The sequence below is a fragment of the Halococcus sp. AFM35 genome, assembly GCF_051195015.1.
GTDB lineage: Archaea > Halobacteriota > Halobacteria > Halobacteriales > Halococcaceae > Halococcus.
Map to the genome: position 1 here is coordinate 1 of NZ_JBNTJU010000019.1, position 50728 is coordinate 50728.

Sequence of the window (50728 nt, forward strand, 5' to 3'; positions counted from 1 at the left end):
CTTCGAGACGCTGCTCTCGCTGCACTCGATTCTATCGAACCACCGAATCTCTTCACGTATTTGTGTCCGTGAGTATATCGACGGACGCACGCGACATCGATTCGTCGGAGTTGGGGACTCGTCTATTGCTCTGAGTGAGAGATATTTCCGCGGCGGATTGACTACCCACTTAGTAGTTGTTTCTGGTGACTAAGTCGTCGTTACTGCGTATCTCGGGCGAGTTATCGTCCGGGTACGTGAGTGCCGTGAGGTCTCCATCGTAGGTGTACGTATCGCGCCCATCATCGCCTACAGCACCGGAGACGGAGGGGCTATCGACCGTGGCTTGGTGCTCATCGATCTGAATCACGCCTCGGATCGAACCACTCACCGAGAACTCGTAGGAAGTGTACTCGCCATCGCCGATAATCGTCAGCGTTCGGTCGGGACGCTTCCCGATGTGGGCAGCCTTCCCGTCGATGGTGACGGCGATCTCGCCGGACCGATCGAAGTCGAACGACTGCAGGTAGCCGTCATACACGTACGCGTCCGTCCCAGCCCGAACCGCACCGGAAGTACCGAACTCGTTGGTGTGATCACTATCGTTGACGCTTGCACCGTAGGCGTCGCTCTGGGTGGCGGTTCCCGTGCCGACCGTAAACGAGTAGGGAGTGGTCGTGCCGACGCCATCGATGACGAGTGTGTGGTCGGGACGGTTCCCGACGTGCGCTGGTTCGCCATCAAGGAGGACGTTGATCCCGTCCGATCCATCGAAGGTGAACGAGTAGAGATCGCCAGTGAACGTATAGGCATCTTTCCCGTTACTGACCGCCCCATGAGCGCTCCGCTCAATGACCTGGTCGCTTCGATCGATGGTTGCCCCCTCGGCCGTGCTCTTTTCGAGGGTGTCGCCGACAGTGAACGAGTACGTGGTTGGCGAACCAGATCCGTCAATGGTGAGCGTATGCGTGTTGGGAGCCGCACTCGCGCTGCCAAACGTGCCCAGACCGGCGATTCCCACTGCTCCGGCTGCGAGGAACCGACGCCGTGTGGTATCCACGTCCGGTGATGGATCGGAGTTCTCTGAACGACCCCCGTCACGATGGGATTCGATGGATCGCATCACTAGTGAGCAATCATGAGGGTTTGCAATAAATCTTGTGTGTGTCACACATACCCATAACATGCTTGCTTCGAGATACTCCGTCGTCAGTTCTTCAGAACACCGATTGGTGATACACTGTACAGGGCCACGAGAAGACCGTCCACTCGAAGGTGGCGTCAGTCGTCCTCTCAGCCGACAGCTGTAAGACCTCGCCTTCGCCAATCTCTGGGTGAATCGTGACCCGCTCACCGTCGGACCGCTCACTCGCCGATCTCGCCGACCTCGTTGCCGAGCAGTTCAGCGACTATCGACACTCCGAGGAGTTCAACGAACTCTCGCTGGTCATCGACAACAGCGACCGCGAACACCCGACGCTCATCGTCCACATCGACTGTCAACAGCCCACCGACCTCGCCCAGCGCGTCGAAGCCTTCCTCCGCGATCACAGCGCGCGGACCGAACGTGAGCATCACAGTGAGACCGATATCCGCGTTCTCGCCACTATCGAGTAGCTGCTGACACCTACTGGTTTCTCTCCATGGATACTCAGTAACAAATCGAGAGGGGTGCCGCAATCTATGCAATCGAGTTCAGGCCCAGTACGGGACGGATATCAGATAGAAACACACCGCCGGCTATCCTCGACTCAAGACATCCGTACTCCCACACTCCGGACACTGTGTCATCGTCCCGAGCGGCGGAGCCTCAACATGCTTCCACTCGTCGCTACTGGGAGTCGCTTCAAACCCGCAGTTCAGACACCGCGACGGCAACGCTGTCGATTCACGCTGGCTCATATCGAGTCCCCGGTTGTGGAAGCGATCCCAACGCTTCAGTTTCTGACTCTGGATCATCATCGATCTGTACTAATCTCTGTATCATACTGACACTCACCACACCGGACTTCCTAAAGGTTGCTCTCCTCCATTCTCTACACGCGCACCACGAAGTCGATCGAATGGAACTCTCGCGGCGAGCGCGCCGGAACAATGAGTTTCGGCGGCAGGGTCCTCTGAAGCCATACTCCGGTCGCCACCCGGAGAGAGAGTGCCTGCCGGCAGCGCTGACGCGCTCGCTGTCGCGGCCCCTCTAGCCGAACACTCTCAACGCACGGTTACGGGAGTTTCGAACCTCGTACTCTACCCCGGCGGCGCGCTCCAGCACTGGCAGCGACTCCCTCGTGAACTCGCATGCGCCATCGACCCCCCCCCCTCAACCGGATGTTCACATCGAGCAGCTGGCCGACGTCGTCAGAGAGTCGATCCGCATGCGTACTTGCCACTGGTCTCGATTCTCATAGCCGGCCGCAGTTTGCACATCCACCCCGCAAAGGTGTTCTACTCAGGTTGCTGGCCGCCCGTTTACGTGCGGTTAGCGTGCGAGTGTCTGACTGCTATCGAGCCACGTACACGAAGTCAGCCGGTATACTGCTGTTTTTGCACATCGAATGGCCGAACACCCCGACTTCGATGTGCAAAATCAGGATCGCGCTCTTCTTGACGTGCAACCGGGCTTTGCGTCGATTACGCAGCAATGCGAGAATGAAATTTTGATATCATCTATCGCCGCTATCGCTGCCTTTAAGATACGTTGTCGTGGGGCATGAGTATGGCTGGCAAGCGTAACAGACTAATAAGGCGAAATTTTCTGAAAGCAGCCGGAACCGCAATCGGTGGAGGAGTCCTGGCCGGCTTCGAAGCAGAAAAGGTTGCAGCGAATAAGGGGGGACCCTCTACCGAGAGCCCGTTTTCACCGAAGGTGGTGGTGCTTCCCGCCTTCGAGGTTGGTGACATCAAGGGTGATACAGCGGGGGAGTTCCAACTGTGGTACAAAAACTACGATCTTGACAAGAAACTCGAAATACCCGGAACAAATGCTCCGCTGTATTACAACGAGAATGGGCTAGCTGTCACTCCTACTGGCATCGGGAAATCAGCTGCTACCACAACCGTCACGTCCGTACTTTCCTCACCAAAGCTAAAGCTTGATAACACGCTCTTCATCACCGCAGGGATCGCCGGTACACCACCGGATGTCGGAACTCTCGGATCGGTGTTCATATCGAATGCGGTTGTTGACTGGGACTTGATGCATCGGTGGTCCCGAAAAGATGGACCAGCCGATCCCTATGCAGCGATGAAACTTGATCCATCATCTGAGAAATATTACAAACTGAATGACGGTCTCGCGTCCATCGCGTATTATATCGGACAGCAGGCGAACCTTACCGATTCGAAGCGTGCCAAGCAGTACCGGGAGTTCTACAAAGAGGAGACAGCGAACCGAGAGCCATTTGTTGGCATGGGTACAACAATCTGTGGTGATGAATATTGGCATGGCTCGACGTTCTCGAATCAGGCGAGCTGGATGTGCAGCGAGCTATACGACGTAGGCCGTTATGCCACGACTGAGCAGGAAGACTACGGGACAGCAACCGCGCTTGCCCGCTACGGCTACCTTGACCAATATTTGAGCATTCGAAGTGTATCAAACTTTGATCAGCCACATCCTGGTCAGACGATCAACGAAAGCCTCAACGAGGCCGATTCTGGAGGGTTTGGACCAAGTGTCCAGAATGTGTTTAGGGTTAGCTCCGAGATTGTGGACATCGTTTTGTAAGCGTAACCAGCAGCTCGTAGACTCTCATGCCCTGCATCATAAGAGGGCACTATCACCCATAACTGCGCCCAATTTGCAAATCCTCCCCTAAATTGCGACACGAGTCCCCGAACTCGGGGTTGGGGTTGGGCGCACAGGTAGGTGGGGAGCCGGACCCGCTCGGCTACTCGTCGATCAGTTCATCGTCAAGCGGGTCAGGCATCGGATACTCCTCGATGGTTGCCTCGTACTCCTCGACGGTCATATCGAGATCGGCTGCGCGCTGCTGTTTGAATCGTCGTTCGACCTTCTCGGCGTCGCCCTGTATGACGGTCGTTATGTCATCCTCTCGGATGACGAGCTGTGCCTCTCCTTCTGGAAGATCGTCGCGGTGGAACGACGCTTCGAGATTGTCGTCGTCGATTATCGATCCGTCGTGAGATTGTGCCATTGTTCGAACCTCCGAAGTAACGGGTCAGCGTTGGTCTTGAAGTACGATACGCAGTAGTCCGGCGCGGCAGATAAAGGCACGGGCGGAAAGTTCCGCTTCGTCCGCACCTGTTCGCCGTCACGGTAGACATCCATGTGCAACCCTTCCTCGGTTACGTCATGGCCGTAGGTTCCCTCCGGGTTGTGGTCGAAGTGAGCGACCGGCCGCCACTCACCGTCGACGCAATATTCGAGCTGGACGAGAAACCGCGTCGGCGTCCCGCGCTCTTTCTCCAGATCGAATCGGAGCCGGGCGTGCGGGTACTCGATCCAGTTCGTGTACGACCGGTCATGCATACGGCCTCACCCCCCGAACAGTGCCAGACCAACGATTCATACTCCCGACTGGGTGTCGAAGCCGTTGTAGGCGTCGATCTCACTGGGTCGAAATAGACCAGAACCCGATCTCAACTGCGTCGACGAAAATTCTAGTTCCTGGAGGCTCGCTGCTCAATTCCACCAGAGTGGTCCAATAAGAGGTTTCAAGAATGGGGGAAACCGCCGTCACGGAGGATGATACGACAAGCATGTTCTGTTTGCCAGCCCTTCGGCGAGATACGTCGGCAACGATGCCGGCGGTGTCGGCGGACCCTCTTCTCCTAGATTCCTTTATGTAACGTTAGGGCACGCAAGGCTATCGGACGTTACACAAGGCCGAACCGCCAACATCCAAAAATCGAAGTTCGCCACCGAACGCAGCATTCCACACAACTCTCCGCTTCAGCCGCTTTCTGTCTGCGTCTCGAACGAACTCGCCGGCGAGAACTCGGTCAACTCCTCGATCTCTTGTTCTAAGCGCTCGACTTCCTGACGCAGGACATCCGCCTCAGGATCGTCGCTGACTGCCAAGCGGTCTTTGAGTCCCTGTAAGCGCGTCTCCTTGCGCTCGTCGTCCACTTCGGCTTTGCGCACGTACTCACTCTCGGAGACATCATACACGTCTGACTCGGATACTGGAACAACATCCAGCGCTTCCTTGACCTTGCTCCGGTCGACGCCGAGCAGTTGCTCGCGGTTGATTCCCGTATTGTCGAACGCTTCGAGCACTTCCTCGTCGTCTTTGAGCGAGCGGTTCCGCCGCGTCGTTCGCTGGACCGAACCGTACTGACCATGCAGCGGCCGGTCATGCCCGACGCGCTCTAAGAGAACGTCAGTCACGTCCTTGCGGAGGTCGTTGGCGTTGCGCTGGACATCCGATAACAAGGTGTAGAGGTTGACCAGCACGGGCGTCTCGACGCTTTCGAGAGCGCTCATGTCCTCGCGTTCGAGCGCGTCGAGCAACAGCAGCATATCCGCATAGACGTCGATATCCGGCTCTTCGCGGGAGTTGTCCTGCTCGTCGTCCGCACCCGCGCTCATCGAGAGGTGCGGTGCATCGTCCAGCACGGCGCTTTCGTCGGCTTCGTCGAGTTCGATGAGCGTACTCTCACGCTCGTCGAGCACGTAGCGCGGATGGAGTGCAAGCACCGCCGCGTACGGTTCGGCTTTCGGCGGCAGCCGGGAGAGCTCGAAACTATCGACGGCCTCGCGTGTGTGCTCGGCGAGCGCTTCGAACTGCTCACGTTGGAGGGGTTGTGGGTCACCCGAATCGACGTCTTCGATAATGATGCGTTGGTCCTGGACGTCGGTAATGCGGAATCGCTTCGAAGCCAGCGGCGTGATCAGCGTCGCCTCCTCGGGCAGGTCCTCGCAGCGCTCGATCAGCGTTCCCCACGTCGCAGCGAACGGAATCGCCATACTCGCCACTCAGAGAGCCAATGTCTAAATAGCCGTTGGCGACACACCGGATTCCGAGTGAATCCAGCCTCTCTGGGCGCGGTTCAACCCTCACTCCACGCCGCTTGGGTGGCATGGCATGAAGGCGACGTAGCCGCGCAGTTCATGGACCGATCTCGTAGGATGCAATCTCGGTTGAGTCACAGATCGGGCAGATATTCGTCTCTGGCTCGACGTTCGCACCGCAGTCACGGCACTCGACGACCGCTTCCTCTGTCGTGCGCGAGAGTATCCGTCTGACTGTCTGTATCATGACTGAGAGGGAAAGAGAGCGTGTGTGGCTCTTTTGAGGTCCAGATCGTTTTGTCCTCGATACTCGGCTACCCCTCGGACGATTATAGAGGCTTTCCAAGAACCGAAAGTGAAACCTCGCCAATTCCGAGGTGCTGGTCACTCGTCGAGCGGCGTGATGCGAATCTGCTCTTCGACGTAGTAGATGTAGCCGCGGCTTTCGAGCTGTGCAAGCGCGTCTTCAGCACCCGCTTTGCTGACGCCCTCAACGTCGGTGATCACGTTGATGGCCTCGTCTTTCGGGAGTGTCTCGCCGGTCCCACCCGCAGCGTCGGTCAACAGTTCAAGCGTGTCCTCGGCGAACGGCGGTATCCGCCGCTCTTCATCCATACGTAGTGTTTCAGCCGCCTGTATATCAATCTGTATCACCCATGAGCGGCCTTTGGGAAAGGGATTTACTGCGTCGAGATACCACCCACTCGGATCCACAGTCTCTAACGAGATATCCACTCCATCGCAGTATCGGTGTGAGCCATGACCGACAAGCGGATCGTTCGCATTGTTCTTTAAGTGCTTCTGGCGACAAGGTGAAGATACGAGAGAGGGCCGCCGGGTTCTGCAACGAGATGAAACAGAATTCTACACAGACGCATCTTTCAACTCGCAGTGGCTACTACCGTCTGAGCCATGCCCCACGGTGGAACCGCTCCACGCCCGACTTCCGTCCCACCCGATGAGGAAGAAGTCGGTCAGTTGAGTCGCCAGCCCGGTGATAGTACTATCTCGCGTGCCGATCTCCAGCGCGACGAAACCACCCGCCGCTGGGGGCTGGTTACTCCGAGCGCGACACGCATCGGTCGCGCGGACTCGCCCGACGGCGACCTCAGCGACAGCATCCGCCGACTTCACGAAGAGCGCCACCCCGCAATGGAAGGCTACAGCCAACGCGCTCACCGCCTCGAAAAGCTTCGTCTTACCCATGCGCTCTGTGGGAGTCTCGGCCTGACGCCGTGGCAACGCGACCGTGCTATCGGCACCATGGTTGACCTTGATCTCACCGCCTTCGGCAGCCAGCGCGCCATTCCCAAGGTCGCGCTTGTCGTGATTCGCCACGTCGTCGACCGCGAGCGCGAACACCATCTTGGCCTCCACGACAACGAGTGGATCGCCGACCAGCCACCCGAACGCCTCGCTGACCTCTACGAGCAGTTCCACTCGATCACCGACGACGAGCAGTTCACCGCGCTCTGCGAACAACACGATCTCGACGTGACCAACCTCAACCGCCTTCGCCGGACGCTCACCGACCAACTCGACGAGCAGGACCTCCACGACGCGGTGTACGGTCGCAATCCCTATCGCGATCCAAGTCTGCCGGAACTCGGTGTTGGTTCCTCAGCGTGACTGGCAAAACAACGACTTCGCATCGCTCTTTAAGTGCTTCTGGCGACAAGGTGAAGATACGAGAGGAACACACTCGCGCGCAATCGGAGCTTTTCGCGGATTCTATCGTTCGGCTGTCGAGTCACGCTGAATCAATGCGTTTCATCAGCCGGCGACATTCCGGACAGGACAGCGACGCTCCCTCATCGCCGCTGAGCTGGTGGCCGCAGTTGACGCATTCATAGACGAACGGCTCCATGAACTGGTGGGGTAGCAAATATTGCGTGCAGCTATATGAAGCTGTTCGCCGTTCACCAAACGTGCCACTACTCTCGATCAGCCCGCCCCCTCACGTCTCAGTATCACTCGTTGTTCATTTGTCGATCAATCTCCGTCCGAACGAACTCCTCGGAGATGACTGCATAGCGAATCGTTCCATCATCTTTCTCGCGAACGCAGGCGGTACAGTACGTCATTCGACGCTTAGTTCCGTCTTCGAGAACGTACTGTTCGGTCTCGCGCTCGCTGGACTCGCTCGAATCACAGTTCGGGCATGGTGTGGGTTCCGCCATTTCATCACTCTCAGTAGGCATTCTGGTTCGGTTTCGAGGGGGAATTGAGGGCGATCAGGCTTCGACAGCCACGTATTGGTCTTCTCATTCTCAGCGGGCTTCAACCTCCCGGCGGCCACGCTGGGTGAGTTCGTAGAAGTTCGTCTTTGAGTGCGAGACCAGGTGATTCGTCCGAAGCAAACGAAGAAAGCGAATGCTTCGGGCTTGACCCGGGGTGATTCATCTGACCCTCCACCGTTTCCGAAGCTTCTATTCAATAATTTGTCTAGTCCTAACAGAGAGATCAAGCATATATTCAGAACGCTCATTTGTAGCACATTGTTGATGAAGAACCCTCTTGCGGTTTTGCTGAATCTCCGACGAGTCGGGAACCGGTGTCTGAACTCCTCTGTCCAGTGATCGCTGCTCGCCATCAAGGCGCGACTACGCTATCAACAATCTCCTACAGATGAGCGTAGATGGTTTAGACCCTCCACTGTTTCCGAAGCTTCCAGTAACTGAGAGCCGTTCTGGCCTTGGAAATCCGAAGCTCATCCTCAATAATCGGAGATGTCAGACTGGAGAAGATCGTTGTCATTGGCCGTCGATTGGATGATATCCGCAAGCTCTTCAAAACGGGTTGTCGAAAAAAGGACCCCAAGAACTGCTTTCAGCGGGACGTCAAGCTCGTATTCGTGATACCGGCCAGCAGAGAGTCCTTCATTCCGTTCATAGACGCTGATGAGTCCGAGCATATTCATATCGGAAAGGTGGTCGCGAACACGTCGTTCGCTCACACTATCGGCGTCAAGCTGGTCACAGATCTTCACGTACCGTTCATAGAGGTCCCGAGAGCGGATGGGAATTTCATCAAGCGCCTGATAATACGCGAGCGCACAGAGCACTGCATGACCCTGTGTCGTAAGTTCCTGCATTCCTTCGTAGAGCTGGTTCTTTTCAAGCTCGTCCTGAGCGTCCCGGACGTGCTCTTCAGCCACGATTTCGGAATCGGCGGCTTGCGCAAGTTCACCGGCCTCGCGAAGCAGTCGGATCGCCTGGCGGGCCGATCCTGTGTCTTGGGCGGCAAACGCCGCACAAAGCGGTACGACATCGCCAGACAAGACATCGTCACGGAACGCTTTCTCGGCGCGCGGTTCGAGAATTGAGCGGAGTTGAGTCGCGTTGTAGGGCGGAAAGAGAATCTCCTTTTCGGCGAGCGTGTCCTTAACTTTCGGTGAAAGGTTGTCGCGGAACTGGAAGTCGTTACTGATCCCCACGATCACCGGCCGGACGTTATCGACATAGCCATTCGACCGTGCTCGTGGAAGTCCATAGAGAATGTCGTCGGAGTGGCCAATATTGTCGATCTCATCAAGAACGATCACGACGGTGCCACCGAACTCATCAAGTGCCTCGTAGAGAATGTCGAAGACCCGTTGCTGGGAGTAGCCCGTGGTGCTGATGTAGTCTTTGTCTTGGCTTTCCCGAAGTTCATTGACAAGGGCGACGGCGACTTGGTAGGACGAAGAAAGATTCTCGCAACTGACCCAGACCGTCGAGAGGTTAACATCGTCGTACTCGGCAGCATCGTTCTCCAAATGCGATAGCATAAATTTCGTCGCGACGGTCTTCCCTGTCCCTGTTTTCCCATACAAGAAGATGTTTGATGTTGGACGGTTATCGATGATTGGTTGGAGGGCTCGTTGGTATTTCTCAAGTTCCTCGTCTCGTTTACGGATATCCTCAGGCTCATACGAGTCGTCAAGCGGTTCGGCGTTAGCGAACACCTGACGATCCCGCTGGAACATCCCCATGATAGACGGCCACACAGGTCGGTATGATAAACCCACCGCTTCCTAAGTTTCCGGAGCATCCGAAGCTCGGAGTTTTATAAACAACACCCACACCATCAGTTCCGGAGCTACTCTTCTTTATATGACCCTCTCACTCCACTGTTTCCGAAGCTACGACGAACATGAGCGAGTCATCTCTGAAAGAGCTCTATCATAAACCAAAGAATTAAGTCGGTAACGAGTGAACAGTATCCGCACTAGAGCCAAACACTATTCTAGGAATTAAAATATATTTGTTTGGGAAGATAGAAACTCATGTAGAAAATGGATTGTTACGGCAATCCGAGCTGCCTCTCTCACAGGCTCTTCCTTCTCTCGCGAATAGCTCCGGAAACAGTGGAGTGAGGGTTCGCGAAATCAGTCGTTATCAAAAGCTTCGGAAACAGTGGAGGGTCGTCGCATCTTCCTCTAAGTGACTGCTCCCTTCCTACTTCGCGCCTCGTCCGCCGTTCGGCGAATTGCGGCGCTCGTTAAGGGAGGGGCATCAGCGCCCTACGGAGTCAGCTAAACCACAACCGTCCACTGGACGAAGCATCGATCTCTTCTCTGTAGAGCTCCGGAACCGGTGGAGGGGCCTCAACTTTTCACTCGATAGCTTCGGAAATAGCGGAGGGTTGTATTCCATCACTGAACCACACCTTCCGCTGCTACGCACTTTCGACAATCACTCGGATCCATTGATCCCGCTTATGCCTGCTCCGGAAATGGTGGTGGGTATTCTCAACTCTCACCAAACGTTTCTTATTCGAAATATTCGGTCGTGCGAACCTGTCTGGCGTGCGGGGTCGCATCAGCCATATCGTGATGACCTTATGTAACATAGAAGGCGTGTAAAACTACTAAGTGTTACACAAGGCTGAGCCACCATCGCTCGGAATCAGATAGAGATGAGCGGCGGTAGTGATATATCTCGGGCAATTTAAGTTGTGGTGAAGTCGTTAAGGAACGCTTTGACGTCATCAAGCGTTCGAAACAGCCGGTTGGCTCATGTGGCTCTCAGCTGGAGCCAGCAGTTTTCGAGCAACTCGCCGGCGAACATGGCGGCAGCATTCGTATTCAGTTGAGATGGAAAATTGCGACACAGCTCGGCATTCATCTCCTCAAGCAAGGTAAGCGTGACGGCGATGGCTGCTTGGCTTCGCGATACAGAATCTCGCCGAGATTTGGTCGAGGATACCCGTAGCCAGCGGCGATCTCCTGAAGGATTCGATGTACGTGCTCCGAAATGGACGGCCGGAAGTGGACATCGCCCCACCGAGTTGGAGAGTTCAGCTACGGAGATGTGATGGCCCAGTCGGTGAGGCTGACTGTCCCGGTTCTCACGAACCGTCATGTGAAAGCGGCGACGTAACCTCTCGAAGCGGCCAGGGGCGGGGAGGCTATGAGTTTCACCAATCGCTTCTGTACCCCCGGAGAGGCCTGTTCACGAGCCGATGCGTCGCGCCACAATTCTTGCTGCTGATTGATCTGTTACTTCGTCCGAATTCAATCGAAATACCCGTAGCCGATCCGCTGCATCTCTGTGAGGAAGCTTTCATCGCTGAGGTCCGACCGGAACGCAGCAAGATACACATCCAGTCGGTGTACTTTTTCATCAAAATTCGATTCTGCAACGGTATGCAGTTCGCGGAGGCGTTGCAGATCCTCGGCAGCATCTAGGTAGAATGTTTTCGCCTTTCGTCCGTCTTTTGGGCTATCATACCGCACACGGTGTGGGATTTTCTCCGAACCCTCGGTCGATCCTGTTGAATCCGGTGAGCCGTCGAGCGAACTGGTTTCGGTCTGTGTTCGTGTTGTGGGGGAGCTGCTGTCGAAATCATCATCGGCACCGTCCATATCGTAGCGGTCGGATTTTCCCATTAGGCATCAACCTCCTGTTCCGTCGTGCTGTCAAGCAATTTCTCGGGTGTTGCATCACCCATCTCAGAGTCTTTCACTGCATCCCACTGCGCAACAGCTTCATCGTAACTATAGTCACCGGTCATCCATCGGCCGACGACCTTGAACGCGAGCGGGACATGTTCTTCATAAGATCGGAGTTCGCGGGTCTCCGGCGATTCGATGAATGAGAACAGGTCCATCTGCTTGCTCCAGGTATACCGGAGTAGGGAGTGTTCCGGGATGGAAAACGGGCTGAGTGGAACGCCGCGGTCGCTCATGGTGTCGCGGTAGTCTTCGAAGATTTTTGCGTTCCCGACGCGAGTGGGAACGGTGCCTTTGATCACTACATCAACGCCCATCTTGGAAAATCCGGAGTCCATTGCTTCGACAGTTGATTCAAGTCCCTGTTGGGAGGCATCTCCTTTTGGCGAGAGTTCGATCGGGACCATGATATTCCGGGCGGCGATGATGGCGTTGTCCACGAGCTTGTTCAGTGTTGCCTGGACGTCAAGGATGAATACGTCGTAGTCGCTGCTGAGGTCTTCAAGCAGTTCGCGGATAACCCAATATTCATCCATGCCACGTTTCCCAGCGTTATCCAAGCTGGATTCGAAGTTCGCGAGGTCTTCGTGTCCGGGAACTAAATCGAAGTGCGGAGTGTCGACGATAATATCGTGCATATCGACGTCTCCAAAGAACACATCCATGATGGTCGGTTCAACGGTGGTATCGGCGGTGTCGTGATCAAGGTGGTTATAACCAGCGTAGTGAGTGAGTGCACCGCGTTGTGGGTCAAGGTCAAGCGCAAGAACATCGTAGCCGTCGCGACCAATGGCGGCAGCGGTTTGCATTGTGTTTGTGGTTTTCCCTGGTCCTCCGGATTCTGACCACCAGACGAACGCTTTGGTCATATTGATAGGTGGAATGCGAGAGGTCTTAAAGATGCGTCAGACATATGGCTCGCTGTATTACTAGACAGTTTACCGTCTAGTTTACTGGACACCTTACAAGTTTACTGGCGAGTTTACTGGAGGGATTGCTGTTGGGCTTCTTCTGCGATTGACGAGTCGTCGAGGAGGTTAGGTTGGCAACAGGTGACTTCCTCCCCACCCTACCTCTCGCCCACGCACCATGGCGAGCGCTTGAGGGTGGACTTCTCTGTTCAATGATGCGACTTGCAGGAACCGGCGAAACGTCGGTTCCCGTAGCGGTCGCAGTCTCCGAGAGCGTCGATTCGGCATAGCCCATACCTATAGCAGACAAGCCGCGTTGCAGGACGTTCTCGGCAGCGTTCGCGTCCCGGTCCGCCGTGTATCCGCACCTTGAACACGAGTGCTCCCGTACCCAGAACGGTTTGCTAGTTGCGACACCGCACCGAGAACATTTCTTGGTCGTTCCTTTGGGTTCGACTGCCGCGAAGTGTGTCCCTTCACGTTTGCACTTGCCTATTGGCGTTCATGGCGGAGGTGAACGAGGTCGACCACCGCCAGCCACCCTCTCGTAGTTGCTCTTTGACCTCCTGGATAGCGTCCGCATCCACTGTCCATGCCGAGCGGTCTGGGTTCCACCGACGGCTCGTCGATTCTCGTGGCAGATCGAGTAGGTCACCTTTTGATTCGAACGGCGTGCCGAGCATCAATTTGAGCCCGTTGTGAGACGAAAACCCACCGAGGACCTTGATACTCTTCATTGGGTCATTGCCGCCCGGCAGGTAATCGAGAACCGAACCATCCGCTGTATCAGTATATTCGATGGCGAGACGACCACAGAACGGACAAGCCCACCACCGATTTCAGGGATATACTCACTCGGTTCGCCACAGGTCGGACAGTCCGGTCAAACGAGAGGCTGTAGCGAGCGGAATCCGACACTCTACTCACCTCCGGCTGCTGCAGTGACACTCCCTTGCTTAGGTTCGATGCCAACCGTCGCGGTCACATTCTTCGACGGTGAACCGCCCGGTGCATCGAGAAGTATCTGAATCGCCCGTATCCACGGCCCAAGCCACCCCCACGCCTCACGGAGTGCCGGTATCAACTCTCCCGGTGGACTGAACAGCGCACCCCCCACTGGATCGTCCGGATCGGCATAGCGGTCGACGTCGAGTAGGTCAGAGACCGCCTCGGCAAGCACATCCCGAACGAGAGTATCCTGACCCCGCTCTTGGTCGTCATCCGCGGTTGCCACGAACCACGGCAGGACGGTCTTCCCGCGCTCCTCATCGATGTGGAACGGCAGCGCGAACCGCCACCCGTCGTCGGTCTCGCGGATAAAATCGAATGCTTTGAGCCGCTCGACATACTTGCGAATCGAGCGTGCCGAGACATCTGCTCTGTCGGCGAGTTCACTCTGTCTGAGCGGTGTCTCCGCCACCAGTAGTATTTGAATAGTCCTCGAAAGTGCTGGTTTCGACATTTCTGGCAGGAGCCGTTTGGCAGCGAGTGTCGAGAGCGCAAAGCGCACCTCGTCGAGGCGAAGCTCCCGGTTCGGTGCTTTCGTCTCCGACTCCAGGCTGTGCATTGCTCTCGCCACATCGTAGGGCGTCCCGGCAAGGGCTGCGAACATTGAGGTTGCCGCACGGGTCGGTCTGATGTCTTTCTGACGGCATGCGACGGTCACGGTGGCAGAAGTGTGTCGTCGTTCCGTGGCGGTTTTGATAGGCACACGAATCGCAAACTCCGGTGCGTCGTCGCGTGGTTCTCGATTCGAGAGGTGTCGCCGAAGACGGTCGGCGAAGTCCTCGACGCTCTTGCCGACGAGGACGAACGACCCGATGAGTTCGCCGAACGGATCGTCAGCGTTGACCGTCGGTGAGGACGTACTCTCACGTTTGTGCTTCCGCAGTTCGAACAGCTGTCGGTGAGCGGCGAACTCCCCATATCGGGATTGAATCGACGCGCCGATACAGAGCGTTTTGGCAAGGTCGGCTTTCTGGTCGGCCTTGAAATCCTTCGAGTAGCGGGGAATGCGTGCTTCTCGAACCACGTCGATGTCGGCGAGATCCAGCAGATGAACCATGGTTCCGGCGAGGCCGAGCGCTTCGCGAGTGATCTCACCGCGGAAACGCGATTCGTTCTCGTAGTTGCCATCATGGTAGTGCTTGGTGAGCTTTCGAAGGTCTTCGGCAGCATTGAGGAGTGCCTCCGTGTAGGCTTCGGGCGTCGAGTCGGCGTCTTTGAGATAGCCGAGACAGCGGAGCTCCCGCAAGAGGTCGGTGTGGTTGGCGAGCAAATCACCGAGTTTCCCCGATTCGAAGCGCTCGTGGGTGAGAGCGTGGCGGAACGTCCTTGCGTTGGTTAACGCCAGTGCAACACACACCCACCACTGCATGGGGTTATCGTATTCAGCTCCGACCAAGAGACGATCAGCGTCTGGATCGTAGTAATGATGTGGCTCGGCACGGTCGGATTTCTCTTCGATCGGGTAGTCACAGAGCGTCATCGCTCCCTCAGAAGCACAGCCGGCAGCAGCCGCGTAGCGATGGCGTGCAGCCGACCGCACTTGATGTGAAAACGGCAGGCGGTGGCGGTCGACAGTGGCGGTGGCGCTAGCGTGACGAGAGTTCTCTTTCGAATCATCCGGCTCCGCAACAGCCTCCGCTCCCGCTTCCGCCTCCGCAGAGGGGTGGTGGCGGCCCTCGTGTGCGGGCGGGGTTACACGGCTATCGTCGCAAGGATTTCCGGTCGTCTTAACGCAATCGCCGATCTCGCTCTGGACGCCGATTTCGCTATCAAGAGCATCTAAGAATTCGCGGCCAATATGCGAGAGCGAGACGTGGGCCGTCTCAAGATGATCGAAGCGTTCGACGAGTCCCTGTGGAACAAGCCGTTGCGAGACGTGGTTTCGGATGGTCCCACGGCCGACGTTCATCTCGTCGGCGAGCGCGCTATAGGTGGTCGTCTCGCTGGTTTCGGCGGCAATCGTGCGAAGGATCGCGACGGGCTTGGAATCAGGAGCGAACGCCTCGCGGGCATCCTCGACGTGACTCTCGACGGTAGCTGGCGTGACCTGTTCTCCAAGGCGTGGCTTGCAGTCGTCTTTAACGCTGGCGGGAAGTTCTTCGCGATGCTTGTGCCAGAGGAACGTTCGTTCGATCTGGCTGGCAACGAAGACGACTCGACACCCACGCGCGTAAGCGCGAACGAGTGCGAGAACTGCTTGGCGCTGGTCATTGCGCACGCTCGTGAACCCGTCCAGTGAGATGGCGATAGTAGGTGTCACGTCCTGGGCGGCGGCGAACAGTGCTGGGTCACCCCTATCGATATCTTCGAGACTCGTCCGGACGTCGTGGCTCGTCTGGCCGCCGAGTTGACGCGTCGTGCGAACGAGTTCGTGTCTGAGATCGTCTCTCCCCTTCGCGATCTCGACGGCGAGATCGGCGTACCCGCCATCGAGCGCATCGACATCGTTGCGCTCAAGGATAGCATAGAACTTCTCGATTGACGCGGCCCGCTGCCCGATTGCTTGGATGCTCTCGCACAGGCGGTCGGCAAGCTGGCTCCCGTCGGTATCGAAGAGTTCCCGATGGAACTTCGTCGGTGCCCACGTGTCGTCTTCGCTAGGTCGGACTGTGACGTCGATTTCGGCGGGGTACTGACCGGTGACCTCGATACCAGGTTCGGGATCGGAACCGGTCATCGACCGTCCCTCCTGACATCCCGCCGGAACTCACAGGTCTCCTTGTGGTCGCCATTGCTCTGGCAGCACTCGACGCGGACAGTGCCGTTCTTGGTGCAATCCCCTGCGCGCTCGGCTCGATAGAGTAAGCACGTTTCGAGAGCCGTGGCACTGATTGTAGAGGTGAGACCGACAGCCGCCATACTGACTCACCCCCAGCCTCCTGTCCGAGCGGTTCCACCTGTTACAGCGGAAACGCAGTGTGTGTTCGGAGACGCGAAGCTGCTCATGAGCGGCCTTCCACTGTTTCGGTCGGTGCGTCCGAACGGTCGCGCGTCACGAGTCGGACGGCGAGATCGTGGTCGCCGAACACAGGGCCGATCTGCTTGCGCTCGCCGCTGTCGTGTTCGACGATCGTGCCGGTGGCTGGACAGCGATCAGTCCGGCACTGGTAGTTGTGATAGGCGATGCCCTCGCCCTGCCACGCGCTCGATAGGCGTTCGGCAGTGCCGTGACAGATGGCACACTTAGATGTCTCGGAGACGCTACTGCCGAGCAGCCGTCCGGAAGCATCGAGTTGCATCAGACCACCACCTTCTCCTGTTGGGGATTGATGCCCTCACGCGCTCTGAATAGATAGTCTGAAGAAGTTAGAATGTCAATGTGTTCATTCAGAACCCCTTTCGTTCGACTCTCGTTCAGGCCAGTTCCAGATTGCTCACATACTTGCTTACTGCGACTTATTTGTCTTCGGCGACCATAGCTGGGATGGTCGGATACCGAATGAGTGCGCTCACCTATTGAAGGCGATGAAACCGCGAACGAGTGAGTGCTGACTGAACTACGTCGGTTGGTACTGCCTATGTTGGATTGTTTCAACATTCGAACGGCAGATTTTGGCGCGTGAAGGCCTTCCAACAGCCTTCATAGACGATGGCGTGATGAGCGATAGAGCCAAAAGCCCGCAGGTAATAGACTGCCTCACGGGCGAGCCACCACCGTCTCGGCGACGCGCCCTGCGCTCTGCCGGGCGGTGGGGCGCGTTCCGTGGTTACAAGACCAGTTCAACTGGTCACAAAGCAGAACCTCGCATCCAATCGCGGTCCTGCGTTGCGGTGCAAGAAGCCACTTGTCGGCGTGGTGGGACACGCTGACACTCGCTTCGTGGCTTCTTGTTCGATACTCTCTGAGACCCATGTTTACTCCTCTTGAGTGTCCTCCTCAGTGACTTCCCATATGCGACTCTGTCCGACTAGCTGACTTTCGACGTAGCCTTCATCTTCCATGGCTCGCAACTTGACGTAGGCTGATTCAGTAGTAGCCCCGATCTCGTCGGCGATACTTGCGGTTCCGGCGTAGCCGTCTTGGTTCTGAATTGCAGCGATTACTTCCTCTGGTGGATACTCCTCTTGGAAGCGCCCGCTGTCTTCGTCACGGTTCCGACCCGGCACAACTTGTGACATATCTCCGGCCGTGATAGGGTTATTGGTCAGGGAGTATAAACCATTTATGCCGAGCGATGTGGATGTCACCGATCCCAACTGATGTTGGTTGGTTTGGGTTGGGTCTTTGCTCGGGATCATACTTCTTCGATAGCCTCGTCATGGGATTAAACGTTCCGAATATTGTCATATTGTGTCCATAGAAATCGGTATTGCATCCATAACGTTTTCGTCGGGCGAATACTGCGTCCATATTACTGGCCATGACGGAAATGGTGCCCCGATTACGTCGTCAAGACTGGCCGACTCCCCTCCTCGACACTACCGGAGAAATCTTGCAGAGAGTAACTCCGACCTCGTTAGCATCGATGGTGTTTCTCGACAGTGGCATTGCAACCACTCAGACGGAGATCGCTGATGTCATCAATCGAGATCAATCGACTGTCTCAAGCTCCTTCCAGTCGCTCAAGCTCGACAATCTCGATATTGCTCTTATCGAGAAGTCTGGTCGGACCCACACACTCACGAATTTGGGGAAAGAAATTGTTGATATCGTAGCTGACACCCGTCAGTTGGGAACCGAACTGGACACTGTCGATTGGGGGTCTGAATCTGGCAAGGACCGAATTGCGGCACGACTCGCGCCTCTATATGGCTCACGGAGCATCGTACCGTTTCTGTTGTTGGATTCGCTAGCTTCCAGGAGTGTGATAGGTGGTTCCCGCGATGCTCCACAGTCTGTTGACCCCGATAAGGTTGCCCGCGATGTCACAAATCGGCTTGAGAAAATCGACCGTAGCACATCGAAACAACAACTTCGCCAGCTCACCGACCGTTTTGCTGAACGAAATGCGATCACGTTCGAGGACGGAGGCCTTCTCCTGACAGAGAAAGGCCAACGCCATGCTGATCTCCTGAATCAGGTCGCAGAAGCCGTCGGTAAGCGGATCGAACCCGACCAGACTGATTCTTCTGGCTCTCCCACTGTGAATGAACTTGCTCTGAAGATGCGTCGGGGTCGTCTGGCAACATCGTATAGTCTGGAGAACAACGACCCAGAGTTAGTTGATGAGTCGCACGTTTACAAGAGTCTGAAACGTATCGACGCTCTCGATACACCGAATGATGACTGGCATAGCTATCGAAGGTTGACGATCAAGAACACTGGAACAACCCCAACAAACGCCATTTTCCACAAGGAAAGCGGTGACACCAAAATCACATTTGAGGATATGGATCTCGCGGCATTTCTGGGGGGTCTCGACGGTCAGCGATTGGAAATCGAGAATCTTAGCGACTACCAACCAGCGATTGAGCAGAAGGTCGCGATTTACTTTCCGAATCCATTGCCTCCAGGCAAATCCTTGACGATATACTATCGCATCAGTTGGCCAAATGAGCTTGCTCATTATCCAGAGGGCGAGTTAGATCAGACCATCTCGCTTACTCGCTACCCGCAGGGCGTTGACCAGCTCCAATTTGGCGTTGTAGACAAGGCAGGACTCGTGGGAATTGATTGCCAGAAATTCCTCGGTGAAGAAGACCAGCGGTGGAAATGTCTCTCGAACCCTCCTGACTATATTGAAGCCGACCAGCATTCCGATCTCCGTCCCCTTCACAGCGAAGGCTACAGCGGATACCTGTACACAATCCCCTCGCCTGTCTATCCCGGGTACCGGATTGCTTACAGACTTGCAGAGTGAACTGAAAGCGTGGCTATGAGTGACTACGACGGCACGCCGAGTTTTTATACCTCAGACGAGGTATTTGAAAAATATCTCGGCCAAACATCGCACTATTTGGCCTTGCAGAACAACCTTCTGGACCTCATCTCTTATATCGAACCTGATCAGATGATGGAGATGGGATCCGGGACGGGACAGTCTGCTGTGCGAGTAGCCGAAGAACATCCCTCAACTGAAGTGCTTGGTATCGACAATCGAGAAGAGGTTGTTGAGCAATCCCGAGCGCAAGTTGGGGACCACGATCTCCAGAACCTTGCCTTTGAAACAGCGGATATGATTGACTATGTGGAAGAGACGGACTCGCTCCCGGAAATGGTGTTCTTTCTATACTCATTTCACCATATCCCTGATCCTCTCCAGCGAAAGGCCGAATTCCTCAAAGACTGCTACACTTCTCTGCCAGATGGAGGCTATGTCTGTGTCGCTGAGACATTTTTGGCGAGCGATGCTCGAAACGAATTCGCTGATCGAGAAATTCGAACGAAATGGGCTAATCGAGGCCTAGAATCGTATGCGTCAACATTCTGGTCTGCTCTCGACGGTCTCGCGCCAGATGACATCGAACATGCTCAAGAGGTTGGTGAGTTCTCACGTGACCACGAGTTGGAAGCCGGTGACAATGTCCTTGCCCGCAATGATGAGTATCTGATAAGCATGAGTTGGCTTGTTGATCACGCCCAGGAAGTCGGGTTTGACGTTCTCATCGCGGAGCCAGTCAATTCGATAGGTGACGGTATCGTCCTCCTTCGAAAGTAAACTATGGTCTCCTTTCCTTGCGTATGGTGTGACGAATAACCATCCATTGACGGCGAGAAACGTTCATCACGTTGGAGTCACCGTTCCAGACCTCGACGAAGCAGTTACATTCTTCGTTGATGCTCTCGATTGCGACGTGCTGTATCGCAAGGGCCCGTTCGGTGACCCTGATGGCGATTCAATGGAACGGCGTCTCGACGTCCATCCCGATGCACGAGCATCACTGGCGATGTTACGATGTGGGCCGACGATGAACCTCGAACTGTTCGAGTGGGACGCTCCAGATCAAGATGAAACGCCGCCGAAAAATTCCGATGTCGGAGGGATGCACCTCGCTCTTCAAGTCGAAGACCTCGGGACAGCAGTAGAGACAATGGCGGACCGAGATGATGTGAGGATTCTCGATGAGCCGCAGACAAACGATAGCGGGCCGACAGAGGGCTTGAGGTACGTGTATTGCCGAGTGGAGTGGGGACTGTATCTCGAACTTCTCGAAACACCCGATAGAATGCCCTACGCTGACGAAACCGACGAACGACTCTACGGTCCAGCGCCCTCTTGGACATTTAGACCCGACTCCTCAGAGTGAATGGCACCCTCCTCTACCGCTGTTGGGACTCCAGTCACTAGCAGTCCAGTTTATTTCCAGCTGGGCATTTTCGATATACCTTCGTCACTTCTCCGAATTCAGAGTGCGTCAACATTGCTGACGGTGAGATCAGCGGGCGCGTGGTCGTGAATGCCGCTATCGGTCGTCACAAGCGTCCGGCTGGTTGATGCGGCAGCCGTGACGTAGCCGGCGTCATAGACCGTGAGTGAGGTCGCCCACGCTGCCTCGTAGATTCGGGCAATCCCGCCAGCATCCTGTAGCGAGAGGACGTCGACCTCGTTGCGAAGGTCGGCGACCTGTTCGACGAGGAGGTCGGCGTCGTCACGTTCGAGTCGTTGTTCGTGAGCGGCAATCCGATAGAGCGTATTCGCAACTTCGAAAAACGCGAGTTCGAGCACGGAGTGTCCAAACGCTCGGTCGTCCTCGCCGTCAAGGAGGAGTTTGACAACGGCGCTGGCATCGAGCAGATACTCGTCGCCCTGGCTCATCGAGCATCCTCATCGCGGCTTTTGCGGACGGCCGCAGCGATTTCTTCGTCTGAGAGGTCGATATCGAGTGCGCTGATCTGATCCCGCCGTTCGGCCATTCGCTGTCGGCGGTGGCGGTTGACCTCCGCGGCAAGCGCTGACCGCATGACCTCGCTTTTGTTCAAGCCGAGTTCGTCGGCCTGTTCTTTCAAGTCGTCCGGCACCCGAATACTCAGGGTTGTCATACTCTAACTGTCCATACGACTCCCGTAAGCATAAATGTGTGCTACACTACGGGTGGAGTGGATTGTCAGCTACTCGCTGTTTCGTTATCTCGCTGGCTCTCGTATTCGTCTCGAACAATGCGGCGTATTTCGGCCTCGGAGGGGCTGGTGTCGTTTCGAGCAGCGGCGAGGTCTTCGCTCATCGAGGAGAGCTGTTGTTGGAGGGCTTCGATTTTCTCGGGCATGGAGAGATCGTCACCGTCGAAGTGCTCGGGCGTAAGCGCTGGCGTGTCAACGTCGATATCCCGCGAGACGGCAATCGGCGTGAGCATCCGGCTGCGCGTTGCCTCCGATAGACTCTCGACGTTTTTGGCAAGATGCGTGGCGAGATCGGCTTGGGCGTACTCTGGGCCGTGGATCAACGCAACCGTCTCGGGACTCACCGTTCGAGCGAATTCTAGCAGTCCGGACTGGGCGGCGTGGCCGCTCAATCCGTCGATTGTGCTCACCCAGTCGGCGGGGATCGTCGCTCGGGTGACGTGCTTGGTGGTACCTTCTTCTTCGACGGTGGTCCGCACGATGTTCGACGTGGAGGGCCAGTCGGTGCCGAGTGGTTCGCTGGTGACCGTGTAGGTGAGTTCGTCCTTGTCGGCCTTGATCTGATCTTGCAGGACGCGTCCGGTGGTGTTCTGGGCCTGATAGCCGGTGAGAAAGATGTTCGCTGAGCCGAAGCGAGCGGCGAACTCGGTAAGATAACGCGGGGAGTTACCACCAGTGAGCATTCCCGACGGTGCAATGATGATCGGGACGCTGCCTCCTGACTGGGCTGCATCGTTGAGGATTGCTCGTCGGTGACTGTCGGTGTCGGGGAAGGCAGTATCATCGGGAAGGAATGGCTTCGCTGTGCCGTTTTCGACACGATTGACGATAGATTCGTCCATGAAGCTCGCGTTCGTCGCGAACTGGTGGTAGATGTCGGTGGCTTCCTCTGCCATCCCGTCGACGACGAGCTGCACCCGGTCTTGGATATCGTCTGAGAGCGTATGTAGCCGATTGGCGAACATCAGCATGAGTACCTGTGCCCGGCCGACGGCGAAGGTAGGTATCAGCACGGGTTCACCGGATTGTACTGCACGTTTGACAGCGTTGTAGAGGTCCGTTTGGGCGTCATTCATCGAGGTGTGACTGTGGAGCGACCCGTAGGTGGATTCGAGGATGAGCAGGTCGGCCTGCGGCGGCGCGGTGATATCCGGAAGATGGGGCGCACGTCCACCGAGATCACCGGAGAACACCGTGCGATAGCCATTGGTCTGGAGCATGAGCCACGCCGAGCCAAGCAGGTGGCCGGCGTTGCCCATCTGGAAGACTAGTGGATCTTCGTCGGGAATATCGGCGAGGGCTTCGGCACGGCCACCGCCGTAATCGACCGGTTCGAACCGTTCGAAGATGGCCTCGACGTGGCTCTCGACGTACTGCTGTTCTTCACCCGCATGACGGCTCTCGCGGCGATGGATTTTCAGCGAGTCTTCGAGCAGAGTTTTTGCAATCTCGATGGTGGGTGGGGTGGCGATGATCGGGGCATCGTCGGCGAGCAAGCCGCGGGCTTCGAGGACTGGCAGCCCGCCGGAGTGATCGATATGAGCGTGAGTAAGGAACACTGCGCCGACACTGCCCGGTTCGAGTCCACGAAAATCAGGGAACGAGTCGCCGGTTCCCTGATTGAGTCCGCAATCGACGAGGACAGTGCTGAACTCGGTATCGACCTGATAGCAGCTGCGACCGACTTCGCGTGCGCCGCCACGCGGGGTGACGGCGATCGGCGTCTCTGTGTCGATCTCCACGTCGGCGTGTGCGAGGGGATCGAACGTCTCGTCGATGTCAGCTGGGAGCCACGGCATTTCCTCGTTGATGTCGCTCATCGGTCGTTATCTCGCTCGTCCACCCGCTGGTTCACATCGATCATGATACGGTCTGCGCGCTTGTCGCTGAGATCGGCTTCGTTCAACTGGTGAGTCATGGTATCAATTTCTTCGTACACCAGGGCTTCTATCGTTTTGTTTTCGCTGTCCTCGATCATGCTGTTAGTGTTTCGTGTTTCTTCGTCGGTCAGCCGGCGATTGCACGTATTACAGACGGCCATTGCCGCCCGGACCACCGACGGGTGTACCGGAAAGCATCGCGGGCGTGAGTGTGGCCGTTTCGCGCTCGCTCATGCTGTGGTCTCCTGTTCGTCTTCGCCGAGTCTGCGGAGTCCGCCCAACCCGACAAGCCCGATGCCGCCGTGTTCGCCCCATGAAACAGTGTCCACGCGCCCATCTTCGTAGGCGTACACCGTGGCACCGAGGACGAACTGAACGCTCCCAAGACTCGGTAGGACGCTCATAGGCCGTCCTCCCGGCGGGCTTCCCGCTGGGCGTCACGGCGTGCCTCCCGAGCGTCAGCACGGACGTGTTCGTATTTGAGTTCATAGGGCGTCGAGCAGAACCGTCCGCTGAAGCCACCGCCGCCGCGCGGGTCGTTGCTGCACGAGTGATTGCGGCACTCGTCGCGGTCGCTCATCGGTCTGCCTCCGTGGCGCCGCTGGCGTCCCCGAACGGGTAGAACGTCGCGTAAGTGCCGGTGTCGGTGGCGCTCTCGCTGACGACGTGCGTTGAGGGGCCGGTGGGCGCGTTGACGACCACGACGCCGACTGGCTGACCGTCGGTGCCGTCGGGGAACGTCGTTGGTGCGAGCGCACACAGCGCGTCGATGATACCTCGGCGGAGCGCCGCGCCGTGTTCACCGTCGTTGGGGTCGCGCTCGAAGCGGGTTTCGTGAGCATAGCGTGCGAGAACGCCTTCGATGGTCTTGCCGTAGCGGTAGGTCGCGCTCGCTTCGGGGGCTTCGGTGGTCGGGGCGGTCGTGTACGTCTTCGGATCGCCGTTGGGCCAGTGTGTGCAGGCTTCGACGCGGCCATCGGCCCGGACGACGAGCGCCCAGTCGTCGGTCGTGTGAACCGTCTCGTGGCTCTTGGCGTCGGCTTCGCTGGTCGGCTGCTGGCTGGCGTGCGATGCGTCGGGTTCTTGTTCGCGGGTTGCGTTCGTTGTCATGGTTGTCCACTTCCATGAGACAGCCGGCCCGCGTGTCCTCGCACGCGGGCACTTCCTTTCGCTCGAAAGTGCCCCGAGGGGCCGGTCTGTCTCTACCTCACAGTAATAGCCACAATACATTAAATTCTTTCCTTTATCCTATCAATCGCTTATCGCTGTCTTTCGGTTTTGGTACTGAATAAGTATGGGGAGCGGTGAGTCGGTCGTCGTTGTCTGTTACGAGCTAACGTTTATCATAATAGTGTGTCGCCGGGACCGCTGAGACGGCTACTTGCGGCTGCTCATCGGCAGTGAGCAACCAGGTTTACAGAACGATTTTCTCGTCGCGCTCGTACCAGTCCACGCCGAGGGGAATACTGGCGTCACAGTAGCCACATCGAGCGCGGTCGTCGCCGTGGTGCTGGAAGGTTTCGGCTGCGGCGAGGCACCACGGACAGCAGCTATCACCGCCGCGCTGGTCCGGTGGTGCGAGCATTGTTCTCGCGTTCGCCGATCGTTCGCGGTCAGTCGTGCTCGCGGTCGTGGTGGGTTCGTCGTCGGTCCTCGTGTCGTCGGTGAGTGGTCTGTTGCATGGTGAGAGTCTGACGCAACCGTAACCGGGGATGTTAGCGCGCGCCCTCGCGCCGTCGGCAGATACCGCACAACCCGCGTGTTGCCAAGTGGGGTGCAACCGGGTCGTCGTATTCAGCGCCGTTCGTGCCGCAAATCGCGCATTGCATCGGTGTTAGTCGTCCGGGTAGCCGATGCGTCCGACCCATTGCCGCCGGTTTGGTTCGCTCTCGCCGTCGAAGCGGAACGAACCCGTCGCGCCACAGCTCTGGCACTGGTAAAATTCCTCCCAGTTGGGGTTGTTCTCGGCGGTTGCGGCTATCATCGCTATCTCGAAGCGCGCGCCGCAGGACTGGCACTCCGACTTCTCGCCTGCGCCGACAGGCTCATCATCGAAGTGTTCGACCGGCTGACCCCAATGGTCGATCTGTGGTCGGGTGTCGTCGGTGTCAGTCGCGTCGGTGGGGACAGCCCGTTGGGTTCCGCCGTCGGTAGCAACCTGCTGGTCGGTCGTCGTACTCGCGGCACGGGTGACGGCAGGCTCATTCTCGACGGCCTGCATGTGTTTGCAGCCACCTTCCGGGTTGTGGTACTCCCATGCGGGACAGGTACAGTCGAAGGGAATGCCGCTCTCGACACTCACGACGTAGACGTGTTCGTCCGAGTCAGCGCCGTAGCTGACGTTTTCGACGCGAACCCGCCCCTCGGCGGGAACCCGAAACTCGAAGCCTTCCCAGTTGGCGCGTAGTTCGGCTTTAGTTGGTTCGCTGTCGGTACGTTCTTGACCGCTGAGTTCGTGCGTGCTCATGGTTGGTTCGCCCGTTGAGACCAACCAGCCCGCGCGGCCTAACGCGCGGGCACTTCCTTCCAGCTTGAAAGTGCCCCGAGGGACCGGTCTGTCTCTATTCCATAGTAACGGTCTTAGTACCTTAAACTTTTTCCTCTATCTTATCGATATATTATCGTAGTCTTGCGGTTTCAGCGCTCGCGGCGGATCTGCCGTGCTGGTTGCGGTGCTGTGCGCCGGAGGAAAGGTGGGCTTGCCATAATGGCGTATGCGCGCTCCCGCTGAGATGGCAAACTGACCACTTCTCGTCGTTCACGCACCCGGAAAATACGGCCGTTTGACGGGCTGGTTCGGCGGGTTGGTGGGCTAGTGGCCGTGGTTGGTCGCGGTCTGTCGTATCGAGTTCTCCGGGTCGTTATCGAACGGATAGAACGACCCTCGCCGCGTGGGACCGTCCATGTTGCCGTCATTGCCGAGTGGGTAGCTCCCGCGAAAGCGGAGGTCGCCGTCGATGCCGTCCCGAACGTGCAACCGAAATTCGTCACCGTACTGTTCGGCAGTCGGGCGTAGCTGCTCGCTGATGCGTCCGTGATCGACGCGCTCGGCGGCGACGAACCGGGCGAGAACGGTCTTCCCGCTATTGCTCACTGCGACGATTTGGGCGAGTTCGACGTTGGTCTGATTGTAGCCCCAGCTCGCGGAGATATACGCGCCTTCCCATGCCTCGGTGACGGTCTGCTCGTCGGGGTCGAAAGTGGGGTCCGCGTCGTTGCTGGCATCGTCGCCGTCTCCGTCGTCCTCGACGCGCCCGCCGTCGGCGAGTGCTCGCGGGCTGGGTTCGTCGCTCTCACTCGCGGTGGTGACGGCGTCGGGGTCGTCCTTGTCGGTATCGCCGCTCTCAAAGAGGCATTGACTGGCGGCGCGCTCGCCAGTAAGGGTCTGCTGGTCATCGGTGGTATCGGCGAACAGCGTGCGCTGCTCGCCGCCGTCGCCGCGCGTGACTGCGGCCCGGTCATCCACTCCGAAACTGCTGGCTTCTGGCTGGTCAATCCGACTGTCGCGCTCGCGGTGGTCCACCGACGCGCCGAAGGCTTCCAGCGACGTTTCGATGCTCTCCTCGGCGGGTTCGATGCCGTTGGTGTCGCTGTCCTCGCCGACCGCAAACGAATACTGCTGGGTGATAGTCGGGCTGTCGTCGCTCATTATGCCAGCACCTCCTTGACGCGCTCTTTCTGGCTGGGGTCAATATCGAGTTGGGCGACGGCTTCGATGGCCGATGCGCCGGGGTTGTTGGTCTCGAAGCGTTCGACGCGCTCGGCCAGCGTCTCGTCGTCGGTGTCGGGTTCGTCGTCGCTGGCCTGCTCGGTGTCCTCGCCGTCGGCTTCGGTGTCGTCTATATCGGCTGGGACGTGAACGCCGTCGATGGCGGGGATTTCACCGGTCACGAAGGCGGCACGGTGGGCGTGCTTGCACCACGTACCGCGCTGGCCGTCCGGGCACGTACAGGTGCCTTCGGGGAGGCTCACCGTGTAGGCATTGCCCGACCCGCTGAACACGGTATATTCGCTGTTTTCGCCGGCTGCTTCGACGTGGTAGAAACTATCGAGTGCTCGGTGGACGCGCTTGGCGACCGCTTCACTGCCGCGTCGTTCGTCGGTTGATTCGCCGGATTCTTGTCCGCTGGGTTCGTTCGTGCTCATGGTCTGACTCGGTGAAACAGACCAGCCCGCGCGTCTCCAGCGCGCGGGCGCTTTCCTCGTTGGAATAGCACCCCAAGGAGCCGGTCTGTCTCTACTCCATAGTAACAGCCTCAATACCTTAAATATTTCCTTTCGTGCTATTGGTTCCTTACCGCTATCTATCGATTTCGGTGCTCTTTGGCTCGACAAAGCGGTGAGTCGGTCGTAGTGGGCCGTTGCGGACTTGGGCTTGTCATAATTGCGTGTCGTTCTCGTCACTGAGAACAGCGATTGACCCGTTTATCGCTGCTCGCGGAGTGATTCGACATTAGCCATTTATTTTGGCGTGCTAAATATAATGCTCACGTAGTAGCCCTACTTTTTGCTACACCTTTTAGTTAGTGCGTTACTACTAAGTCGGTCGGTTTCGTACTAACGGGTATGGCGGACCAAGACCAGCGAGAGCGCGAGTGGAACGAACGGGGAGAGTACGCGGAGATGTATTCGACCGAAGAGGTGTACGACATACTGGCGTCGTTGCCGAAGCAGGTGGGTATAGCGTCGGATATCTCCGATGCGCTCGGCTGCTCGACGCTGACCGCGCGGAACAAACTTCAAGAGTTGCGATTCGAGCGGAAAGTCGAAAAGCGTGATACGGGCGGGCGAACGGTGTTGTGGTACATCCCGGATGAGACCGACGAGGAGAGCGCTGACGCTGATGCCGACGGGGCGGAAGATACTGACACGGCGCTCAAGCGCCTGTCGACCGAGATAGAGGGGCCGATTACGACGGCTGACGGCACCGTGTACGAGGATGGCGACAAGCATTCGATTGGGGACGGCGACTAACGGGGTGTGGTCGAGTCCGATCTGCGTGCATCCTCAGGGCCGGACACACCTGCGGGCTATCGAGAGGGGTATGAGCCGGTACGAGCGCGGTCGTGGCTGGAGTACCTGCCGGGGGAGGTTGGGCTATTTATCGGAACAACGGGGCTATTTGGCGGGCTGACGACCCTCGTGCGGGATGGGACGGCCGTGCTCGGCGTATTCTGGAACGTACTCCGGCTTGAATCGGTGGGCGTGTATCTGCTCCTGCTGGCGACCGTTGGAGCCACGCTCGTCGCTCATGAGGCGCTTCACGGGCTGGCCGGACACTTCTCCGGGTGCGCGGTGAGCTTTCAGCGCGAGGGGATGGGCGTCGGCACGCGGTTGCGTGGTGGGTTCCTCACGCGGCGGGCCGAGGCGCTGGTGACGCTCGCGCCATTGGTGATGCTCACGGTTGTCGGAGTGCCGTTGCTGGTGATGGTGGAGTCGGCGGTAGCCGCTGCGGTGGTGCTCACGCTGCTGGTGACGAATGCGGCGGGCGTCGGCAGCGACCTCGCGGACGTGCTCGCGCTGCGGGAACTCCCGCCGGGAACGTTGCTCTACTATGCTGAGGAAGGCCAATTCGCGTATGAACCGACGACTGCGGGCTGATGCGGTTTGGCTGCGACAGGAGACGGTTGGGGCGGCGTGCGTGTCGTCGTTCTGGCGGCGAAGCGTCGAGGGCGGGGAGTGTGACTGCGGTGAGATACACTGGGTAGCGCTGGGCCAGACGTTGCGCCCGTCCTCGACGTATGCCTGTCCACTCGGCTGCCTCATAGCTCTCCCGGCCAGCGTGTCCGTCAGTTTCGACGCTCGGTTGGAGGTCAGGTCTCATGGGAATCGCGCTCTCGCCAAGGAGTGCTGGTAGTGCGGTCCGCGTAGGGACCGCTGGCCGCTGCTCGCTCGGCCGGGGGTCGAGTGTTGCTGAGAGAGCGCTGTTCGGTATGCAGTAGTTCGCCCTCTCGGGGGTCGAGTCTGCTGAAAGAGTACTGTCGCCGGTCAATAGTTGCCTGTTGTCGTTACTGCCGGACTGGGATTCAGGCAGTTGTCGCGCTCACTCGGGATTCGAGTTTGCTGTGCCTGGGCAGGATTCAGGTCTCTCGGTGCTGAAGCCGATGACGATGCTGACTGCTGACTGCTCGCTGGTCGTCGCTTTCGCTGCTCGGTGCTGTTGCTGCTCGCCTCACTCGGCCGGATTCGGACTTGCTGATACTGCTGTCGGCCTTGTGCTGAAAGCCCCGCTGTTGTGCTGACCAGTAGTGGTCACCGCTGCTGGCCGATGTCACTCGCTCGGGATTCGAGCAGTGCTGTGTTGTCCCAGAGTAATACTGTTGGTGCTGTCGCGGTGCTTTGCCGCTCTTCGCGGTGCTGTGCGGTGTCATCGCTAAGGTGATCTTGAGATACTGATTCGCGGGACCTGACCCCCTGTTGTGCTAAAACAGGCTGGTCCCCCGGATTGCTGTTACTGGTACTGCTGCTGTTGCTGTCGCTGTTGCCGGACTGACCCCCGGTATGTCGAGACGTGGTGCTGCTCGCTGTTGCTGGACTGAGCTTTGCTGACCCCCAGCTTGTCGAGTAGCGGTCTTCTAGTGCTGTGCGGTGTGACTGCTGGCCTGACCCCAGTGTCGTCGTGATGCTGCCTGCTGGCTGCTGACAGCGCTGCGTCGCTGGCTGACTCCCTTTCCTGCTGTGTTGAAACAGACTGGACTCCCGGACTGCTAGAGTCGTCGCTACTGTTGGCCTGCCCCCGAAATTACGGAAAGCAGTTTCTGATTGCTGACCGCTGTTTCGCTTTGGCTGAATCCCCACTGGCTGATCGGTGGCTTGAATCCTCGACGATGCTTCGCTCACTGAATCCCCGGTGTCTTGTGTCGGCCTGAATCCCTCTGGCTAGTCCCGGGGCTGAATCTCCGGTGTCATCGCTGGCTCGAAATCCAGGACTCTGCGCTGAATAGAATCCCCGGTGCTGTCACTCGCTGGAATCCCGGTGTGACTGCTGGCTGAATCCCTCGGCGCTGGTACTCGGCTTGAATCCCTGCTGTTCTCTGCCGAGCTGAATCCCCTCTGTTGTCTCGCTCTGCTTGGGGGTCGGCCCTGCTAGTGCTCGCTGGTCACTGCTTCGCTTGTCGCCCTTTGCTGTCGGCTATCGCTGTGTCGCTCACTCGGTATTCGGTGCCTTGCTTCCTCGGTACTCGACTTCTTGCTGCTTCGCTGAGGCGGCTTACTTTTCTTCTTCCTGATATACTGCTGGCCCCTCTCTCGCTGTGTTCTCCTTGGGGGTCCACCTCGCTTCGGTTCTAGGAGAGATGGGGGTCTAGATGGACGTGCGGATTTTTCGGGGCCATAATTGGCCTCACTAATAGGGTGAATATGGTCTCTCAGAATAAGGGCCTTATTCTACCGCCCTGTTTTGAGGCCCTCGTGTTTATGTTACTGGCTATCTGACATGGAGATATGGACGGAACTGCCGAGAATTCCAATGTGGATTTGGGGTGGCGGTCACAGGCAATTCTCGCAGCGATTCACGAGCACGGTGGCACCGCTAACACCAGAGAAATTCGAGATACCACTGGGATACAGGGCGGCACCAAAGTCCCCTATCGAATGAAAAACAAGTTGCCTTCAGCGGGCCTCATCGAGATCGAGCGCCCCGGATTGGATGAACGGGGTCGGAACTTGCCGATGGAAGCGACATTGACCGAAGCTGGCGAGCGCCTTGCCCAGCGGATCGTCGAAGCCGAAGATGAAGACCGGCTAGCGAATATGACTGATTACGCTGAACAACTTGAAGCCACAGTCAACCAACTCGAAACTCGGATAGACGAGCTTGAGACCGCTGAATCCTCCACTGGTGAGCGTGGTGCTCTCGTTGAAACGGTGGATGATCTTACAGCGAGCAAATACGGCGCATGGAACGACGGTGCGACTCAGCAGTTCGAAGAATTGCTACTGGGAATGCTCGCGTTGCGAGGGTATCTCTTAGAAGAAAGCAGCCTGAGCCGCGATGAGCTTGATGAGAGAAAGACTGAGGCACAGGCCGCACTCGAAAACGAGAATTAGAAACTGAACCCACCGCTGTCGGGGTCGTTAGGAACGTCGTCATTAGCTCTATTTTCGTGCGCTGCATGGCTCTGTTGCTCGTCAGTGTTCTCCACCTGTCGATCTCTGCGCCTGATTTCGTCTCGCACCTGTTTCTCCGGCATATACCCACAGTTTTCACACACCAATTCCCCATTGCGGCCGTCAGCGATCCACCTATCGCACTCCTCGCAATCGGGGCACTGAGGCGGGGTGTCGGAACTCGCTACTTGCCCATCGCCCGCGCTCTCAGAATCGTATTCATCGCTTTCTATGGCCTGCTGTGATGACGCCTTCTCGGTTGGCGCAGCCTCCTCATCGGTGCTGGTAGCGGTATCACCGCTGCTCTCGCCATCGCTCACGTCGTCGGGAACGAGCGGCCGTAACTCACCGTGCTCGTAGATCATCGGTTCATCGTACTCGTTGTTGTCGTCGGGAAAGACCACGAACATGAAATCATCCGCCGTCGGGTATCGAGTGTTGCCCGACCCATCAGTGAACTCGCGTTCGGGGATGAACGGCGGATAGATGGGCTTGAAATCGTTCTTCATCTCGCCCTTCGTATCGTAGGTCTTCTGTGCGCCATTAGCGTGGACAACGTAGCCGTCGGGCGTGTTCTCGTAGTAGGCGGGAAAGTCCTCGCGGTCGGCATCGAATACCGCGTCGGCAGTCTCGAATCGGGAGCGAACTGTGCCGCGCCCGCCCTTGTCCTCCAGCACGATCTCGCTCTCGGTGTCGGCTTTGCCGGTCGAGCGCTCGCGCCACTGCATACTCTTGGTGGCTTTCGGTCGGAGCGCGCCGACGCCCGGCTCGATCTTCATTTTCTTGCTCTTGTTGTAGAAGATGCGGCCCGGCGCTAGCTCCTCCTCGTCGTCCTCGTCACTGTCTGCATCGGCTTCATCCTTGTCCGTCGGGTCAATCGTCTCGTTGACGAAGGTGAGGCGGTCGAAATCACAGCTGATGTTCTGAACGCTGCCCTCGGTATGGTGGATAACGCGCTCGCCGCGGCGGGGCCAATACTCGAACAGGCTGCTGTGACTGGGCGCGTCGTCGGGGTCCTCGAAATCGTCCCCGTCGTAGCTGCCGTCCTTGCACGCGAAAATACACTTTCTCCCTTGCTCGACGGCTTTCCGTAGGTTCGTGAGCGTCTGTTTTGGCTTTTCGAGCGTGGTGGTTTCGGCCTCGATAGCGATGTCTTTCCCGTCGGATAGCTCGTAGAGGCGGCCGTACTCGCTCTCGCATGTCTCTTTGAGTTGCTGGTACTCCCTGTCGCTCGTGGCGTCGGCCAGCGGATTGATCGGGAGGTCGGCCACGCCGTCGGGTAGCTCTTCGCCGTCCTGCGAGGGGAGATAGGCGTCCGCACCCAGCGCGAGAAACGTCTTCATCGACTCGCGGAGGATATATCGGTGGGCCGGGCCACCTGCGTTCTCCACGCCGCCGGTATCCTGCTCAAACAGTTTGCTCAAGCCCCTCTCGGTGAGTCTGGCTTTCTCCGTGCCCTCGCGCAGCGCTTCGACGCGCTCGCCGTATTCAGTCTCAAGCTGCTGGGAGAACTTCGCTTCGCTCATCTCGACGCCCGTGCGGTTCTTGAACTCCTTGTGTATCTTGTCGGTCGTCACCGGCTCGGTCCCATCGTTGTCGTCGCTGGCGCGGACGGCGGCAACGAACACGGATTCTAAAATTGTGTCGGTCGGGATGTTGTCTTCCGTGACCATGCTATCGAGACCGAGCGCGCCCGACTGCTCCAGCGCGCCTTCACCGCCGCGAATGAGGATCGAATCACGGACTTCCTCGGCGGTCTGCGTCGGCAATCCGTGGTCGTGAAGGTACTCCATAATCATCTCGTCGCGCTCGTCACGGGTACGCATCGGCGGGAATTCGGGCAGCGTGTAGGTGCGGAATGGTTCGGAGCTCTGGCGACGGTCGGGCAGATCGAGCGTCATCCAGACGTGAAATGGCGTGTCGCGTTGCAGCGTCTCGGGGTCCATCCCGATATTTTTTGCCACGAGTCGGGAATCTTTGGGCGAACCGGGCGAGAAACTGACCCACGTATCGCAGTTGGCCGCCAGCGACGGAAGCACATCTTGGATTTGGTGTGGGGCTTGGCACGAGAGGAACAGCGACAATCGGTATTTGCGGCTCTCAGAGAGCATCTTGTCGATTGCGCCATCCTGCGAAGCGAGGTTATCGAACTCGTCGGCGAGCAGGTAGAACGGCGTGCGTTCGGTGCGGTCCATCTCCGCGCGTGCTCGGATGACCGACCAGATACGTCGGAAAATCGCGGTGCCGATCATCTGTTTGAGGTCTTCGTCTTCGGGACCCATCCGCACGATGATGAGCTTGTTATTGGTAACGGCGTCAGCGATGTCAATTGGTGAATCGCGGAGTGACATGAACTGGCGAGCGATGGGCGATTCCACCCAGTCTTTGAACCGCCGCCAGAGCGGTTCGAGCGCGTTTGGATCATTCTCAGCCACGTCGGCGATTTTGTCCGCCGAGTCCGCGAGCAGTTCGAGGTCGGCTGCGCGGACGGCTTCGGCAAAGCGGCGGCTGTTCTCGGGCGTTTCGATAATGTAGAACAGGTCTGCGGGTGTAAACTCGTACTCGGTGTTGGCTGAGGCGCGTACGAGTGAGGCGGTTACGCCGTCCATCCGTGCGCCCCATCCTTGCGAAGCACCGAGCATATGCCGAAAGTCAGCGACCAACGACTCTACGGCGTGGTCGAACTGGTCGGAGTCGGGCGGGATCGAGGTGTCGAGGAAGTTGAACCCGGAGACACGCCCGCGTGTGCTGCCGGGTTCGATCCATATCACGTCGTCAAGGCGGTGTTCGGGGAGGATTTCGATGAGTTCCTCGGCGTCGTCACCACCGGGGTCGATATAACAGGCTCCCGCACCGAGTTCGGCAATCTGGCGGAAGACGTTTTTCTGAAGCGTAGATTTCCCATAACCGGTGGTGCCGAAACAGGCGAGATGGCGGAACATCGAGCGCTGTTCGATACTCACATCACGACCACGGCGTGTACCGATGCCCAGCCAGATCGGGGCATCGGGGTCGGTACGGCCGTGAGCGAGCATCTGTCGCGCTCGAAGGCTGGCAAACGTCACCTCGCGGTCTTGGTGACCTTCCGGAAGTTCGGTATCGACACCGTGGGCGACGACCTCCGCTCCCTGCACGCGCTCGGTCTCTTTGGTCTCGTACCGATAAGGGAGTTCATCGTCGCCGGCTCGGGGCTTGCTGTCGTCGTCTTCGTCATCGCTCCCGCCGGGGAGCAGGCTTCGGAGGCCCACTATCTCGCCCTCCGCGTTTCGATGAGATCATCTACTGAAGTGATTCGGTCGAAAGAGGCGTCATTGTGACTCATTGCGTATCGTTGTGGTCGGTATCTGACTCCGTGAACAGTGGCGAGTCGGTGTCGGTGGGTTCTGCGGGCTGTTCGACGCGCTGGTGTGCGCCGAGGGTGGTGGTTGCAGCAGCGCCTTCTCTGGCCGCGTGTCTGGCCGCAGAGATCACCTCCTGATGAGAGAGTCCGTAGGCTCTCATTCCGACATAGACTGCTACGGCCGGCAGCATGAGACTGAAACCGAGCGTCACGGCGAGATGGAAGGCGATACCGGGCGAGCGAGCTGCGGTCACGGCAGTTGGAATGAGCATGACGACCGCGGCGAGTACGCCGGCACCTATCGCGTACCCTCGTCGTCCCCACTCGCGAAGTGCCCGGCGCGTTTCGGGATTGAGAACCTGATTGCTGTCGTCCTCGGTACCGCTCTCGTCGGATGCAGGTCGGTCAGGCATGGGTTTCGTCCTCCGTACTGTCGGCAGCCTCGTGGCGCTGGCGGTCGTCACTCTGGGCGCGCTGACGGTCGATATACGCGAGCACGCCAACGACAAGGATGATGGTGAGAAACGTCGCAGTCCCGGCCGACAGGAGAATGCCGAAGGCTGCGTCCACGGTCCCGCCCGCGTGTAGTGGTCCCGACGCCGTCGGTATGCTCATCGCGGGCGGCCCATAGATGAGCAGCACCGCCGCGATGCCGGCCCAGCACGCCACGAAAATGGACGCCTTCGCGGCGCGGACGGCGTACTCACGAGCAAGAAGGTCACCGACAGACCTCGGCCGAGTGTAGTCGTCGCTATCCATACTTGATCCACCTCTGGTCGTAGAGCCACCCGCTCACTTCTGTCGTGAGTTTCGAGAGCACAACCAAGCTGATGAACAGGGCAGCGAACCCCGCCGAGAGCGCAGCAAGCGTTGTGCCGAGGCGATGGACCATCGCCGGCTCGGAGCCGTACAACACGCCGTAGACGCCGATGAATCCATAGCTGAGAACCGCCCACTTGACCGCGCGGCTGAACAGATCGCGACACGCTCGACGAAAGCGCACCCAACGTTCGCGGCGCTGGCGGTATCTTGGGTTACTCATCCTTGACACCTCCTATCTGGCCGTCAGACCCGGCGTTCTCGGTGTCAGCGCCGCGGTCGTCGGCTGAGGCCGCCTCCATACTATCCTCGGGTTGTGAAGCGTACTCGGCCTGTTGCTGGCTGCTCTCTGTCGTGGCGGGTTCGTCGGTCGCGGGTTGGTTAGCGGGTGACGCGGGCTGATGGGTAGTCGGGTCGAAACTCTCAGTGGGGAACTGTTGTTTCGCGCCGGGACTTCCCATCCCGCCTTCCATGCGCTGCCAGTCGAGCAGGGGTGCGTTGATCTCTCGGTTGGGTAAATGGACGAGTCCGGCGAGTTCGTCGTCAGTCAACACGTTCTCACGCCCAAACAGTGTGCGCCTGATACCGCCCTGTGTCGGAAGTTTGCGCCGAGCCGTGGCTGCGAGACCGTCGCGGAGCGCCCGACTGGACAGTGGTTCGGCGATGAACTCCTGTTCGCTGGCGGAATAGGCGAACTCCTCGAAGGCACTTTCGAGGTCGTTCATGCGAGTGCGGACGTTCGCTTCGCTGGGGCCGGTCGCTACAAGTCGAACCACGGTCTGAAAGGCAGGTCGGCCGCGCTGGCGCTGCATGTCCTTCGCGGTGAGGCGGTCGGTACGGGACTCGACAATGCGGGGATTGAACTCACCTTTGACCGTACCTTCCTTGCGATTCTCGGCCATGCCGTCAACGTCGTGGCCCCGGAGTGAGGCAAGCGCACCTCGTTGGTACCACTCTCGCTTGTCGACGGGCATGAACGCACACTGAACGAGCGCCCGAGTGTCGTCGGGACCGACCAGTGCGCTCGCTATCGCTGTGTACGGGTCGGTTGAGAGTGCGTCCACCGAAGCGTTCCGGTGAGACAGGGGGAATGCACAGTCTTGGCGCAAGTGCAACCGCGCGCTCGCCACGTACTCGTCGGGATGCAACTCTAGAAACGTCCGGTCGGGGGTATGGACTGAAGAGTTCTGATACCGTGAGTCCAGCAGTTGGTCGAATCGGCCGGGTGTCGTGGTGCAAAAGCGCTGGCTGAGTTGACCCTCGGTAAACCACCACTCCATCGACTCGATGGACTGCTCGCCCGCTTCGGTGTTCGGCGAGCGATACAGGTCGCGGACGAACTCAAGAGCGGCGTCAAAGCCGTCACTATCACCATACGGCCGAATGTGAACCAGCGCGTGTTCGCCGGTATCGAGCGCGGTGGGGTCGGTCGTCGGGATGATCGTCTTGGTCGCTCTGTCAACGTGCGAACGCAGGTCGTCGTTGACAGCCGTGATCGGATACCCACTGTCGCCAAGCAGACCCATTATGCCTCACCTCCCGTATCTGGCGCTGCCGACGGGTTGCCGAACCGGTTACCGTCGTGGTCAAGTCGCCGGAGTAACGCTTCGACGTCGGCTTTCGTCGTCCCCTGCGGCATGGGCACGTTATCGCGCTCGACCACACGGTACAGATCCTCGACGGTGAATGGCCCTCCACGGCGTGCGACCGTCCGCACCAACCAGACGGCGAGGGCGTGCGTGCGAGAACTGGGAACTATCACCTCGTACTCGGCTTCGGTCTCGCTCGCGGGCACAGTCTCGGTCAACAGACCCGTGGCGATGGCCTTGGTTTCCCTGCTGAACCACGGTTCGCTCGGCTCGGAGCGCACCCGAATCGGCTTCTGTGACGGGTTTGAGTGTGCCATCACGTACTCACCTCCTCTATGTCGTCGCCTTTCGGGTCGATGAACGGGCCAAGCTCCTCGTATTCGTCTTCGTCGGCGTCCGCGAATTTCTCGCGGAAGAACTCTCTCGCTGTCGTGATTCGCTGGGACGCGCTCTGCTCGGTCTCCGCTCGCTGGTCGCTCGTGTCGGTACTCTCGCTCGTGGTGTTATCGGTGGTGTCAGTCATGATTGCCTCCTGCATCGCTGGCGGCGTGACTGCCGTTCTCGCTGTCCTCGCGCAAATCCGCCAGAAGCTCGGTCTTCGTGTTAACCGTCTTGCCAACGCCGACGGTCCCGATTGTGAACGAGTGATAGTCTCCACCCTCTCTGTGCCGCTCGAACCGTTCGACAGCCAGCGACTCGTCGATAACTGCCTCTAGCTCCGCGCGGGTCTGATCGGGGATGAGGTCGATAACCAGCGGGGTGAGTGCCGGATGCCGGTCGTCATGGCGATACTCGTGCTCGTGCTCGCGGTCGTAGGTGGAGTTGGGATGTGCGTGGCTCATTACGTGTAGCCTCCGTTAGCCGCAATATCCATCTCCTCAGCCGCCTCGGGGTCGATCAGCGGGACTTCCTCGGAGAGCGCTTCGACACGCAGCGGGTACTTCCCTTCCTCTTTGACCATCAACAACGCCTCTGAGTAGCCTGCACCCGTCTCGCCCATTGTCGCGTTGTTGACGTAGCTGGCCTCTCGCTCGGTCAATTTGAGATGGTTGGCCTGTTCGTCGCTCAGACCACCATCGAGGTTGTGCAGCAGTTTCGTTGCCGAGTTGTCGAGGATGAACTTCGCGTCCTCGCGGTCGTAGAACTCGTCCAGCGTCTGGGTGATGAACTGAATCGAGAGGTCGTGATGGCGGCTGAATCGCGTTCCCTGCTGGAGCCACGTCAGGCTCTCGGAGTTTTTGATGAGCCGCCACGCTTCGTCAATCGGCAGGACGATGCGCTTGTCGCTGGTTTTCGCGCGCTCGTAGATCGCGTTGAACAGCACTTTTGTCATGAGCGACATTTCCGTTTCCGTGTCCGCTGCTTGGAAATCGAGTAGCGTCACATTCGCATCGGAAATATCAATGTCGGTGGGCTGGCCCAGATGACCGAGTGCGCCGCCCGGCCGGAACGGTGCGAGCGCGATTTTCAGCCCCGAAGCATGGTTCTCCCAGTCCTCTACGGTCTGGTCGGCAATGTCGATCTCTTCATTGTCGTCCATCCAGGCGGGCGTCCCGGCCGGGCTGGTCCCACCATCCGGGGCCGCTGCTGTGGTATCTGCCGTAGACGCAGGGGTGTATGCGCCGGGCGTGACTGCCTGTTCAAGCCATTCGTCGGCTTCGCTGAGGCGTACATCGGCTGCTCGCGCCACGGTCGGCGGGTCGCTCTCCGACAGGTCCCCAAGCGTGTCAATCCCGGCGTCAGCCAACTGATCGGCATGGCTCTCGGCGATCTCCGGCAGTGCCGTGAGCGGCGCATTCTCCGGCGAACTCCCAGCTGTAACGCGACGATTCGCAACGTCAATTCCCGGTAGCTCGTCCACAACTTCAGGAGTGACTTGGAGCGGTCTGTTCGACAAACGGATGAATGGCTCTGGGTTGCGATTGATCGCGCCGAGCACCGACCGCACATCCGGGATGATCGGACTCTGATTCGTATGGGTCGCTGGGTCGGTCGTGAACCCGCACATCGCGTAGGTCACATCGAACGCGAAGCCCAGTACCGACCGCCGCTCGGCGGACAGACCACCCTCGCCGGCTGTGGAGTTCATCTGGAAATACGAGTCGAAAATGTCCATTGCCGACGAGCGGCCCTGTCGGAAAGGATTGTACTCGTTCGTATCCATCCCTGCGCGGACGTGCTCGGGAGTAGCCTCGATTTCCAGCGGGTTGATCGGGCTGGTTCCACCGACGGCGATGCGGTTCCCGCCGAGGGTGTCAACCAGATCGCTGAATTCGCCACGCGGGTCGATGATGATAACAATGGTTTCAGGATCGCGGGCGAGCATCCGCAACAACATGAGTTTCGTATTGAACGACTTGCCCGCGCCGAGTTCCCCGGCGACGATCATGTTGTAGTTCGACCGCTGGTAGCGGTCCATCACAATCGGCGAGTCCGTGAGCGCGTGATAGCCCATGAGCACGCCCGACGGTTCGATGAGTGAGGTACTGGAGAACGGATACATCGAGCCGACTGCCCCGCCCATCATCGTCGTAGTCCGTTCGAGTCGGTCGGCTCCGACGGGACTGCCCGCCATCAGGCCGTCCTGTTGGGCGTAATCAGCGGGCTTGACCGTGAGTTGCTTGGTTTTGAGCTTCGTTTCGATAGTGTCGGCGGCGTCCTCGACGCTACTCTCGGTATTGCCGCGCAGGATGATGTAGAATCCAACGTCGAAGGCTTCGTCTTTGCCTGTCGAGAGCGTATCATACACGTCCTCGTGACCCTCAAGCCGGCGGGCGGTATCGCGGAGGGTCACATCGCTCTCGTCGTCTTTCTGGGCGACTCGGACCTGCAAATCCTCGATTGCATCGCGGAGGTGGCCGATTGCATCGAGGCGGTCGTGCGACCCGACGTGAATAGACATATCAACGTCAACGTTGTCGGATTCGGCGAATAGCTGCTCAAACATCTTCGTCTCGGCGTATTCGGGATAGCCTTCGACGTAGATGGTCTTCGTATGCACATTGCTGGTCTGCGAACTCGACGGCGAGAGACGGAGGCTCGCGGGCGCGATGAGGTCCGCCGCGTAGGTCTCCTCCATGTCGCTGTTCTCGGTAGTGACGCTCGCGGTCGCGGCACTCTGATCGGCAGTGAGGCCGACGCTTTCGTTTTCGGTGGCGTTCTGAATCAACTCGCGGGCTTTCGACGGTGAGACATTCGCTGTGTCCGCTATTTCGGCAATCGCTTCGTCGCCCAACTGCTGGTCGTCGTCTGCGGTGGGCTGATCGCCGTTCTCAGCGGCGCTGACTCCATCGTCCTGTATGACCGAGGCGGGGTTCACGACCGCGCGAGCGGCTGTCTTGACCGCGCCTGCGCTCTTGGTAGCGATGCCGGCCTCAGCGGCGTTACTATCGTCGGCCGTGGTATCGGTCGCCGCAGTATGTTTACCATGAGGCTCAGTCTGCGGCGCGTGCCCATGCTCGTCGTCGTCGGTATCTTCGACGCCCCCGCTGCCCTCTGCGTCGGTGTCCTCAATCTCCTCGGCATCTCCGGGCGATGTCTCGATTAGCTGTGCAGCCGCGTTCTGGAGATAGCGGGCGTTGGTCTCGTCAACGCCTTCGACGGCTACGAGCGCGGGCTGATCGGCGCGGGCTATATCTCCAATCGTCTCGAAGTCTGCTTCATGGAGGGCTGCGGCTTTTTGCGGCCGAACCGTGGCGATATGAGTCAGGTCTGTCTTGTCTGCGTCTGCTTGCGGACTGCCGAGTGTCGCGGTGACGGTATCTTTGACGCGGGCAATCGGCCCGCGTTGGTCTGTGTCTGCTCCGTTCTCGGTGGAACTCGCCGACGCCGTGGTAGCTGTCTCGGTGCCGGTGTCGGCCGCCGTGCTCTCGCTGTCCGCGTCCGTCTCACTGGAAGGAGCGTCGGCTGAGTCCTCCGGTTCTGCTGCCGTCTCCATCTCCTCGACGGTGGTCATGAGCGTGTTCGCGCGACTCTCACCGATGCCCGTCGCGTCGGTCAACGAGGCTGGGTCGGCCGCGCGCATGTCGCCGACCGTCTCGAAACCCGCCTCGTCGAGCGCTTCGGCGCGCCTCTCGCCGATACCGGAAATCGCGGTTACATCGCGGTCGTCGCGGTCAGTCATGAACTATGCACCTCTGTCCGTGCCACCATCGGTGGCTAGCTGTTGTGAGCCGGTCATGGTATCGAGTGAGTCGATAGTTGCGTCGTCCGTCTCGCCGGTCGTAGGGTCCTGCTCGTGGTCCGGGCGGATAATCGGCATCTCGTGATTGCGGATGCTCTCCGGGCTTTCCTCGTCGTAGTTGCTCGGCTCACCGGTCCAATACTCCTCAAGCAGGTCGGTCAGGCGTGCGGCGCTGACCTCCTCGGGCCGACAATCCGGCAGTTCGGTAATCCCGCGCCGAACGCTTCGCAACCGGCGATTGAGTTCGCGCTGCTGGCGCACGAGAACTTCACCGTCGCTGAGGTCACTGCGACCCGCGCCGATGAACTCGAAGATCGTGCCAACATAGGGCGCGTCACGAAGCGTGTCCAGCCAGCCCTGATTGGCGAGTTTCACATCCATCTCGCGGACAGAGACGATGATGTAGTATTCGCGGACGCTCGTGCGCCGCCGCTCGAACTCTTTGGGCAGCTTATCGCGGTAGGCGCGTATCACCCCGCGCAAGCGGTCGTTATCGCGCACGTCGGGATCGTCCAGCCGATCACGGTATGGGCCGACGATCTGACTGGCATCGACCGGCCGGGCCGTGCTGTAAATCTGTGCGTCGAACGAGATACTGCGAAGGAACCCTGCAAGCGAGTTGGCCGCCGTCTCCCAGTCGCTCTGATCGCCCAGCGCCATGTTCGCAGGATGGACGCGCATCGCGCCGACGAGTCCGCCGTCGGAACGTTTGACGGAGTTCCAGCGCCGGAGAACCGAATCGACGTTGGTGAGCGTACGAGTCTCCGAATCATCGTCGCTGTCGTGTGGAAGCATGAGTGTCTTACCTCGGAATTTCTTGAACCGGAAGGCCAGTACGTCGGTGAGCCAGTCGTATGCGACACGATGAGGCGGCGCTTTCCAGATGAGACCGGCAGTACCGATCAGCACCAACGCGCCGAGTGCGAAGCCGAGAATCCCCCACCCGGACGGCATCGCGCCGACAACCAGTATCACAAGCATGAACGCCGGCCCGAACAATTTCAGGTCAGCAGCCGTGTAATCCGTACTGAGCAGCGTCTCGTCTTCTCCAAGCTGATCGAGGATGCGCCGTGTCGTATCGCGCTCACCCATATCCAAATCCGGGGGTGGAAGCTGGTTAAATATGTGTGATGTATGGTGTTTCCATTACTGTATGGTGTTCCATTCGTTGAATTGTCACGTCCACCATACAGTATAGTGGCTGGGAAAATCAGTAAAACACGAGGCATACCGCTGTTCGCCGCCGCTATCGGTAGTCTTCGGTGCTCTCGGGGTGCTCGGCGCGCTCGCTACTCGCGTCAGATTGGGCCGAATTGATCCATTCCTTCGCGTGGGCGGCCCGGATACGTAAACGGTCGGCTGCCTTCTGGTCGTCTTCGTCGCTATCGAGCGTGTCAGTGATGCAGTCATTGCAGATCGTCACGAGATTATCGAGGTGGAAATCTCCAGCACAGACGGGATACGCGACAAGCCCGCGTTCGGTCTTCGGGTATCCTTCCTGTCCGCATAACTGGCAGGTATGGTCGTCGCGCTCGAACGCGCGTTCGCGGTTCTGTTCGTAGTCTCCTCTGTCCTGTTCCAGCGTCTCCTGATATTCTTGCATCTCACGAAGATACTCGTCTAACTGTTCGTCAGTGCGCGCGACGAAGCAGTCGCCGCAGATGGCGAATCCTATATCGGCTGGATAGTCGGGATGGGCCGGATAGACAAGCATATTACCTTCATCTGGATAGACGATTTCGCCACAGACGTAGCAGCGGCATCCGCACCGCTCAACGATAATATGCGGATCATCTTCATCTGCGGTTAGTGATTGTTCCGTTCCTGATTCCAGCCCGCCGGACATGGATTGTACGCTGGTATTGGTTGTCATTGGATATATGTTCTTGGCTGACGTTTGGTTAGCTATTCAACACGCTTTCGGACGTATCGCGGCTCATTTGCTCGTATGATTGCTCTCGATGCGTCATTGAGTCAATATCAAAGTGCGACCCATCTTCTCTCGATCGTAAGAGCAGCTTTTCGTTTCGGTACTTCTCAGTACCAGTGTTCAGTCGGTTATACATCCCGTTGAGAAGTCTTGTACGGTCCAAGTTACGACCATTTCTCACCGGCTTGAACTCCCCATCATCGGTGATGTGTCCGGCGGTGTAGTTCGTCTCTGTCGGCAGGTCGCGCGGGTGGTTGACCTGCGTCACATCTGTAGCCGATACTCGGTCCGCACCCGATGTTGTTCCCGATCCACTGGCGGTGTTCGTCGTCCATCCACTCGCTGTCGCACCATCACCGCCGGGCGGAAGTTCGGGATCGCCGGCTTCGGCTGTCTCGGGTGCCGTTGCATCGGAGGCCCACCCGCGCGGCGACTGAGTTCCGTCCTCCATCCCGGCAAGCGACGAATCTCCTGCTCGTCTGAGGTCTTGATTGAGACCTGCTTCGAGCATCGAGGATCTGTCGTTGCCGCTCGGCAGCGGGCCGCCGAACTCGCCGTTGTTTCCATCGGGGTTGATGTCCGTCGTCTCGTTGACGTTCGGCGGTGGGTTTGTGTCAATGCGTTCTTTGGCGTCTTGGACTTTCTCTTGGACATTGCTCGTCGCTAGCGAAGCGCCGAGCATCCCGGCGGCCATGCCCTTGATGCGGCCGGTGTGCGAGAACACGAACAGCGGCGAGACAGCCGCCATGATCCAGAATCCGAGGATCAACAGCGTGTTCGCACCGGAAAAGTGCATGCCAGCTTGGGCGATAGGGTCCTGATTCATGCTATTGACGACGACATAGCCAACGCGCAGGACCAACGCCATCGGCAGTGTCAGAAACACGAACGGGATGAACATGTCTATGATCCCGCGTGCGGGCTTCGACAGCAGCTTGAGCGGCCCGACGTTGAACGCCGCGAGGGGCAACAGTATCGGCAGCGACCACATCATCACGAACACGACGGCGTACTTCGAGAGCACCAACAGCAGGATGAACAGGAACAGGATGCCCTCAAAAAACCACAACAGCAGGCCGGCGGCTCCCGCCGCACCGACATTGCCGACAAAGACCGCTAAGTTCGATGCTATATCCTTCCCGTCGGGCGCGACCGCGAGCGTGATCCCGTTCGACAGGTGGAGAATCGCCGCTCCGATAGCCCATGAGCCGAGCACACCCAACAGGACTTTCCACGACCGGCTTTTCATCTCCTGGCGTTTGAGTTCGTCCGACGACCCGGAGATGAACACCTGACTGAACAGGATACCGAGCATCATCAGCATCCAGAGGATGATGCCCAGCGGCATGGAAAACGTCAACCACGAGTTATAGACACCTTTCATCGGCTGATTCGTCGGCTGCTGGAAGAACGCGGGCTGACCGTTGTGTTTGGGAACGGGCGTCCCGACGATCACGTTCACGACGCCGCTGATAATCCCCTGCACGAAATCAACGACACCACCGATGACCCAACCGAACAGCGCGTTTTTCGCCTCACACATCGCGGAGTCGATGAACCCGCCGCCCGAACATTTCTGCAATTTCACTTGCCCGCCGGCCGAGGAATTATTCTGCGAGCTCGCGTTCTGAGCGCTCCCGTTCGCCGATGAGTTGCCTATCGAAAGAACGCCCGACACCTGCCGGGCGGCTTGTCGCGGCCGCTGCTGGACGGTTTTGTTCGGATTCGGGATACCAGCTTGGCCCAGTGTCTTCGCCAGTTGGTCGGCTTTCTGTGGATTGCCCTTGACGGCTTGCTGGGCCTGCTTTTGACTCATCCCCGCGAGGTCTTTGACCCATGACCTGAGACTCGCCGAACCAGACCCGGACCCGGAGGCTCCTGTCGAGCTTCCCGCCGACAGGCGACTCGTGTTTCCGCCGGCACGCACACTCGCACTCGTATTCGTACCCGTCGCGTTCGTCGGTTGGGTGGTGTTCTGACTCCCGTTCGCGGTCGGGGTCGTCCCGCTTGCCCCACTCGTCGTGGCCGTCGCGTTCGGTGCGGTCGTCCCATTTGCTGGTTGGGCGCTCACCGCCATCGTGGGAGCGAGCGTCAGACCACTGAGGACCACGACGGCGAGAACCGCCACGAGAACTCGCTGGCGAAGCTGCTCGGAAGTCGGTGACAGCCGAGAGAATGGCATTCTGAGACTACACCTCGTTAGATACCCGGAACGATGTCGATACAGCCGGCGAGACCCAGCCCCATGATACCAATCATGATTTCGAGGGCTTTGCCGAGCAGCGGGGCGGAGAGAGCGCTGATGCCCGCGCGGTTTCGCCAATCCTTGATCGTTTTCGCCTGCTGCGGGTCTTTCTTGAAGCCCGCCCATGCGTGCAGCAGGTAGGCGAGCATGAGTCCGCCGATGATGACGACGAACAGCACAATCGGCGCGATGCCATTGATGGTCTTCGTAATCGCCGTGCCACAGACTTCGCTGCCGATGTTTCCACCGCCGCCCCCGCCACCGCCACCTCCGCCCTGTTGACCGGCGACGACGCCGATGAGGTTGGCGACGACGATCAGGCCGTAGGCTGCCGTAATCAGTCTCCCGTGCACTCGGCGTTTCGACGGGAGATGGGTGCGATACGCGCTAATCCATTGCCGGAGACGGGTAAGCACGCTCCCCGTCTCGGTTGCGGTCACAGCGTTCGTCTCGGGTGTGGTAGCTTCATCACCCATACCCAAAACCGAGAGTGGAAGTCGGTTAAATATGTGTGATGTATGGTGTTTCCATTACTGTATGGTGTTCCGCCCATTGAACTGTCACATCCACCATACAGTAAGGAAATAACACCATACACCGGGGGGATATAAGTGGGAAGAATATGTTTATATGAATATGGCGCAAACTGCCAGTGAGCCACGGCAGATAGGCCCAATCGAACAGCCACACAGTCAGTATTCCATTCATCCATCAGGGAACTCGAAGACGGTAACGATCCCGCGAGCGACGAGAGTCGAATCTGGAACGACTGTGTGGCTGCGTGAGGGGTGGTACGAGGATACGATCATCTATCTGAAAGCCGTCTCGCTCGATGCCGCGCTCGATGGATTGCCGGGAACAGAGACGACCGTGACAACGGCTGAGGGCGAGACAATCCACGAACGCGAGAGATGCACGTTGACTGTTCGTGGCAAGGGTACCAATGACAAAGGGCTCACAATCCCTGCGACGTGTGAGACAGATCGGTTCGCGGAGAAAAGTGAGCCGATGGTCGTGAGCGGGATAACCGAAAATGAATTCGTCTATCTCAAACTCATTCCACAATGTCTGTACGAGAAGGTCGGATCAATCAATATCGACGAGATCGTGCGCTCTATCTCTCGGTCGTAGTGGCCTCGGTATTGGACGACTATTGATTGTCCGTCTCATCTTGCTGGTTTGGTTGTGTGCTCGGTTCGTTTTCAGAGTTCCTGGGAGGGGAGGTTTCGTCGGTATCTGTCTCGGACGGGCGTTCTGATGGCTGTTCGTGAGCAGGTCGATGTTCCTCTCCACGCGCGGGCGTATTCGGTGCCATATGAGGCCCAGTCCTGCATTCGGGCTGATTCCCCGGTGCAGTCATTTGTTGTTTGTAATCGAGATAAAACTGTACCAAGAACTGGTATCGGGCTGTATCTGTGCTGAAACTCGGTAATTCAGCACAGAGAGCGTCGTATGCGTCTTGGGGGAGTCGGACTGTCGAACGCACCCTATCATCATCGGCCATAATGGGGCCTATTGACGAAGGGAATGATAAATATGGGCGGTGTATGGCGTTTCCATTACTGTATGGTGGCTCGGCGGGATTGTTACTAGATAAGTTTCTTGAAAAATAACAGCAGGCCACCGAAGGTGACACCGCCGAGCAGCAACAGTCCGATAATCAGCGGGAGGGCTATGACTGCAATCCCGATGAGCGGGACTACTGCGAGACCGCCAAGCAGTTTACCAGCCCATCTGCTATCACCACCGCTGCTCGCGCTGGCTCCCGTCCTCACCGAGCCGTTCGGCGCAGGCAATGAACTGATATTCCCGCCGCTGCCCACCTTCTTCGGCTTGCTCAGGCCGCTCCCGCTCTTACACTGCTTGCCAAAGCTCACACCGCTGCCAATCGTTGCTCCCTGAATGTCGTCCGGTCCCGCGTTCGACAGTTTGATGCACGTCTGCTGAATCTTCGATTGAGGCCGGTCCTGTATCTCCATGACGGCTGCTGATGAACTCCCGTCGATGAGACACTGGTCAACGAGGATGTTCGTCGCTGCTGGAGCCGAGGGAGACTTCCCAGTAATCACCGGCCGGTCGAGGTGGTTCGTGATGTGGCAGTTGCGGATGGTTCCCGGGCCACTCGCCGATTCCCACTCGAACAGCGATGCACCCTCGCGCATCGACTTTGCGACGACCTTGCAGTTCTTGAACGTTATCGGGTCGGTCTGGTTGCCCTTCTTCGCGTCCACACGCGCAAAGTACACGCCTTGATGGCCGATTTTGAACGGTCCCTTGTCCGACCATTGCCGGTCATCGAGTAGGCCTGACACCCCATCAACCACGGAACCGCCGCCAAGGCGCGTCAGTGCGTTGAAGTTGTTGACGAACGTTCCGCCGCGAACTTCAACACGGCCTGTCGTTCGCCCGCCGTAGATACCGTTCGACCAGCCCCGGAGCTTCGGGTTCGCTAGCTGAATCGTGCCCTCGTTGGACTGGCCGATCCAGATGCCCATTGGCGAGCCGAGCGTGTTCTCCGGCGAAGATTCAGGCAAATCACTCTCGTTGTGCGTGCCGGCGGCGGTCCCGCCGACAGCCGTGAAGTTCGTCACCCGAATGACTGCCTTGCCCGTGCGCGCGATGGGCGAAAACATCGCATCCACGCCGCCGTTGTCCGAGTCGCTGGGTTTTGCCGGCGCGTAGCCCTTGATCGTCACGTTGTCGGCACGGACGACACCCTCTGATTGGATGCTCAGTTCTTGGAGCGCGCCTTTCGCACTCTGGTCGATAACGATATCGTGGACGAGACTCCCACTCGGCAGAACGAGCGTGAGACTCTTCATCTCCTTTCCCGCCGGAATCACGAACGAACAGCCGTTGCCGATGAGTTCGATAGGCCCTTCGGGGATCGCTGAAAGGTGCTCCGAGAGCGCGAACGTACCATCACTCGGAAACGTGACCCGCGTATTCGACATTCCCGATAGTGCCGATTCAAGCTTCCCGTTGACCGGGCTACCGCCGGAAGGATCGAGACCGAGGTCTGTGACCGCATCGACCGTGTTCTCCATCGCCGGGCGTTGCTGCTGGAACCGGCGATCAACCGCAGCGAGCGCTTGCTGACCTTCCGGCGAAATCCGCCCGCCGGCTGCGAGCGCTGGGGCCGACGGTAACGAGAGTCCAGGCCGCTCTGGTTCCTGCTGTGCTGCGCTGGCAACAGGTGCGCCAACCGCGGCCGCTCCAACGGCTCCACACCCTGCGAGAAACTGCCGGCGTGAGATTTCTGCCGAACCAGCACCGGACATGCTTGATTAGCGGACCCTATGGACGGCGAGAATGACCCCGCCGGCTATTCCGAGGATGACGATACCAACAAGCCAGATGCTACTACTGAGTCCGCCTGTTTCGCTGCCCGCGGCCGGCGTCGATGGAGAGCTCGCGCTTGCTGATGTCTGCCGGCCGGAGCCGGGAGCGCGAACCTGCGCGGAGTCGGTGATGACTCCCGACCGATTCACCGTCTCGTAGGCGACATCCTGAAACCCGTCCGAGGTGACGAAATCGTACTGCTGGTTATCGTTCGTATCGAGGCTTGGGCGGATGGTGACAGTCTGCGATTCGTCCAGCGCTCCCTGCTTGACGCTGAGGGTGACGTTCGAGTGGTTGCCCGGCGGGAGATACCGCGAGATGGCGACCGCGCTTGTTAGCGCGTCTCCTGTCCGCTGGTAGCTCTCGTTGTGTGCGATGAGAAACCCGCCGCGCGGGAGGCGGACCTGCGCTACGGTGAGAGTGTCGTTCTGAAAGGTTTGATTGCGGAAGGCGACCGAGGCAGTCCGGCGTGGTGGCGACGGAACGCGCACGCGCGCCGAGTCGCGGACGACGCTGCCATTCTGGACGACGAGCGTATCGTTCTCGCCGAGTGACCGCACGGAGTCGAGTCGCACGTTGTCGTTCGTATCGCCGTACACGGTGGCGGCGAGCGTGATGGTCTCGTTGAGTTGCGAGCGATTCAGTCCCGGCGCGTTGCCCGGCGGCGCGTTCGACACGTCAATCGTGATGCTGTGATGTGTGCCGGCGGCGAGGCGCTGCGAGACGGCGATAATCGACTCGTTCGGGCCGACGAGATCATCGGGATACGAACTGGTATGGATGGCGACAAAGCCCGGCTGAGAGAGCGTTGCGCGCTGTACCGTGACTGTTCCCCCGGAACTGGTCTGATTGTGTATCTCGACCGCCGGGGTGGTCGTGTTCTGGCCTGAGTCATTCTGCGCGCCGGGCATCCCCTGAGCATCGACAGCGCCGACAGGCGAGAGATCGGCGGGCATAGCGATGCCAGCACCGCCGACTGTCAGTGAGAGCACAACCGCGATGGCAACCACACCGCCCGCGAACAGGCCTGTATTGCCGAGCGTGCTGTTCGCCCGCAGCGAACTCAGCGATACCCGCCGAGACGAGATCGGCAGCAACGGTCTGATACCGCTCACGGTAATCACGTCACCGAGCAGATGAACGAGGATACCACCCGCACCGATGACGAAACCGTACTCGGCAACTAGCTGTCGATCAAGGTCCTGCAATTGGCTGCCTATCCATGCGAGACCGCCCGCAAGCGACCTGAGCAGGTCGACGATGCGTCCGGTGGCCCCGAAGGGTGTGAGCGATTGCAGCGCCGTTGCGCCGCTTGTGACGGCCCCACTGACGGTCGTGAACCCGGACGCGAGGGAAGGGGCTATCTGCCCAGTGGCGACCCAGCCACAGAGCGCAAGGAAGCCGCCGATATACTCACGGACACAAATACGTGAAGAGATTCGGTGGTTCGATAGAATCGAGTGCAGCGAGAGCAGCGTCTCGAAG

50 protein-coding genes and 1 pseudogene are annotated in these 50728 nt (G+C 58.6%); 10 read left to right on the forward strand and 41 right to left on the reverse strand.

The window, feature by feature from the left end; translation table 11 throughout:
• Positions 1-169: 169 nt before the first annotated feature.
• Positions 170-1102 (reverse strand): pre-peptidase, encoded by a 933-nt coding sequence (locus tag ACQUQO_RS13470; protein ID WP_435078539.1) that lies wholly within the window; start codon positions 1100-1102, stop codon positions 170-172.
• A 218-nt stretch (positions 1103-1320) separates the two neighbouring features.
• Here ACQUQO_RS13470 and ACQUQO_RS13475 point away from each other — a divergent pair, with 218 nt between their 5' ends.
• Positions 1321-1596, forward strand: a complete 276-nt coding sequence (locus ACQUQO_RS13475) for a hypothetical protein (RefSeq protein ID WP_435078540.1) — start codon at positions 1321-1323, stop codon at positions 1594-1596.
• A gap of 1096 nt (positions 1597-2692) precedes the next feature.
• Complete coding sequence (locus tag ACQUQO_RS13480) at positions 2693-3703, forward strand: phosphorylase (RefSeq protein ID WP_435078541.1); 1011 nt, start codon at positions 2693-2695, stop codon at positions 3701-3703.
• A gap of 163 nt (positions 3704-3866) precedes the next feature.
• On the opposite strand, the gene ACQUQO_RS13485 is transcribed toward ACQUQO_RS13480, so the two are convergent.
• The 5 genes from ACQUQO_RS13485 to ACQUQO_RS13505 form a co-directional block, all read right to left on the reverse strand.
• Complete coding sequence (locus ACQUQO_RS13485; RefSeq protein WP_435078542.1) at positions 3867-4133, reverse strand: hypothetical protein; 267 nt, start codon at positions 4131-4133, stop codon at positions 3867-3869.
• Positions 4106-4468 (reverse strand): DUF7718 family protein, encoded by a 363-nt coding sequence (locus ACQUQO_RS13490; protein ID WP_435078543.1) that lies wholly within the window; start codon positions 4466-4468, stop codon positions 4106-4108. The genes ACQUQO_RS13485 and ACQUQO_RS13490 overlap by 28 nt, the downstream gene beginning before the upstream one ends.
• A gap of 423 nt (positions 4469-4891) precedes the next feature.
• Entirely contained in the window at positions 4892-5908 is a 1017-nt protein-coding gene (locus ACQUQO_RS13495; RefSeq protein WP_435078544.1) for a hypothetical protein, read from the reverse strand.
• Positions 5909-6050: 142 nt separating this feature from the next.
• Complete coding sequence (locus ACQUQO_RS13500) at positions 6051-6200, reverse strand: hypothetical protein (RefSeq protein ID WP_435078545.1); 150 nt, start codon at positions 6198-6200, stop codon at positions 6051-6053.
• Between the two features lie 137 nt (positions 6201-6337).
• On the reverse strand, positions 6338-6568 hold the full coding sequence (locus ACQUQO_RS13505; RefSeq protein WP_435078546.1) for a hypothetical protein: 231 nt from the start codon (positions 6566-6568) through the stop codon (positions 6338-6340).
• A 297-nt stretch (positions 6569-6865) separates the two neighbouring features.
• Here ACQUQO_RS13505 and ACQUQO_RS13510 point away from each other — a divergent pair, with 297 nt between their 5' ends.
• The gene (locus ACQUQO_RS13510; protein ID WP_435078547.1) at positions 6866-7582 is read left to right on the forward strand and encodes a DNA-directed RNA polymerase subunit epsilon; all 717 of its coding nucleotides are present in this window, start codon (positions 6866-6868) and stop codon (positions 7580-7582) included.
• A 341-nt stretch (positions 7583-7923) separates the two neighbouring features.
• Here ACQUQO_RS13510 and ACQUQO_RS13515 read toward each other — a convergent pair whose 3' ends face one another.
• From ACQUQO_RS13515 to ACQUQO_RS13550, 8 genes are all read right to left on the reverse strand, one after another.
• On the reverse strand, positions 7924-8133 hold the full coding sequence (locus ACQUQO_RS13515) for a hypothetical protein (RefSeq protein ID WP_435078548.1): 210 nt from the start codon (positions 8131-8133) through the stop codon (positions 7924-7926).
• Between the two features lie 536 nt (positions 8134-8669).
• Entirely contained in the window at positions 8670-9926 is a 1257-nt protein-coding gene (locus ACQUQO_RS13520) for an orc1/cdc6 family replication initiation protein (protein WP_435078549.1), read from the reverse strand.
• A 1524-nt stretch (positions 9927-11450) separates the two neighbouring features.
• Complete coding sequence (locus ACQUQO_RS13525; protein ID WP_435078550.1) at positions 11451-11825, reverse strand: hypothetical protein; 375 nt, start codon at positions 11823-11825, stop codon at positions 11451-11453.
• Positions 11825-12757: a ParA family protein gene (locus tag ACQUQO_RS13530; RefSeq protein WP_435078551.1), complete on the reverse strand. Its 933-nt coding sequence runs from the start codon at positions 12755-12757 to the stop codon at positions 11825-11827. Before ACQUQO_RS13530 ends, ACQUQO_RS13525 begins: the two co-directional genes overlap by 1 nt.
• Positions 12758-12833: 76 nt before the next feature.
• Positions 12834-13295 carry a zinc ribbon domain-containing protein gene (locus ACQUQO_RS13535; RefSeq protein WP_435078587.1) on the reverse strand — a complete coding sequence of 154 codons (462 nt, stop codon included), beginning with the start codon at positions 13293-13295 and terminating at the stop codon, positions 12834-12836.
• Between the two features lie 423 nt (positions 13296-13718).
• Positions 13719-16484, reverse strand: a complete 2766-nt coding sequence (locus ACQUQO_RS13540; protein ID WP_435078552.1) for a hypothetical protein — start codon at positions 16482-16484, stop codon at positions 13719-13721.
• A gap of 265 nt (positions 16485-16749) precedes the next feature.
• On the reverse strand, positions 16750-17046 hold the full coding sequence (locus tag ACQUQO_RS13545; protein ID WP_435078553.1) for a hypothetical protein: 297 nt from the start codon (positions 17044-17046) through the stop codon (positions 16750-16752).
• A gap of 616 nt (positions 17047-17662) precedes the next feature.
• A complete protein-coding gene (locus ACQUQO_RS13550) occupies positions 17663-17926 on the reverse strand; it encodes a transcriptional regulator (protein WP_435078554.1) in 264 nt (87 codons plus the stop codon).
• A 347-nt stretch (positions 17927-18273) separates the two neighbouring features.
• On the opposite strand from ACQUQO_RS13550, the gene ACQUQO_RS13555 reads away from it, so the two are divergent.
• The 3 genes from ACQUQO_RS13555 to ACQUQO_RS13565 are packed head-to-tail and all read left to right on the forward strand — an operon-like array spanning position 18274 to position 20995.
• Positions 18274-19608 carry a hypothetical protein gene (locus ACQUQO_RS13555; protein ID WP_435078555.1) on the forward strand — a complete coding sequence of 445 codons (1335 nt, stop codon included), beginning with the start codon at positions 18274-18276 and terminating at the stop codon, positions 19606-19608.
• Positions 19609-19623: 15 nt separating this feature from the next.
• Positions 19624-20406, forward strand: coding sequence for a class I SAM-dependent methyltransferase (locus ACQUQO_RS13560; RefSeq protein ID WP_435078556.1), 783 nt, complete (start codon positions 19624-19626; stop codon positions 20404-20406).
• A 46-nt stretch (positions 20407-20452) separates the two neighbouring features.
• Positions 20453-20995, forward strand: a complete 543-nt coding sequence (locus tag ACQUQO_RS13565) for a VOC family protein (protein WP_435078557.1) — start codon at positions 20453-20455, stop codon at positions 20993-20995.
• 98 nt (positions 20996-21093) lie between these two features.
• Here ACQUQO_RS13565 and ACQUQO_RS13570 read toward each other — a convergent pair whose 3' ends face one another.
• The 11 genes from ACQUQO_RS13570 to ACQUQO_RS13620 all read right to left on the reverse strand — a co-directional run bounded on the left by ACQUQO_RS13570 (position 21094) and on the right by ACQUQO_RS13620 (position 27832).
• The gene (locus ACQUQO_RS13570) at positions 21094-21504 is read right to left on the reverse strand and encodes a type II toxin-antitoxin system VapC family toxin (RefSeq protein ID WP_435078558.1); all 411 of its coding nucleotides are present in this window, start codon (positions 21502-21504) and stop codon (positions 21094-21096) included.
• Positions 21501-21728 carry a type II toxin-antitoxin system CcdA family antitoxin gene (locus ACQUQO_RS13575; RefSeq protein WP_435078559.1) on the reverse strand — a complete coding sequence of 76 codons (228 nt, stop codon included), beginning with the start codon at positions 21726-21728 and terminating at the stop codon, positions 21501-21503. Before ACQUQO_RS13575 ends, ACQUQO_RS13570 begins: the two co-directional genes overlap by 4 nt.
• A 65-nt stretch (positions 21729-21793) precedes the next feature.
• Complete coding sequence (locus tag ACQUQO_RS13580) at positions 21794-23626, reverse strand: MBL fold metallo-hydrolase (protein WP_435078560.1); 1833 nt, start codon at positions 23624-23626, stop codon at positions 21794-21796.
• Positions 23623-23784 (reverse strand): hypothetical protein, encoded by a 162-nt coding sequence (locus ACQUQO_RS13585; RefSeq protein WP_435078561.1) that lies wholly within the window; start codon positions 23782-23784, stop codon positions 23623-23625. The genes ACQUQO_RS13580 and ACQUQO_RS13585 overlap by 4 nt, the downstream gene beginning before the upstream one ends.
• Positions 23785-23916: 132 nt before the next feature.
• A complete protein-coding gene (locus ACQUQO_RS13590) occupies positions 23917-24090 on the reverse strand; it encodes a hypothetical protein (protein WP_435078562.1) in 174 nt (57 codons plus the stop codon).
• On the reverse strand, positions 24087-24266 hold the full coding sequence (locus ACQUQO_RS13595) for a hypothetical protein (RefSeq protein WP_435078563.1): 180 nt from the start codon (positions 24264-24266) through the stop codon (positions 24087-24089). The genes ACQUQO_RS13590 and ACQUQO_RS13595 overlap by 4 nt, the downstream gene beginning before the upstream one ends.
• Positions 24263-24796, reverse strand: coding sequence for a hypothetical protein (locus ACQUQO_RS13600; RefSeq protein ID WP_435078564.1), 534 nt, complete (start codon positions 24794-24796; stop codon positions 24263-24265). Before ACQUQO_RS13600 ends, ACQUQO_RS13595 begins: the two co-directional genes overlap by 4 nt.
• Before the next feature lie 304 nt (positions 24797-25100).
• On the reverse strand, positions 25101-25271 hold the full coding sequence (locus tag ACQUQO_RS13605) for a hypothetical protein (protein WP_435078565.1): 171 nt from the start codon (positions 25269-25271) through the stop codon (positions 25101-25103).
• A 249-nt stretch (positions 25272-25520) separates the two neighbouring features.
• Positions 25521-26153, reverse strand: a complete 633-nt coding sequence (locus ACQUQO_RS13610) for a hypothetical protein (protein ID WP_435078566.1) — start codon at positions 26151-26153, stop codon at positions 25521-25523.
• 345 nt (positions 26154-26498) lie between these two features.
• Positions 26499-27335 (reverse strand): hypothetical protein, encoded by an 837-nt coding sequence (locus ACQUQO_RS13615; protein WP_435078567.1) that lies wholly within the window; start codon positions 27333-27335, stop codon positions 26499-26501.
• Positions 27335-27832, reverse strand: coding sequence for an SWIM zinc finger family protein (locus tag ACQUQO_RS13620; RefSeq protein WP_435078568.1), 498 nt, complete (start codon positions 27830-27832; stop codon positions 27335-27337). The genes ACQUQO_RS13615 and ACQUQO_RS13620 overlap by 1 nt, the downstream gene beginning before the upstream one ends.
• Before the next feature lie 420 nt (positions 27833-28252).
• Between ACQUQO_RS13620 and ACQUQO_RS13625 the strand changes: the two genes are divergently transcribed.
• From ACQUQO_RS13625 to ACQUQO_RS13635, 3 genes are all read left to right on the forward strand, one after another.
• Complete coding sequence (locus tag ACQUQO_RS13625; RefSeq protein ID WP_435078569.1) at positions 28253-28660, forward strand: hypothetical protein; 408 nt, start codon at positions 28253-28255, stop codon at positions 28658-28660.
• A 6-nt stretch (positions 28661-28666) separates the two neighbouring features.
• Positions 28667-29287, forward strand: coding sequence for a DUF3267 domain-containing protein (locus ACQUQO_RS13630; RefSeq protein ID WP_435078570.1), 621 nt, complete (start codon positions 28667-28669; stop codon positions 29285-29287).
• 1842 nt (positions 29288-31129) lie between these two features.
• Positions 31130-31735, forward strand: a complete 606-nt coding sequence (locus tag ACQUQO_RS13635) for a hypothetical protein (RefSeq protein WP_435078571.1) — start codon at positions 31130-31132, stop codon at positions 31733-31735.
• Here the strand turns inward: ACQUQO_RS13635 and ACQUQO_RS13640 are convergent.
• The 13 genes from ACQUQO_RS13640 to ACQUQO_RS13700 all read right to left on the reverse strand — a co-directional run bounded on the left by ACQUQO_RS13640 (position 31732) and on the right by ACQUQO_RS13700 (position 46377).
• Positions 31732-35043: a type IV secretory system conjugative DNA transfer family protein gene (locus ACQUQO_RS13640; protein WP_435078572.1), complete on the reverse strand. Its 3312-nt coding sequence runs from the start codon at positions 35041-35043 to the stop codon at positions 31732-31734. The genes ACQUQO_RS13635 and ACQUQO_RS13640 overlap by 4 nt on opposite strands.
• 70 nt (positions 35044-35113) lie before the next feature.
• Positions 35114-35548, reverse strand: a complete 435-nt coding sequence (locus tag ACQUQO_RS13645) for a hypothetical protein (protein WP_435078573.1) — start codon at positions 35546-35548, stop codon at positions 35114-35116.
• Positions 35541-35894: a hypothetical protein gene (locus ACQUQO_RS13650; RefSeq protein ID WP_435078574.1), complete on the reverse strand. Its 354-nt coding sequence runs from the start codon at positions 35892-35894 to the stop codon at positions 35541-35543. Before ACQUQO_RS13650 ends, ACQUQO_RS13645 begins: the two co-directional genes overlap by 8 nt.
• Positions 35887-36177 (reverse strand): hypothetical protein, encoded by a 291-nt coding sequence (locus ACQUQO_RS13655; protein ID WP_435078575.1) that lies wholly within the window; start codon positions 36175-36177, stop codon positions 35887-35889. Before ACQUQO_RS13655 ends, ACQUQO_RS13650 begins: the two co-directional genes overlap by 8 nt.
• Positions 36170-37480: a hypothetical protein gene (locus ACQUQO_RS13660; protein WP_435078576.1), complete on the reverse strand. Its 1311-nt coding sequence runs from the start codon at positions 37478-37480 to the stop codon at positions 36170-36172. The genes ACQUQO_RS13655 and ACQUQO_RS13660 overlap by 8 nt, the downstream gene beginning before the upstream one ends.
• Entirely contained in the window at positions 37480-37860 is a 381-nt protein-coding gene (locus ACQUQO_RS13665; protein ID WP_435078577.1) for a hypothetical protein, read from the reverse strand. The genes ACQUQO_RS13660 and ACQUQO_RS13665 overlap by 1 nt, the downstream gene beginning before the upstream one ends.
• A complete protein-coding gene (locus ACQUQO_RS13670; RefSeq protein ID WP_435078578.1) occupies positions 37860-38066 on the reverse strand; it encodes a hypothetical protein in 207 nt (68 codons plus the stop codon). The genes ACQUQO_RS13665 and ACQUQO_RS13670 overlap by 1 nt, the downstream gene beginning before the upstream one ends.
• Positions 38059-38385 carry a hypothetical protein gene (locus ACQUQO_RS13675; RefSeq protein ID WP_435078579.1) on the reverse strand — a complete coding sequence of 109 codons (327 nt, stop codon included), beginning with the start codon at positions 38383-38385 and terminating at the stop codon, positions 38059-38061. The genes ACQUQO_RS13670 and ACQUQO_RS13675 overlap by 8 nt, the downstream gene beginning before the upstream one ends.
• Positions 38385-41666, reverse strand: a complete 3282-nt coding sequence (locus ACQUQO_RS13680; protein WP_435078580.1) for a helix-hairpin-helix domain-containing protein — start codon at positions 41664-41666, stop codon at positions 38385-38387. The genes ACQUQO_RS13675 and ACQUQO_RS13680 overlap by 1 nt, the downstream gene beginning before the upstream one ends.
• A 3-nt stretch (positions 41667-41669) precedes the next feature.
• Complete coding sequence (locus ACQUQO_RS13685) at positions 41670-42818, reverse strand: hypothetical protein (protein WP_435078581.1); 1149 nt, start codon at positions 42816-42818, stop codon at positions 41670-41672.
• Positions 42819-42972: 154 nt separating this feature from the next.
• Positions 42973-43440 carry an HNH endonuclease gene (locus ACQUQO_RS13690; protein WP_435078582.1) on the reverse strand — a complete coding sequence of 156 codons (468 nt, stop codon included), beginning with the start codon at positions 43438-43440 and terminating at the stop codon, positions 42973-42975.
• A gap of 187 nt (positions 43441-43627) precedes the next feature.
• Positions 43628-45784, reverse strand: a complete 2157-nt coding sequence (locus ACQUQO_RS13695) for a hypothetical protein (RefSeq protein WP_435078583.1) — start codon at positions 45782-45784, stop codon at positions 43628-43630.
• Positions 45785-45855: 71 nt separating this feature from the next.
• Positions 45856-46377, reverse strand: coding sequence for a hypothetical protein (locus ACQUQO_RS13700; RefSeq protein WP_435078584.1), 522 nt, complete (start codon positions 46375-46377; stop codon positions 45856-45858).
• Between the two features lie 160 nt (positions 46378-46537).
• Here ACQUQO_RS13700 and ACQUQO_RS13705 point away from each other — a divergent pair, with 160 nt between their 5' ends.
• Entirely contained in the window at positions 46538-47032 is a 495-nt protein-coding gene (locus tag ACQUQO_RS13705) for a hypothetical protein (RefSeq protein ID WP_435078585.1), read from the forward strand.
• A 458-nt stretch (positions 47033-47490) separates the two neighbouring features.
• Here the strand turns inward: ACQUQO_RS13705 and ACQUQO_RS13710 are convergent, their stop codons facing one another.
• The 3 genes and pseudogenes from ACQUQO_RS13710 to ACQUQO_RS13720 all read right to left on the reverse strand — a co-directional run.
• Positions 47491-48948 (reverse strand): hypothetical protein, encoded by a 1458-nt coding sequence (locus tag ACQUQO_RS13710; protein WP_435078588.1) that lies wholly within the window; start codon positions 48946-48948, stop codon positions 47491-47493.
• A gap of 144 nt (positions 48949-49092) precedes the next feature.
• Positions 49093-49182, reverse strand: a pseudogene (locus ACQUQO_RS13715) (twin-arginine translocation signal domain-containing protein); the annotation flags it as partial.
• A 6-nt stretch (positions 49183-49188) separates the two neighbouring features.
• The coding region (locus ACQUQO_RS13720; protein ID WP_435078586.1) for a DUF7282 domain-containing protein at positions 49189-50728 on the reverse strand (1540 nt) is incomplete at its 5' end.

Bases quoted from the DNA above. Each gene is read 5' to 3' on its own strand.
- ACQUQO_RS13470 (WP_435078539.1), bottom strand. From the start codon at position 1,102: ATGCGATCCATCGAATCCCATCGTGACGGGGGTCGTTCAGAGAACTCC.
- ACQUQO_RS13480 (WP_435078541.1), top strand. From the start codon at position 2,693: ATGGCTGGCAAGCGTAACAGACTAATAAGGCGAAATTTTCTGAAAGCA.
- ACQUQO_RS13485 (WP_435078542.1), bottom strand. From the start codon at position 4,133: ATGGCACAATCTCACGACGGATCGATAATCGACGACGACAATCTCGAA.
- ACQUQO_RS13490 (WP_435078543.1), bottom strand. From the start codon at position 4,468: ATGCATGACCGGTCGTACACGAACTGGATCGAGTACCCGCACGCCCGG.
- ACQUQO_RS13495 (WP_435078544.1), bottom strand. From the start codon at position 5,908: ATGGCGATTCCGTTCGCTGCGACGTGGGGAACGCTGATCGAGCGCTGC.
- ACQUQO_RS13500 (WP_435078545.1), bottom strand. From the start codon at position 6,200: ATGATACAGACAGTCAGACGGATACTCTCGCGCACGACAGAGGAAGCG.
- ACQUQO_RS13505 (WP_435078546.1), bottom strand. From the start codon at position 6,568: ATGGATGAAGAGCGGCGGATACCGCCGTTCGCCGAGGACACGCTTGAA.
- ACQUQO_RS13510 (WP_435078547.1), top strand. From the start codon at position 6,866: ATGCCCCACGGTGGAACCGCTCCACGCCCGACTTCCGTCCCACCCGAT.
- ACQUQO_RS13515 (WP_435078548.1), bottom strand. From the start codon at position 8,133: ATGGCGGAACCCACACCATGCCCGAACTGTGATTCGAGCGAGTCCAGC.
- ACQUQO_RS13520 (WP_435078549.1), bottom strand. From the start codon at position 9,926: ATGGGGATGTTCCAGCGGGATCGTCAGGTGTTCGCTAACGCCGAACCG.
- ACQUQO_RS13525 (WP_435078550.1), bottom strand. From the start codon at position 11,825: ATGGGAAAATCCGACCGCTACGATATGGACGGTGCCGATGATGATTTC.
- ACQUQO_RS13530 (WP_435078551.1), bottom strand. From the start codon at position 12,757: ATGACCAAAGCGTTCGTCTGGTGGTCAGAATCCGGAGGACCAGGGAAA.
- ACQUQO_RS13540 (WP_435078552.1), bottom strand. From the start codon at position 16,484: ATGACCGGTTCCGATCCCGAACCTGGTATCGAGGTCACCGGTCAGTAC.
- ACQUQO_RS13545 (WP_435078553.1), bottom strand. From the start codon at position 17,046: ATGCAACTCGATGCTTCCGGACGGCTGCTCGGCAGTAGCGTCTCCGAG.
- ACQUQO_RS13550 (WP_435078554.1), bottom strand. From the start codon at position 17,926: ATGTCACAAGTTGTGCCGGGTCGGAACCGTGACGAAGACAGCGGGCGC.
- ACQUQO_RS13555 (WP_435078555.1), top strand. From the start codon at position 18,274: ATGGTGTTTCTCGACAGTGGCATTGCAACCACTCAGACGGAGATCGCT.
- ACQUQO_RS13560 (WP_435078556.1), top strand. From the start codon at position 19,624: ATGAGTGACTACGACGGCACGCCGAGTTTTTATACCTCAGACGAGGTA.
- ACQUQO_RS13570 (WP_435078558.1), bottom strand. From the start codon at position 21,504: ATGAGCCAGGGCGACGAGTATCTGCTCGATGCCAGCGCCGTTGTCAAA.
- ACQUQO_RS13575 (WP_435078559.1), bottom strand. From the start codon at position 21,728: ATGACAACCCTGAGTATTCGGGTGCCGGACGACTTGAAAGAACAGGCC.
- ACQUQO_RS13580 (WP_435078560.1), bottom strand. From the start codon at position 23,626: ATGAGCGACATCAACGAGGAAATGCCGTGGCTCCCAGCTGACATCGAC.
- ACQUQO_RS13585 (WP_435078561.1), bottom strand. From the start codon at position 23,784: ATGATCGAGGACAGCGAAAACAAAACGATAGAAGCCCTGGTGTACGAA.
- ACQUQO_RS13590 (WP_435078562.1), bottom strand. From the start codon at position 24,090: ATGAGCGTCCTACCGAGTCTTGGGAGCGTTCAGTTCGTCCTCGGTGCC.
- ACQUQO_RS13595 (WP_435078563.1), bottom strand. From the start codon at position 24,266: ATGAGCGACCGCGACGAGTGCCGCAATCACTCGTGCAGCAACGACCCG.
- ACQUQO_RS13600 (WP_435078564.1), bottom strand. From the start codon at position 24,796: ATGACAACGAACGCAACCCGCGAACAAGAACCCGACGCATCGCACGCC.
- ACQUQO_RS13605 (WP_435078565.1), bottom strand. From the start codon at position 25,271: ATGCTCGCACCACCGGACCAGCGCGGCGGTGATAGCTGCTGTCCGTGG.
- ACQUQO_RS13610 (WP_435078566.1), bottom strand. From the start codon at position 26,153: ATGAGCACGCACGAACTCAGCGGTCAAGAACGTACCGACAGCGAACCA.
- ACQUQO_RS13615 (WP_435078567.1), bottom strand. From the start codon at position 27,335: ATGAGCGACGACAGCCCGACTATCACCCAGCAGTATTCGTTTGCGGTC.
- ACQUQO_RS13620 (WP_435078568.1), bottom strand. From the start codon at position 27,832: ATGAGCACGAACGAACCCAGCGGACAAGAATCCGGCGAATCAACCGAC.
- ACQUQO_RS13625 (WP_435078569.1), top strand. From the start codon at position 28,253: ATGGCGGACCAAGACCAGCGAGAGCGCGAGTGGAACGAACGGGGAGAG.
- ACQUQO_RS13635 (WP_435078571.1), top strand. From the start codon at position 31,130: ATGGACGGAACTGCCGAGAATTCCAATGTGGATTTGGGGTGGCGGTCA.
- ACQUQO_RS13645 (WP_435078573.1), bottom strand. From the start codon at position 35,548: ATGCCTGACCGACCTGCATCCGACGAGAGCGGTACCGAGGACGACAGC.
- ACQUQO_RS13650 (WP_435078574.1), bottom strand. From the start codon at position 35,894: ATGGATAGCGACGACTACACTCGGCCGAGGTCTGTCGGTGACCTTCTT.
- ACQUQO_RS13655 (WP_435078575.1), bottom strand. From the start codon at position 36,177: ATGAGTAACCCAAGATACCGCCAGCGCCGCGAACGTTGGGTGCGCTTT.
- ACQUQO_RS13660 (WP_435078576.1), bottom strand. From the start codon at position 37,480: ATGGGTCTGCTTGGCGACAGTGGGTATCCGATCACGGCTGTCAACGAC.
- ACQUQO_RS13665 (WP_435078577.1), bottom strand. From the start codon at position 37,860: ATGGCACACTCAAACCCGTCACAGAAGCCGATTCGGGTGCGCTCCGAG.
- ACQUQO_RS13670 (WP_435078578.1), bottom strand. From the start codon at position 38,066: ATGACTGACACCACCGATAACACCACGAGCGAGAGTACCGACACGAGC.
- ACQUQO_RS13675 (WP_435078579.1), bottom strand. From the start codon at position 38,385: ATGAGCCACGCACATCCCAACTCCACCTACGACCGCGAGCACGAGCAC.
- ACQUQO_RS13680 (WP_435078580.1), bottom strand. From the start codon at position 41,666: ATGACTGACCGCGACGACCGCGATGTAACCGCGATTTCCGGTATCGGC.
- ACQUQO_RS13685 (WP_435078581.1), bottom strand. From the start codon at position 42,818: ATGGGTGAGCGCGATACGACACGGCGCATCCTCGATCAGCTTGGAGAA.
- ACQUQO_RS13690 (WP_435078582.1), bottom strand. From the start codon at position 43,440: ATGCTTGTCTATCCGGCCCATCCCGACTATCCAGCCGATATAGGATTC.
- ACQUQO_RS13700 (WP_435078584.1), bottom strand. From the start codon at position 46,377: ATGGGTGATGAAGCTACCACACCCGAGACGAACGCTGTGACCGCAACC.
- ACQUQO_RS13705 (WP_435078585.1), top strand. From the start codon at position 46,538: ATGGCGCAAACTGCCAGTGAGCCACGGCAGATAGGCCCAATCGAACAG.
- ACQUQO_RS13710 (WP_435078588.1), bottom strand. From the start codon at position 48,948: ATGGAGAACACGGTCGATGCGGTCACAGACCTCGGTCTCGATCCTTCC.